The sequence below is a fragment of the Candidatus Binatus sp. genome, from assembly GCF_030646925.1.
Lineage (GTDB): Bacteria > Desulfobacterota > Binatia > Binatales > Binataceae > Binatus.
This window is the reverse complement of record NZ_JAUSKL010000042.1, coordinates 1-57,003: the sequence shown is the minus strand read 5'-3', so window position 1 is coordinate 57,003 and position 57,003 is coordinate 1. Positions and strand designations below refer to the sequence as shown.

Below are 57,003 nucleotides of genomic sequence, written 5' to 3'. Positions count from 1 at the left end.
GATCAGCGGCATGAGTGTCACGGGAACCGCTCGTCCATCCGGAGCGCGATCGAACATAACGCTTGCGCCGCAAGGCATATCGATTCAGCCGAACGTAGCCGGCACTGCAACCTTCACCTTGACTCCACCCCTGCCGATCCTGGCTGGTAAGTTAGGCAGTTTCGATTTCAAGGCGACTATTTCCAGTAGCCCGGGCGCCAGCAAGTCGTCCACGCAGAAGCTCACCAAAGTCGATACGACTTCCGGCGGCGTCGTAGTGCCGGCAGGTCCGCTGCCCGGCACCTTAGGTACTATATCTATCCCTTAAAACGGGTCTAACTCGCGCCTGGGTGGATCGATTCTGCGGCCTTGGTCCAACTAATAGGCGTCTATGGCAACCGCGGGCAGGGCGCGGCCCTGATTCCCGCCCTCTTTGCGTCAACGCGCAGCCATTGTTGCGGCGCTATGGTCACCAGACGCGGTGCGGCGTTTGAACCAGGTTCCTTTTCGGCGTCGAATGCGATCAGGTATTCGCCGGGAGCCAGCGGCATCGTAAAGCTTTGATTGGAGGAATCGCACGCGGCGCATGCGACCATCCGGTCACCGCCGGGTGAGTAAGCTTCGACGCACTGCACCACCTCCCCATTAGGTCTGGGACCTGGCACGCCATAGCACCCCACCTGTGGCGACGGCCCGCGTCCCTTGACGCCCGAATTGTACGGGGGTTTCTTCCCACTGATCGATTCTTCGCAGCACGCGGAATCTTCATCACCACGCATGATTTGCAGCCACTGCTGCGATTTAACAGTTACCAGCTTCGATCGTGGGTTGCTCAAATGACTGTCGCCAGCTTCAGCAATCACGACCGCATAGCTGCCCGGTTGCAGCGCCATCCGATAGCTACCATCCGATTCGCAGGCTGCGGTCGCGACCTTCTCCATAAAGCCACTCGGAAAGCGTTCGCGATCGACGCAATGACCGCGGTTAGCCGACCTGCTACTGTCGCTCGAAGCGGCGACGTATATCAGCGGCAGCCTGCTAGCAGGATCGAACGCTTCCGCACATCGATTCTTCATGCGGTCGAGCAGTTCCTCGTTTCTCTTCAACGATTCCGCCATCCCGCGCGGATGAGGCCTTGAAGCATCGTCAAGCTGTCGCTGTGTCAGCGCGATCTGGCTCTCGAGCCGCTTCGACTCCTTCGCATAGTTGGGCGCCTTGCCAAAGATGCCCGAGCTATCACCGCTTTGTGCTATAGCGCGTGTGGCTAGTATCGCTAACAACGCACCAGTCGCGACTGATAGACCGACCTTTGCGCCTAGGCCCACACGCCGCCCGCATTACTGCGATACCCCAGGCACTTATAAGCCGCGTCGATCAGCGATTGCCCGCGATCGTTCATCAGGATGCCGAAGCCCATCCGGTTCATCGTATAGCCGAAGCTCATATTGCATCCCGGATCAGCAAAGCCGATCGAGCCCCCCGCCCCTACGTGTCCAAACGCGGGCGCCGAAATCAGTAGCGAGCAATGCGCTGCGTTATCGAGCCGGCGATTGTCCATCGCCTTCATAAATCCCAGCGAAAACCGCGTCGGAATCCTAAGCGTGGCGTCTTCATGTGTCGCAACCGACGTCAGCGCCATCCGCGCCAGCGTATCCGGACCTACCAGCTTGACGCCCGCCAGCGTGCCGCCATTCGCCAGCGGTGCGTACAGTCCCGCGAGTCCGCGCGCATTCGAAATCCCCGTCGCCGATCCGATCTCCGCCGCATGCGCTTCGCGACTGTTAGGGTCGAACCGTCCCATGTTGAACATGAAGTAATGCGTCGGCGAATCTTTTTCGTTGACCGCGGCCTGCGATATCCGGCTGTTGCGCACTTCGTCGGTGATCGGTGCGGGGATCATCGGCGCGACTCTCGCCTCCTGCTCCGCCGGCAAGCCGATCCAGAAATCGATTCCGAGCGGTCGCGCTACCTCATCCTGGAAAAACCTGCCTAGCCGTTTGCCCGATGCGCGATGCACCATCTCGCCGACCGTCCATGCCGACGTGATGCCGTGATAGCCGTTGCGCGTGCCCGGCTTCCAGAAGGGCTCCTCATTCTCGAGCATCGCGACCATGTAGTCGTAGTCATAGCAGCCGCCATCCTTGATCTTCGTGCGCAGATGCGGCAGCCCAACCGAGTGATCGAGCATCATCGACACCAGCGCACCTTCCTTGCCGGCCTTGCCAAAGTTCGGCCAGTAGCGCGTCACCGGCGCGTCGAGATCGAGTTGCCCCCGATCGGCAACCATGTGCGCGCAGATCGCCGACGCTCCCTTGGTCGCCGAAAACACGATCGAGATCGTATCGCGCGTCCACGCGCCTCCGCCCGCCGCGACGCGTCCGCCCCACAAGTCGAGCACCTTGCGGCCCTCCAGGTTGATACACACGCTGGCGCCCACTTCGTCGCGCCGCTCGAAATTCTCGACGAACGCCGCCAGCACGTCCTCGAACTTCGGATCGCACTCGCCTTCGATCACGCCTGCGCCGCTCTTCAGTGAAATACTCCGATTGCTCATGCTCGATGCCTTCTCTTCCTTTCGATTTGTTACTGCTTACTCACTTAGGCGATCGCCTACTGCACCCCGCCGGCCTAGCGCGCCCTCCGTCATCCTGAAAGTCTGAACATTTCGGTACTAAGCGAACCTCACAACTTTGTCATTCTGAGCCGAAGGCTGCGCAGCCGAAGAATCCCGGATCTCTTCTCCTCAATCTGTGTAATCTGCCTGCAATCTGCGGTTCCAAATCTTCCGCCTGACCCTCTTCATTTCTCGTCTTCAGCGATGACGCTCGATCATCGCCGCCGGTTTGTCAAATTAAACCCGCTAAGGCTAGTCTCGCTCACTCATCCGCGGGAGGTGCACGATGCTGACGCCGCAAGAGCAGGACATCATTCGTCGCTGGAACGATTTCTACTTGAAGCCGCGCCCCGGCTCCATCCAGGAGCAGCGCAAACGCCTCGTCGATTACTTCGAGGAGTTCAACACCAACCAGCCCGCCGTCGGCGCCTATCATGAGGGCGTCCAGTTGAAGGCAGGCCTTACCGCCGATATCGCGGTGCCGCACGGCAGCGGCCCGTTCCCCGTCGTCATCTACATTCACGGCGGCGCATGGACGCTTGGCAGCCCCGCGACGCATCGCAAGCTCATCAAGCAGTTCGCCGAGGCCGGTTATCTCACGATCGCGCCCGACTACCGGCTCGCGCCCGAGAATCCTTTCCCCGCTGGCCTCGACGATTGCGTTTTCACCGCGCATTGGGTCGCCGAAAATGCGCATCGCTACAACGGCGTCGCATCGCGCATGGCGATGGGCGGCGATTCCGCCGGCGGCAATCTCACCGCGGCGACGTTGTCTTCGCTCGCGTCCTCCGAGCGCGCGCCGAAATTCAAAGCAGCGATTCTGATCTACGGCGCGTTCGATTTCGCCGGTCTCGTCGCGGTCGCGAAGGAAGCAGCGGAGCCGCTCGCCAAGGCTTATCTAGCGAGCAACTATCCCGCAGGGTTGAACGATCCGCGCGTCAGTCCGATTCGTGCGATCAAGCCGGGCGCGATGCCGCCGAGCTTCATCATCGCGGGCGCCGCCGACGGCATCGTCGGCGAATCACGCACTATCGCCGAAGCCATGAATCGCGCCGGCATCGAGAACGAGTTGCGCATTCTCGACGAGATGCCGCACGCCTTCATGCAGATGACCGAACTCTCCGCCTGCCGCGAGGGACACCGCCTGATGTTCGATTTCCTTCGCCGCCACGTCTAGACCTCGTGCACTTGGAGATCGCGCATGGCTGCTACGAGCAGAGTTGATTAGATCGCAGATACGGTTCTGCAGAACGGCAGAATCTACACCGTCGATCCGGCGAATCCGTGGGCTGAGGCGCTAGCGGTTCGCGCCGGCAAAATCGTCTTCGTCGGCGCGGATCGCGACGTCAAGTCGCTGATCGGATCCGGCACTCGCGTTATCGACCTGAACCGCAAGATGGTGATGCCCGGCATCAACGACGTGCACACTCATCCGCTGCTCGGCGGCCGCGCCGATCTCTTCGAATGTCATTTCCTGCCGACGCTTTCGCTCGACGAGGTGCTCGCCGTCGTTCGCGCCGATGCTCAAAAAGCCAGGCCCGGCGCATGGATCGTCGGCGGTTCGTGGGGCAGCAATTTCACAATCAAGCTCTCGACTCTCGACGCGCTGCGGGCGCTCGACGATGCGAGCGCGGGCCATCCGGTTTTGCTCCGCGATGACAGCGTGCACAATCGCTGGGTCAATTCGCGCGCGCTCGAACTCGCCGGCATCGATTCGCGCACGCCCGATCCCGTCGGCGGCGTTATCGTCCGTGATGAAACGACCGGCGCGCCGGTCGGGATGCTCTTCGAGTCGGCCGTCGCGATCGTCGAGCAGGCCGCGCAGGCCGCCAATCCTTATTCGCTCGAGGCCAACGTCTCGGCCCTCACGCGCGCGATCGAAATTCTGAATTCATTCGGCGTCACCGGCTTGCAGGATGCCGCCGTTAGCGGCGCCATTTTATCCGCCTACAACAATCTCGATGCGGACGGAAAACTCTCGGCCTGGGTGGTCGGCTCGATGATGGCCGAGCCGGCCGGCTTTCTGAACGACCTCGTCGGCGACGACCTGATCGATCAGCGCGCTAAATTCAAAAGCCCACACGTGATGCCGACCTTCGTCAAAATTTTTCTCGATGGCGTCCCGATGTCGCGAACTTCAGCCTTCATCGAGCCGTACCTTCCCGATAAAGCGCACGGATGCTGTTTTCGCGGCGCCACGACCAAGACTCTTCCCGAACTCGCGCGGCTAATCGCGAAACAGGAGGATCGTGGCCTCGCCGTCAAAATCCACTGCGCCGGCGACGGCGCAGTCAGGACCGCCCTCGACGCGTTCGACGTCGTCCGATCATTCAAAGGCGCTACGGCGCTCATGCATCATATCGCGCATGCCGGCTTCATCGATCCCGCCGACGTTCGCCGCTTCAAGGATTTGAACGTCGTCGCCGACCTCTCGCCGATTCTGTGGTACCCAAACCAGATCATCGATGGCATAGAGCAGGCGGTCGGTGATCGCGTCCGTCAATACTGGCCGAATCGCAACCTGATCGAGGCGGGCGCTCTTATCGCCACCGGCACCGATTGGCCCGTCATCCCCAATCCCGATCCGTGGTCCGGCATCGAAGGTTTGATCACGCGCCGCAATCCAAGCGGACAATTCGACGGCGCGCTGTGGCCCGAGCAAGCGCTCGATCTTCCGGCTGCAATCGCGGCTTACACCGCGAATCCAGCACGCGCGATGGGTCTCGAAAGCGTGACTGGCTCGCTCTCAGTCGGAAAATCGGCTGATATGATCGTGCTTGACAGGAACTTATTCGAGATCGCGCCGACTGATATCGCCGATACCAGGGTGCTTACAACTTTCTTTGAAGGACGCGGCGCTTACCAACGCGATTGATTGCTGACGAGTTCGCGCGGCGTCGATTCTCTTCAAAGAAAAACGGGCCGGCGCTTAGGACGCCGGCCCGCTAGCTTTTGGTTGAATCCCGATCCTAAGCGTGGCCGTGACGCAGCAATTTACCCGGCGTCGCGCCGGTCGGCTTGCCATCGTGGAACGTCTCCTGTCCATTCACGATGATCGAATGATAACCCTGTGCGCGGATAACCCGCCGCCATTCGCCCGCCGGAAAATCGTGGACGACTTCACCTACCCATTCGGGATCGGTGCCTAGCCGATCGAGGTCGTACACCACGACGTCCGCCCAACTGCCTTCGCGCAGCACTCCGCGATCGCGGAAACCCGCCGCGTGCGCCGGCAACGCCGACAGCCGATAGTGCGCCTCCTCGAGACTTACCTTCTTCTCATCGCGCACCAGCCAGCGCAGAAAGTCGGTCGTGTACGCACCGCCGGTGAAAAACTTCGTATGCGCGCCGCCGTCCGACACGCCCGGTATCGTGTACATCGAATTGTTCATCAACTCAGCCGTGTAGTCCGCATTCGACCCGCGATCCGGCCCGAGAAACTCGACATTCAGATCGCCCATGATCGACAAATCGAGCATCGTGTCGATCAGATCCTTGCCCCACTCGCTCGCGACCTGCGCGAGCGTTTTGCCCACGTATTGCTCGAGCTCCGGCTGATCGTTCGCGTGCTGCACGATCAGACGCCTGAGCGGTCCGCCGATTGCCCCCTGGATCAATTCGAGCCGCCGGTTCGCATCCTCCTGCTCGCGCTTGATCGCGGCCCGCAGCTCCGGATTCTTCATCTTCGCGATCTTTTCCGCCTTGGTCCCGGTCGTCACCTCGCGCCACGCCGGACTCGCGTCGTACAGGTTCCAATGCTCGAGCGTGAAGGCGAACCCGGTCCTCAAGGTCGCACCCTGTCCATAAATCGGCAGCCCGTTCGAGTTGGCCTTGTCCAGCCAGCGGAGACTCCGGCGATGAAACTCCGGATCGCGCGGCGTCGCCGCCACGATATTGTATAGAATCGGCCGCTGCGCTTCCGCCGCCAGCCGCTCGACAAACTCGATGTCCTCTTTCGGATTCACCGTCGCTTGCGTGATCTGGATGAACCCCTCGTCGCGCGCGCGCAACACCCGCGCGAGATTCAGGATGTCCTCATCGCACATCGTATCGGTCACCATCGGCGACCCGTCATAGTCCGCCTGCGTCGAGTTCGGCCCCAGCCGCTGAATCGAAAATCCGCACAGCCCCGCGTCCATCCCTTCATTCAGGATGCGCGCCATCTGCTCGCGCTCGTCCACATTCGCGGGCCGCGTCTTCGCCGCTTCGAGTCCCATCGTGTACGTCATTAGCGACGCGGTCGGCATGTACTGGATGCAATTGACGCCTTTCGGCGCGCGCTCCAGCGAATCGAGATATTCGGGAATCGTTTCCCAGTCCCACTTCATGCCCTCCTTCATCGCGTCGTACGGGATCGCCTCGGTGCGCGTCATCATCAGCATCGAGCGCTCGCGGAACGACGGCTTGACCGGCGCAAATCCGAACCCGCAATTGCCCAGCACCACCGACGTGACGCCGTGCCATCCCGAGATCGTGCACCACGGATCCCACCTTATCTGGGCGTCGTAATGCGTATGCAGATCGACGAATCCCGGCGCGACGATCAGTCCATCGGCATCGATTACCTGCTTGGCTGATCCCGCTGCGCGGCCGCCGATTTGCACTACTTTGCCGTCGCGGATCCATACATCGCCGCGAAACGCTGGCACCCGCGTCCCATCGACGATCGTTCCACCTTTGATATGAATGTCGAATTCCGCCATCGCATTACCTCGGTTCAGGCGAGCCGCCTCGCGCTTCAAATTAGCGTCGCTACTTCTCCACTTAAGCCATCTTTCTCAAATCCCGGGCCTCGATGTCAATCCTCTTGAACGATCGTTCAATTCCCAGTCTTTCCCCGCACTGCGTCGCATCATTGACGATACTGGCATATAGCTGCCGTCTCTTGACTTACTCCTTTACTAACAGCGCGTAGCGCGCATCTTATCTTATCGCGATTCGGCCCTGCGGCCCGAAGTCCGCTTCGCGTCGCCCCAGGAAGCGGCCCCTTCGAGGTTCAGGGTAAACTCCACCCGTTAGGTAGCCCTACACTAGAGAAGTCAGCGATACCTCCGAATCCACGATCTCTACTCCTCTACTAACAGCGCGTAGCGCGCATCCTCATCGCCACGGGAAGCCCGAAACCTCGTGAGGGCAATAATATAGTTTGGCCTGCACCCCGAAAACTCAGCCGAAATGAGGTAGAGTCCGTCGCCTGAAAAAGGAGACGGACGATGAAAGGGAGACGCTTCAGCGAGGAGCAGATCATCGGCGTGCTGCGCGAGCACGAGGCCGGGGCGAAGACTGAGGAAGTATGCCGCCGGCATGGGATCTCGAGCGCAACGTTCTACAAGTGGAAAGCGAAGTACGGCGGGCTCGAGGTGTCGGAGGCGCGCCGCCTGAAGTCGCTGGAGGACGAGAACCGGCGCCTGAAGAAGCTGCTGGCGGAGTCGATGCTGGACAACGCGGCGCTCAAGGACCTGCTCGGAAAAAACGTCTGAGGCCTGCGCTGCAGAGACAGGTGGTGGGCAGGGTGATGGAGCGCCACGGGCTGAGTCAGCGGCACGCCTGCAGGCTGGTAGGGCTGGATCGTTCGACGCTGCGCTACCAGCGCAAGCGGCCGGACGATGCGACGGTCCGACAACGACTGCGCGAGCTGGCCGCGGAGCGGCGGCGCTTCGGCTATCGACGGTTGGGCTGGATGCTGGCGCGTGAAGGGCACGCGATGAATCACAAGAAGCTGTATCGGCTCTACCACGAAGAGCAACTCATGGTACGCCGGCGCCGAGGGGCAAGCGCGCGCTGGGGACGCGGGCGCCGATGAGGTTGCCCAACGCGATCAACCAGCGCTGGTCCCTCGACTTCGTGTCAGACGCACTCAGCGACGGCCGCCGCTTCCGCATCCTGTGCATCGTCGATGACTTCAGCCGCGAATGCCTGGCCACCGTGGTCGATACTTCGCTGGGCGGAGTACGCGTGGTCCGCGAACTCGAGCACCTGGGGTTCGAACGCGGTACTCCCAAGGTGATCGTCAGCGACAACGGCACGGAACTAACCAGCGGTGCGGTGCTGCGCTGGGCCACCGGACGACTCGACTGGCACTATATCGAGCCGGGCAAGCCGGTGCAGAACGCCTTCATCGAGAGCTTCAACAGCAAACTGCGCGACGAATGCCTCAACGAGCAGGTCTTCCTCACGCTCGCCGAGGCGCGCGAAACGATCGAGGCATGGCGTCACGACTATAATCACTTGCGACCGCACGGCAGTCTCGGCGCCTTGACACCGGCCGAGTTCGCGGCGCTTAAAGGACAGGAACGGCAACCGCCCCAGGAGGGCGAAATAACCGGCGGTCTCTACTTATGATTGGCGGGAATTCGGGGAGCGGGCCAACTTGACTGACCGAACCTGATAAGGTAGCCATGACGTGACAGGTCGGTGAATTTCTTAACTTCGGGGCTAGATCAGACAGGCTTGTTCAAATTCAGTTAGTACTGCGACATGATCGTCTGTGCTCAGCGGAGCTTCGGTCCAATACACTTCTTTTTCGAATGGATTCTCCGCACGGCGCTCAAGTTTAAATGGCACTGGAGAATGTGCCGGATACTTGAACTTGTCGAAGTAAAACGTGAAGCCAGTCATCTCGAACCGGGGCGGCTTCTCCCAAAATTTGCTGAGACGCTTGGATATTGCTGAACCTATGGTTGAAACCTGAGGAAAGCATTGAGGAAGGGGCAGTTCCAAGCCAATTTCCAACTGACTGAAATACATAGGGGCAGGGAATATCTCTTCGTATTTGATTCCGAACCTTTCACTAGCCCAGCCCAACGCATTGTCGAGGACCAGAATCGAATCTGTTGTGTTGCTACGAGTAGTTACGAGAAGACCGCCTTGGTAAATCTCCATTTTCTCGACTACGATTACGCGATCGTCGATTACGACCTTCCCTTGCGAAAATGTGAGCGGTTTTGGACTGATGACATCCATTATCAAGTCTGCGCCCTGCGGATACTTAACAAAGTTGTATCTATCGACAACCGCTTTAACAGTGTCGGGCACATAGCCATAGTTACCAATAGAACGAACGATCCGAGCCACTTGTGCTTGATAGACGTTTAGAAGTCTCATTGTCCTACATACGGAACAGCATACTGTCGCGTTCCGTTTTTTCCGCTAATAGGAACGCTGGAAAGTGGCTGTCCCTTGGTTTGTTCTTGCAATGCGCCTTGTCGAGCCTGCGCAAAGGTGTCCTCGATTACTCCTTGCACTTTTGCTGAGAGCAAGTCGCGAAGTTCCTCTGGCAGGAATGCGTCGATTCCTTTTCGACTACTTTCATCAAACGAATCCGGCCCTGCGGATTCAGCCGTGAGACTTTCGCTCCATCTAAGAAATTCAGGGAAACTAACGAAGTCGATTACGATCGCGACATTGAAAGCCGCCGCGATCTTTTTCAAAGTACTGAAAGTAAAATTCTCGTAGTCCCCTTGTTCCAAGACGGAGATGCGTGCTTGCTTCATGTGCGCACGTTCTGCGAGTTCGGGTTGCGTCCAACCTGCTTGCTTCCGAAGATTGTAGATTCGAACCGCCAGCCGCGCCGCAATAGTCGATGACACGAAAGCGTTTCGAGCATCTTCGTCTCGCAACATAGCCCACAACTTTTTGAACTTATTGATCATTGTCGAGTTCCTCGAATTTGCTCCGACCTTCTATGATTTCCGTTCTAATCGCTTGCGCGCGATCCGGCGCATCTTTAGGGACAAACTCATCCCCAACTTCATCGGCCATGAACACAAAGATAATGCTGGCCCGCGGCGGACCAAAAATGAAAAGCGGGCGATATTGGTGCTGCGAAACTTTGAGTCGCATTTCTAATATGCCTGAATAGCCAACCACAGGAGTTGCCCATGTGGGCGGCCACTGCGCCTGATGCACCTTTCGCATGTCTCGCCAGCGAGTTTGAAATGTTGTCCAGACTTTTTTTGCAACTCCGTCTTTCCAAACCGAGACGACGCCCTTTGTTTCTCCAGGTGGCACAAGTTCGAAAAGAGTCCACGGCAACATCAGAGTATCATAAAAACCGTATGTCAAGTAGCGGAGCAGGTCCGCGCGTTGCTGTTATTATCATAATTTTATAATATGGACGCTAGGTTTGCTATAAACGGCGCCGCGAATCGGTGTTATCGAAATCGCGGCGCGGTAGCATCTTCCGCCCGCGGAAGGGGAAAGGACGGTGACGCCAAGTGCGGAAAGCCCGCGCGTTATTACGAACGCGCCCCCGCAAGGGGGCGCTTCCTGCGCGGCTGTTTAGCCGTTTTCTGATCAATCTCCCCTTTCTTCACGGCGAGAACGCTCCGCGCCAGCTTGCGCAGGCGATCAAACGCGGCCCCTGGTTCGAATTTTAAATCTTCAACCTTCGGAGATTTCACGGGTGAGAGCGTAACACGTTGCCGCTTACCCCGCGATTGCTTACGCCGGTAATGGTTCAGCCGTCGATTCGGTCTTGCCGGTCAGGTCCGCATACGTCAGCCGTCGGCCCGCAACGGAACTGGCAACGCCGATGAACCGCTCGCCATCGTTCCGCTTGCGCTCATTGAATCGATACGCCTGCTCATCGAGATAGCGAAACAGGTGGAACGGCTCGACGCTGACGTATGTTCCTTTCAGACCGCGCTTTAGCAGACTCCAAAAATTTTCGATGCCGTTCGTGTGCACGTTGCCTTAAACGTAGCTTTCCGCGTGGTCGATCACTTGATGAACGTAATCTTGACTAAGTCCGTTGTACGAACGCCACGCATCGCTGAACACGTATGAACCGCCTTGAACGTATTCGCGCACGACACCCTGAAGCGTTGGGCCGCTCGTATCGCGAACGTGCCGCAACCGAACCTTCTTCGTGTTGCGATCCAGCAACCCCATCACGACGGCTTTGCCGCCGCCAGTCCCGCCCGTGCCGGTGATCTTGCCTCTTTTGTTTTTATGCATGAATCGAGCGGAGCCGCCGATAAAAGACTCGTCTACTTCAATCTCTGAACCGGAGAACATATCGAGCGAACGATTCTGCATCGCGAGCCGAATGCGGTGATCCATGAACCACGCGGTTTTCTGTGTGACGCCAAGTCCACGCGCCATTTCGTAGCTACTGATTCCATTCTTGCAGTTGGCGATCAGCCACATCGCGGGCAGCCATTTGTCGAGACCGATTGGCGAGTCCTCGAAAATGATTCCGACCTTGAGCGAGAATTTAGCACGCGGATGTTTCGCGTAGCATTTCCACAGATGCGCGTTTTCGAGATACGTAACCTTCGCTGATTTGCAGGTCGGGCATCGGACTTTGCCGTCCGGCCAGCGCATCTCGATCATGAAACGCTTGCAGTTCTCGAAGTCTTGGAAATACTGAATCGCATGCTGGAGTGTGCTTGGAGCCTTCATGCTCTAAACATGACAGATCGAGCGTGGTCAGTCAAGTATATTATTGCCCTCGTGAGGTTTCGGAAATTCCTCCGGTGCTGCTCCTTCCTACTCCAGGTGATCGATCACCTTGCCGAAGCCCAGCGTCATCTCACTCAGCATGTAGCTCGCCTGTATTACTCGCTTGACCGGCAGCCGTCCCCACGGATCCAGCTTTGATCCCTCGGCAAACACCACCGAGCCTACGCCCGTCCATCCTTCGATCACCTTCACTTCCGTCGTCGTCTCGATAATTTCCGCAACAGAAGGACGTCCTTTCTCCTCTGCCGAAGGAATCAGTCTCAGGCTCACCGGCGGCCGCGGCGCCGAGTGCCCACTGTCGGTTGGCCGTTCCGGCCGAACTATCGCGCTCGCCAGCCGGATTCCCGCCGGACGCTCGAGGGTGCCATAGATCATGTCGCGTTCACTCTTGAATTCGATCTGCGCAAGCTTCTTGGGAAAGCCCCAGATCTCGCGCCCGGCCAGCATCGGCGGCTCAGTCGTCACAGCTATATGCATGATATAGGTCATCGGCCGTCCCTTATGCTCGACCAGTACCGATAAAATCGCCTCGTTGTAAGGTCCAAAGGTAGTCCACGGGTATTCATAGAAGGAAAGCACCGCGGTAGCCGGATCGCTCAGCGTCAGTGGCTCTGGCAATGCCTCCAGCGCAGCGTCGGCGTCAGTCTCAAAGGCAACCGCAATCGAGCGCGTGCCTCGATAGTAGAACGGCGGCCGCTGATACGCCGCCGCGTCCGCCGGCATCGAGTAACCCGCATTCTTCAAACTGAGATGTCCATGCTTTGCCATAGCTTGATCCTCCTGCTGCGATACTGTTTTTCTGTTACTCGACTATTCCGGTGCTAACGCGTCATCACCTCGCGGTAATGCCGCCAGATTCCGCGTTGCGTAGTCTCATCCGTCTCATGACCCGCTATCCCGCCATTGCCGCCGCGATCGTCCTTGACTTCGCGATGCAACCCTCTTCTTAGCACCAGCCACTCATTAACCCGCGCGCGAAACCCGACCTGGTTGCGCTCATAGGCCTCAATATCGTCCGGCGCGACGCGTCCCGCCGGCCCGTGAATCAGGTAAGTCTCAGTGAGCCGCCGCCGATTAATTTCTTCCGGCGCACCCTTAAGCAGTGCCGGGTAGTAGCAGACTACCGTCTCTTCTACACCTATAGGTTGAATCACCCGGAACTGATTCAGGATGAAAATCAGGTTGGGGAAAATGCAAAAATGCGGCGGCCCCCCCGCCAGGATCTTCTCCGCGCGCTCCGCTCCATACCGCCTTTCCATCGCGGCCCGATACTCGACGTCAGTCTCTTTGCTCCATGCCGGCGCCACTACCCGGCCGCCATGCTTGCTATGCACCGGATTAAGGTCCAATTGCGCCGCGCCGTTCCCTAAGTCGCGCGCGTAAGCCTCGCTCCCTTCGCCAAACACCGACTCCATGTCGTTCTTGCCCTTCATCATCATCGCCATCGCCGCATGATGAAGGATGTTTGGATGGTAGCCGTCCACCGAATTCTCCAGCGCCATCTTCCAGTTGCCCTTATAGGAATGCTTGAGCACTCCTGACCTCACCTCGACTTCGCCTTCAGGTGATAGGTCAACAAACTGATCGATTAGGCGCTTGGCGGGACCAAGATGCTCATCAAGTGTAGGTCCGCTCGCACTCAGGCTCGCAAAGATCAACCCGCGATGCGCCGAGACGCGCGGCGCCTTCGCCAGACCGAACTCCTGCTTGCGGAACGACGCATCATAGCCCGCCGCGTAGGGCACGCCTACCAGCGCACCGCGATTGTCGTAGGTCCAGCCATGATAAGCGCATCGAAAGGCGTGCGAATTGCCGCGATCGCTCTGGCACACCGTGTTGCCCCGATGCATGCACCGGTTCAGCATCAGATGCACGTGCCGATCCTCGTCGCGCGACACGATCACCGGCTGCAAGCCTATCTGCCGCGTGACGTAGTCCCCTGGCTCCGGCACTTCGCTCTCATGCGCTACATAGACCCACTCGCGATGCCAGATCTTCTCCAGCTCTTCCGCGAAGATCGCTGCATCGTAGTAAAGCCTTCCGCTGATGCGATCGCTCTGGATAAGTTCCCGGTAATTCACCTGCGAGGTCGGCATCGATGCCATAGCTCGTCTCCTGGGCGTCGCGCGCGGCGCCTTCGGTCAGTCATAGCTGAGTGACTCTTTCGAACACCTGTCTTACCAGGCTGGTTACCGGCAACTCGAGACCTAGTTCATCCGCGCACTCAAGCGCCAGCTCCAGGTCCTTGCGCCACAACTTGATCGCGTTCGCCGCCGGCGCGTGCTTGACCCAATTGTCCGCGATTCGGCTTTGCGCGCCTCCTGCCCGCACTACCTCCTGCACCCGCGAAGGATCAAGACCCGACCTTTTGGCGAGCGCCATGCCTTCGCTGGTCGCTAGTACGTTGATGCAGATGATCACCTGATGCGCCAGCTTGGCTGTCATGCCGGCGCATAACGGTCCGACATGCAGGATGCTCTTGCCCGACGTCTCGAACACCGGACGGCATTGCTCGACTAGTTCCGCGTCTCCCCCGACCATGTAGCTCATCGCCCGCTGCTCGGCACCGAAGGCGCCGCCGCTTACCGGCGCGTCGATCACGCCGATGCCGCGACGTCCGCATTCGCTTGCCACCTTGCGAATCGTCGCCGGCCGCACCGTACTGTGTATCGCTACGACGCTCCCCGGCCGCGCGCCCGCCACGATTCCATCGTCGCCGAGCACGACCCTTTCGACTTGTGCGTCATCCACCACCACGACTTCGATCACATCGCTCAGCGCGCCGACTTCGCGCGGCGACTCCGCGACCCTCGCGCCCATCGCCGCCAGCTCCTCGACCGGCTCCCGCCGCACGTCATGCACCGTCAGCTCGAACCCGGCCTTAGCCAGATTTATTGCCATCGGCTTGCCTTGCTCGCCCAGTCCGATAAAGCCGACCCTGATCACGCGATCACTCCGCGATTCACCGCTGGCGATAACATCTTGTTTCACTCTCTCCGTCATCCTGAGAGGAGCTGCCGTCTTATACCTCGCCCGCTTTTTTGCGGGAGAGGTCGCCGAAGCGCATCAGCGATGAGGCGGGTGAGGGTGCAGGACAATGTCCGACACATCTTTCCCGCTACTTCGCCGGATCGAGAAATGGCAACAGCTCCTCGTGCCGCGCCCACGCGAGCGCCGTCAGCTCGAGCGGATCGAGCAGGATGCATCTGCCGCTGCGCGCATCGCGAATCAAAAGCCGCGGTCCGTTGCCGCACTCGTTAATATCTACTTCGACCGACGCAAATTCACTCGATAATCTCACTAGCTAACACTCTTCATGCCACACTTGACTATATGAGAAATAGCAAGTTCGGCAGTGCTTCATTATTATTAAGTAATACTACTTTTTTATACTTTATCTTGAGACCGCCGTCCTCCGGCGCCAGCTTGTGAGTAGTGCTGCCGGCCCACAGATACTGCTCATGATGATGCAATTCAGCGAGGATGAACGCCGAATTGACTACGACTTCCGCCCCTGTCGCCGACTCGATCTCGATATTCGACACCACCCGCCGGAGCCGCGGCGTCTGCTCCCGCAGCCACGCCGTTTCCTTCAGCCGCTGGATGCGGCTACGCAGTTGCCCGCGCCGATCATAGATGATCGACACGTTGCGCGCCGGATCGATATCGTCGTCGTTGCACGGCACCCAGTAAGTCGCGTCGTCGTGCCAGAGCGCAAGCCACTCGTCATATCGATGCGCATCCATCAGACGCGCCTCCAGGTAGAGCAAGGCTTCGACGGCGCTGCGATCGATCGTCATCGGCCTGCCTCGCGCGTCAATACTAAATGACTAGCTGAACAATATCTCTTTCGCCTTCTGCGTATCGACGTATTCGCGGATTCGGCGAATCTTGTCGCCTTCCAGTTCGAAGATGAAGCAATACTCATTCTCGTATGTCTTCCCATTCGACACCTTGCCGCGATTTGTCAGTTCGATAATCACCGTGTCGCCGTCGCAAAAAGTCTTCCTGATTTCGCTGTTCAGCCCCTCAGGAAAAATCTGTCCGACTCCCGACATGAACTTCAGGATTTCATCCTTGCCGCGCTTCAGCCCCGACACGTTCGGCGTCGTGCCGGGCACCACCCAGCTCACATTGTCCGACATGTTCGCAAAGGCCGTTTTCATATCGCCCTTGCCGAACGCGGTCCAGGTTTCCGTGACGAGAGCTTTTTTCTGTTCGCTGTTCATGGACGATTCTCCTTTTCTGCGATGATACGGTTGCTGGTCTCCGCCGCAATTCGATCGTCTCGATCGACCGCGACCCGCATCCTACGCATCTCACTGAACCCCGCCTCTTGTCCACCGCCCGAACTTGCCGGTACTTCGGCGTTCAGCCCGCATTTCCACTGCGTATCGATGCCCCCGAAAGCCAGCCCAGACCATTCCCCTTGTCTCTTTTCTCCGTTCCCCGTTCTATCTCCATTTACTAACAGGGCGGAGCCCGCATCCTTTCACAACGGGAAGCCCGAAACCTGCGGGAGGTTTCGGAAGTCATTTCCTTTCCAATCTCTTTTACACCGCTGGTCTGCGCATCACATAGAAGACGTAGCCGTAGCTGTCTGAGTGGAGGCGGAACAGATCGTACTCGCGCTGAATCTCGTCCAATTCGGCGAGGATACCCCTGTCATTTGCGTACTTCGATCGCAGCTCGGCGACGCGCGCCTCGGCCGGACCATAGTAGTTGCTCCACCAGTCCTCTGCCGGCAGGACGACGGTCTCGACGTCGTCGTAACCCGCTTCAGCAACAATCTTCCGGTTCCGCTCGACCGATCTCATCGCCGGATAGTTGCGCGCCCAGTATTCGACCGCCGGGGCAGGGCGCTCTTCGGCCAGCCAGGTCAATTCCGAGACCACGATCCATCCGCCGTTCTTGAGAAACCGCCGCCAGGTACTGAGTCCAGCGGCGAAACCCGCGATATAGATCGCGCCTTCCGACCAGATCAGATCGAACGAACCCTCGGCGAAGTCCATCTCGAACATCGAGCCCTTGATCGCTGTGATTTGCGCCGCGACTCCCGCCGAACTTGCGCGATCCATCAACTTATCGAGGAACCGCTGATCCAAATCGACCGCGACGATCTCCCCGCCGGTGCTCTCCGCGAGCACGATCGTCTGCGCTCCCGACCCGCACCCGACGTCCAGAATCCTCGGCTTCGGTGGCAGTCCCCGCACCAGCCCGAGCGCGCGCCGGGTCGCCGCATCCGAGCCGGGCCCCTGCCGGAGCAATCTTTCATGCAGTTCTCGAAACAGGCTCACGATACGGGATTGTGCCCGATACCGATCAAGTCATCCAACGCCATCAGGCCTTCGGCTTGTCGGCCGCGAAGCGAAGCCGTATGTAATCGGCGAACCACTTGCCCTCTGAGTCGCACAGCTTGGGCCGCAGCGCTTCCCGCACTTCCGCAATGAAATCCCCACGTTGCGGCCCTTTGAGCGGCGTCATGAAACTCTGTGCGAAGGTCTCGAGCCAGCCGTTGATCTCGGTCGGCAGCGGGGTTGGCCGCGGGATTAGCGCGATATACCGCACCGCAAAGCCGCGACGCTCCAAGCGCGCTCGATAGTCCTCGGCGGTCGGAAAATACCACGGATTCAGCGCTTCCCCGTCGATTCCGCGCCGCCCGAGCGCCTCGACCAGCGCCCGCTTGATCGTATCGACGCAGCCCGCTCCGCCGAATTCGCCGACGAACCGCCCGCCCGGCCGCAGCGCCCTCCAGACCCCCGTAATTACGTCGTCCGCGCGCTTCATCCAGTGAATCGCAGCGTTGCTGAACACCGCGTCGAATTCCGGCCCAAACTCGAGCCGTTCACCGTCCACCACGCGCGCATCGAGGCCGAGCTTGCGCGCCCCCGCGATCTGTGGCGCGCTCGAATCCACGCCGATCACGTTGCATCCCATCGCCGCCAGCTTGATCGTCAGAGCGCCGTCGCCGCATCCGAGGTCGAGGATTTTTTCGCCCGCTTTGGGCGCCAGCAATTCCACCACCGGCGCGCCGAGATCGGACACGAAGCGCGCGTTCTCCGCATATTTTTCGGGACTCCAGCTCTGCGTATTTGACATTCGGGCCTCCCTGAACCTCTCTCTCCGTGAGACGATTGCGATTATACTTAACTATAGTTAATAATATGAATGATGCAACAGTTATCTCGGATGAAGGACATCCACCTTGCCATCGAGCAACTCGGCATCCTGAGCGAGTTGTTCGAGGAGCGCCGCGCCTCGCTCGCCCGCGACGCCGGCGTCACGGTCGAGCAATGGCGTGTGCTCGAGCAAATCGAGACCGAGCACTTCGTGCCCTCGATGTTCGCGCGGAGCCGCGAAAGCTCGCAGGCCGCCGTCTCCAGGATTCTCGGCCAACTGCTGAACGACGGCTTGATCGAGGTCGCAATCGCCGCTCGCGACCGGCGCCACCGCAATTACGCGCTCACCAAAAAGGGCCGCCGGATTCTGCGCAGCATGCGCGAGGCGCGCCAGGCAGCGATCGATGCGATCTGGACCGATTTCCCCGCTGCCGAACTCGCGAACTTCCGCCATTTCGCGCGCCGGCTGACCGAACGAATCGAAGCGTACGCGCGCCGCGAGAGCGGCAAAACCGCGCCCGACGTCGCGCCCCGCCTCGCCTTCTAGATTGGGAGTTCTCGTCGACGATACGCTTGCAATCGAGCGTCAGGCGCGGGAGATTCAGACCGCTATGAAACTTGCCAAGCAATTCATCGATGTCGGGCTGTTTACCAACAACGTGGACGCGATGCGCGCCTTCTACGCCGAGCGGGTCCGCCTGCCGTTCGAGGAGATTCTTCCGGTCGGCCCCGGCCTGAAGCAGCATCGGTTCGGGATGCTCGGTTCGGTGCTGAAGCTCAATGCCTCCCGCGACGCGGTGCCGCCGCGCCAACCAGGCGGCTATCGGCGGCTCGTTATCGCCGATCCGAACACATCGACGCCTACCAAATTGCAGGATCCCGACGGCAACGATATCGAACTGGTGCCGGTGGGCGAACGCGGTATCAGGCAGATCGAGATTCAGCTTGACGTCACCGACGAGGCGGATTTCGAGCGCTTTTACGGCGCCGCGCTGCAAGGGCGCAAGCTCGGCGCCGGTCGCTTTCAGATTGGCGACACGATCGTCAGTTTTGCCAAGGACGCCGCCGCGACTCGCGCGCCCCAAGCCGCATCCGCGAGCCCGATGGACGTGATCGGTGCGATGCGCGCGGTCGGAATCCGCTACATCACGATTCAGGTTCGCAATTGCGACGAGGAGCACAATCGCTTCATCGCGATGGGCGTGCAGGAAGGCGCGGCCCCGGTGACGCTCGGTGAATTAGCGCGCATCTCATTCATCCGCGATCCCGACGGCAACTTTATTGAGATTTCGCAGCGCGCGTCTCTGACGGGACCGTTGCCGCACTGATCGGACTCGGCGCGGCTTGCGCCGACGGCCCGCTCTTCAGCAGCGACAACACGATCGGCGCCACGTCGAGTTGCGACGGCTGCGGCCGTTCGTGCTCGATCCGGGCGGAGCCGTCTAGGTCCGGCTCCGCGTTCAATCAATATTGGATTGGAACTGTCGGGAAGGTCAGGCCCAACGCGACCGCGGGCGATTGCGCGTCGAGCGATTGCGCGCGCCTGACGATCGAAACACCGTGACCGGCTTCGGCGCCAGGATTTCCAGCTTTTCGAACCCCTCGACGTGCTCGCGATCGAGCGAATTGCCCAGCGTGCGCTCGAGTCGCGCGAGGCTCACGCGCTCTTCCGGCGTGACCAGGCTGATCGCCTCACCCGCCAGGCCCATCCGCGCGGTGCGGCCGATGCGATGAATATAGCCTTCGGTCTCGTCGGGCAAATCGAAGTTGATTACGTGCGAGACGCCCGCGATATCGAGCCCGCGTGCAGCGACGTCGGTCGCCACCATCACGCGGAACTTCCGCGTGCGAAATCCCGCCAGCGCCGCGTTGCGCTGGCTCTGGGAGCGGTCGCCGTGAATCTGCACCGCCTTGATATTCGATCGCTGCAGCATCTTCGCGACGCGATCGGCGCGGCTCTTGGTGCGCGTGAACACGATCGCGCTTTCGACTTCGGGGCGTTTCAGAATCTCGAGCAGCACCGGTCCTTTGTTCTCGAGCGTGACCGGGTAAATAGATTGCCGAATCGAGGCCGGCGGCGCGCTCTTGCCGCCGATCGTCACGCGCTCCGGCGTCGAGAGAAACTCGCGCGCGATTATCTCCGGCCCGCTCGCCATCGTCGCCGAGAACATCATGGTCTGCCGGTTCTTCGGCACCATCCGCATGATCTTTCTAAGCTGCGGCAGGAAGCCCATGTCGAGCAGGCGGTCCGCTTCGTCGATCACGACGACTTCGATCTTGTCGAGCTTCACGATGCCGCGATCGATGTAATCGATCAGCCGCCCCGGGCATGCGACCAGCACCTGCGCGCCCTTGCGGATCTCCTCGATTTGACGCCGCTCCGACTCGCCGCCCACGATCGTCGCCGCTCGGATATGCGTATGCCGCGCGACCAAATCGAATTCGCGCGTGACCTGCGCCGCTAGTTCGCGCGTCGGCGCGATCACCAGCGCGGCGAGATGCCGCACCTGCTTGCGATGCAACCGATCGATAGTCGGAATCAGAAAGGCCGCGGTCTTGCCGCTGCCGGTTTCGGCCGTCGCCACGATGTCGCGCCCTTCGAGCGCAACCGCGATCGTGCCTGCCTGGACCGGGGTCGGTGTGTGATGGCCGCGGTCTTTGATTGAACGATGGATCTCGGGTGATAGGGAAAATTGAGAAAACGACAAAAAGAATCCTTTGGTTCAGTACCCCGGATTCCGATTGGCTGTGACGCCGAACGTATGGGTCTGATGAGTTGGGAGGTGTGGCGTCACGGAATCCGACGCGCGCATAAGCCACGATTGGCTTGGTCGTAACTCTACAGGACGCATCAATACGAAACAATGGGGCGTGCGAGGATTATTTCGCCCGTCTCAAAATTTGCCGTGACGGCCGACGCCCGCCGCGAATCGCTCCGCGCCGGCGCGCGTCTCGCCCGAATTGATCGTCGCGATTCCGTGCCGATACTCATTCTGCATCGCGTCGTCGATCGTAAAGCCCCAGCCCTCGTAGGCCGACATTCGATCGGATCGCACGCATCGCTGCGGAAATGCCGCGATCGATTTTGCGAGTTCGCGCGCCGCCATCAGCGCGCCGCCACGCTCGACGACTCGATTCGCGAGCCCCATCGCAAATGCTTCCTCGCCCGACACGCCGCGTCCGGTGAGAATCATGTCCATCGCGCGGCTCATCCCGATAAGCCGCGGCAATCGAACCGTACCGCCATCGACCAGCGGCACGCCGAAGCGCCGGCAGTAAACGCCGAAGGTCGCATCCCGCGCCGCGACCCGCAGATCGCACCAGAGCGCGAGTTCGAGTCCGCCCGCGACGGCAAATCCCTCGACCGCCGCGATCACCGGCTTGCCTAGCAGCATCCGCGTGCATCCGAGCGGACCGTCGCCATCGGCGCCGACGCGATTGCCGCGCTCGCTCGCGACCGCCTTCAAGTCCGCGCCCGCGCAGAACGTCCCGTTGGCGCCCGTCAGGATCGCCACCGACAGCGCCGCGTCCGCATCGAAGCGCCGAAACGCTTCCGCGAGCAGTATCGCCGTCGGCCGATCGACCGCGTTCCTCGCCTCCGGCCGGTCGATCGTTACGATGGCAACCTCACCTTCGGTGAAATACTCGACTGCGCACATCGCTCACCTCGTTCGGCGTACCGGTGAAGAGTCACTCGCCGGAAGATTCGCCCGGCTCGTCGGTTGAAAAGTACAAATGTACTACGCCCGATTCAAACGAGCGGCGAACCTTGAGCCCGCTATGCGCAAACACCTCGAGCATCCGAGTGTTGTCGCCGAGCACATTCGCCTCGAACTCGGTGATTCCGTTGGCGTGCGCGATATGGTTCAGATGCTCGAGCAGCAGCGTACCGATTCCGCGTCCCTGATGCTTGTCGAGTATCGCGAACGCCAGCTCCGCCCGCTCCGGGTGGGCGCCGCGGATGTACCGCCCGACTCCGACCAGCCGCTCGACCCCGCCCTCGGTGATCGTCGCCACCAGCCCGACGTGATTGATGAAGTCCAGTTCGGTCAGGTCCTTGAGATCGCGTTCCGAAAGCTCGCGCCGAATTCCCATGAAACGAAAATAGACCGACTGCGGACTGAGCCCCGCGAAATGCTCGAGCAGCCGCGCTTTGTCGTCGGGCCGAATCGCGCGAATGCAAATCGCTCCGCCGTCGCGGAGCGTCGCCTCGACCCGGTACGTGCGCGCATCGATGGGACTCATCGATCACCGGCCCCTTTTCAGGTGCTACGCGAGCAAGCTGTCCGTGCTACTCGAATCGCTCCCGCGATGCGGTCGCGTCGGCCTGACTCCCGCTTCAGGATTTCTTCGCTCCGTCGGCGTTTGCGAAATTGAGTGCCGCCGAATTCATGCAGTAGCGCTGACCGGTCGGCGCGGGGCCGTCGTCGAATACGTGTCCCAGATGCGCGTCGCACTTAGCGCACACCACTTCGGTGCGCCGCACGAAAAAGGACCGGTCACTCTCGTTGCGGACGTTCTCGGGCGCGATCGGCTCATAGAAACTCGGCCATCCGGTGCCCGACTCGAACTTGGTGTCGGAGCTGAACAGCGCGTTGCCGCAGCAGATGCATCGATAGATGCCCTTGTCGTGATTGTTGGCGTAGAGATTCGTGAACGGCCGCTCGGTGCCTTTCTTGCGCGCGACCTTGTACTGCTCGGGCGTCAATTGCTTGCGCCATTCTTCATCGGTTTTTACGACTTTCTCAGCCATGACGATTCCCTTCCTCTCGCCGGAATCCGTGAATTCGACCAGCTTGACCGTGACGACCTTCGCCGCGCCCGGCGCGTTTTCATCAGATGCCGCCGCGGCCGCGCCGGTTACATTATAGTCGAAGCCGAGCGCGATTGCCGCCGGAATCAATCCCAGCGCGGCGAGGAACGCGCGCCGCCCGATCAGCGCAGTGCCGTTGTCGTTCACGTCGTCATCCTAGCATCAGTCCCAGCACGCGTGCTCTCGCCGCCGCGCGTCTTTCTTGCCGTCATCCTGAGCGCAGGCTGCCGGAGTCGAAGGATCTCGTTCTTCTCCCTCGCCCGCTTGGTTGCGGGAGAGGGAAGCCGAAGCGCGTCAGCGATGAGGCGGGTGAGGGTGCAGCACGACGCAGTTCCGAGATCCGGGATTCTTCGGCTGCGCAGCCTTCGCCTCAGAATGACATCGCTGGCGAAATCGATCATCCGACTAAATCTCCAGAAACTCTGAGAAAAGCTGTCGGCGGCCGCTTCATTGTGGCACAGGCTTTAGCCTGTGGGGTTTCTGCTCTAATCCTGCGATGTATAGACGAACCCCCATACCGATTTGTTCGTTCCCGATGGCGACTGACCATCCCGGATTCACGCCACTGACTATTAGGATGCTGAAAAGATCAGATTTGGTACATGGACAGCTTCTGTTCTTTCGGCCGCAGATAAACATTGGCGCCGGTCGCCAGCTTAAGTTCCTGGTAGCGCTCGTGATCGATCTCGACCTGCACCAAATCTCCCCACGCTGCGATCAATTCGACCTTCACCTGCGGACCCGCGGGATTGATCGATTTGACGGTCGCCGGAAAGGCCTGCTTGCCGTTGGACTTGGTCACGATTTCCAATCGATGCGGCCTGACGTACAGCACCGCCTTGCCGCCCTCGGGATGAACGTGCGCGTGCGTGTCATCGACTTCGACCGAGGTATCGCCGATGAACACTTTGCCGTTCTCGATTCGCCCGTGGAACAGGTTCACGTTGCCAAGAAAATTGTACACGAACGCGTTGGCCGGCTGATGATAGACTTCCTCCGCGCTGCCGATTTGCTCGATATGTCCCTGGTTCATCACCACGATTCGATTCGCCAGCTCGAGCGCTTCTTCCTGATCGTGCGTGACGAACACGCTGGTGATCTTGATCTCGTCGTGCAAGCGGCGGAGCCAGCGGCGCAACTCCTGGCGCACCTTCGCGTCGAGCGCGCCGAACGGTTCGTCGAGCAGCAGCACCTTCGGCTCGACCGCGAGCGTGCGCGCCAGTGCGACGCGCTGGCGCTGTCCGCCCGATAGCTGCGACGGATATCGATCGTGCAGAAAATCGAGCTGAACCAGTTTGAGGAGTTCGTGAACCCGGCGTCCGATTTCGGCTTCGCTCGGCCGCGTGCCGCGCGGACGGACCCGCAGCCCAAATGCGATATTCTCAAACACCGTCATGTGCCGAAACAGCGCGTAATGCTGAAAAACGAAGCCGACCTTGCGATCGCGAACGCTGACCGACGACGTGTCTTCGCCGTGAAACAGCACCTCGCCGCGGTCGGGCGTCTCGAGGCCCGCGATTATTCTCAGCAGCGTGGTTTTGCCGGAGCCTGAAAGTCCCAGCAGCGCGACCAATTCGCCGGTCTCGATCTCGAGACTGATATTGTCGAGCGCGACGAAATCGCCGAATTTCTTGCTGATATTGCGCAGCTCGATACTCATGCCGCCACCTTGGTCTCGATTTCGCGCACCTCTTTTTGCATCTCAGGAATCACGCGGCGCTCGAGGAAATGCTTCGCGATCAGCGTCGCAATCGCCAGCAGCGTGAGCAGCGACGACACCGCGAACGCGGCCACGTAGTGATAGTCGTTGTACATAATCTCGATATAGAGCGGCATCGTGTTGGTATGCCCCCGGATATGGCCCGAGACCACCGACACCGCGCCGAACTCGCCCATCGCGCGCGCGTTGCAGAGCACCATCCCGTACAGCAAGCCCCACTTGACGTTGGGCAGCGTCACGCGCAGAAACGTCTTCCAGCCGCCGGCGCCGAGCACGATCGCCGCCTCTTCTTCCTCGCTGCCGACCGCCTGCATGATCGGAATCAACTCGCGCGCCGCGAGTGGGAAGGTTACGAAAATTGTCGCGAGCACGATTCCGGGCTCGGCGAAAATTATCTTGATCCCGTGATCGTAGAGCCATCCGCCGAGCGGCGCGCGCACCCCAAGCAGCAGCACGAACATCATCCCGGCGATCACCGGCGAGACCGAGAACGGGATGTCGATCAGCGTGATCAGGAACTGCTTGCCGGGAAAATCAAAGCGCGCAATCGCCCACGACGCCGCCACGCCGAACAGCACGTTGAGCGGCACCGCGATCGCCGCCGTCATCAGCGTGAGCCGAATTGCGGAGCGCGCCTCGGGATCGATGATCGCCTTCAGATATGCGCCGAGGCCCTGCTGCAACGCCTGCGCGAATACCGCCGCCACCGGGATAAAAAGAAACAGCCCGAGGAACAGCATCGCGATTGCGATCAGCGCGAACCGCACCAGCGGCGGATCGGCCGTCGCGGATTTGCCCGGCTGCGTCTCAGGTTGAATCAGCCAACCGAAATTCTCGAGCATCGCTACTCCCAATCCTCACGCGGTCAGCCGCTGACTGCTCCAGCGCTGCAAAACATTCACGCCGAGCAACAGCAGAAACGACACCACCAGCATCACCACTGCGATCGCCGTCGCGCCCGCGTAGTCGAATTGCTCCAGCTTCGCCATGATCAACAGCGGCACCACCTCGGTGCGCATCGGCATGTTGCCCGAGATGAACACCACCGAGCCGTACTCGCCGAGCGCGCGCGCAAACGCCAGCGCAAAGCCGGTGAGCAGCGCCGGAATCAGCGCCGGCGCGATCACCTTGATAAACGTCTGCATGCGGCCCGCGCCGAGCGTCGCCGCTGCTTCCTCGTATTCCGCGTCGAGGTCCTCCAGCACCGGCTGAATCGTGCGCACCACGAACGGCAGCCCGACGAAGGTCAGCGCGACCACCACGCCGAGCGGCGCGAACGCCACCTTGACCCCCATCGGCTCGAGCACACGCCCGAGCCATCCGTTCTGCGCATAGATTGCGGTGAGCGTGATTCCCGCCACCGAAGTCGGCAGCGCGAACGGCAGATCGACCATCACGTCGATCAGCTTGCGCGCCGGAAATTCATAGCGGACCAGCGTCCACGCCACGATAAAGCCGAACACCGAGTTGATCAGCGCGCCCGCGAGCGACGCGCCGAAGCTCAGCCGATAGGCCGCAATCGTGCGCGGCGACATCACCGCATGACAGAACTCGGCCCACGTCAGCGTGAATGTCTTGAAAAAGATCGTCGAAAGCGGAATCAAGACCACGATTCCGAGATAAGCGAGCGTGAAGCCGAGCGTCAGGTTGAAGCCCGGCAACACGTTATTTTTCTTCGATGCCATCGATCTCAGGCGCTAATCGATCTCAGGCGCTAATCGATCTCAGCCGCATTTCCTCCTTGCTCAAGTTTCACCGCATTGCTTTCGTGCCCGCGATTCGCGTCAACTGCCGGGCAGATAAATCTTGTCGAACACGCCGCCGTCGCCGAAAAATTGCTGGTGCGCGGTTTTCCATCCGCCGAAATCGCCGTCGATCGTGAGAAACGTCACGGCCGGGAACTGGTTCGCGTATTTCGCCGCCACCGCCGGATCGCGCGGACGATAGAAATTCTGCGCGCCGATTTCCTGTCCCTCCGGCGTGTACATAAATTCGAGATACGCCTTCGCGATGTTCGCCGTCCCGTGCCGGCTATCGACCTTATCGACCCACGCCACCGGCGGTTCCGCCTGGACGCTGATCGATGGATAGACGATCTCGAATTTGTCCTTGCCGAATTGCTTGCGCGCCATCAGCGCCTCGTTTTCCCATCCGATCAGCACGTCGCCGATTCCGCGCTCGACGAACGTAGTGGTCGCGCCGCGCGCGCCCGAATCGAGTACCGGCACGTTCTTGTACAGCGCCGCGACGTAGTCCTTGGCCTTGTCCGCGTCGCCGCCGTTTTTCTTGAGCGCGTATCCCCACGCCGCGAGGAAGTTCCAGCGCGCACCGCCCGAGGTCTTCGGATTCGGCGTCACCACGGCGATGCCCGGCTTCACCAGATCGTCCCAGTCGTGGATTTTCTTGGGATTGCCGGTGCGCACCAGCAGCACGATTGTCGAGAAGTACGGCACGCTGTTGTCGGGCAGCCGCTTTTGCCAGTTCGGCGGCAGCAGATTGGCCTTCTCGGAAATCGCATCGATATCGCCGGCCAGCGCGAGTGTGACGACGTCCGCCTCGAGCCCGTCGATCACGGCGCGCGCCTGCTTGCCCGAGCCGCCGTGCGATTGATTGATCGCAACGTCGTCGCCGGTCTTTGCTTTCCAGTTCTTCGCGAACTGCGCGTTCACCGCTTCGTAAAGCTCGCGCGTCGGGTCGTAGGAGACATTGAGCAGCGTGATCTCCTTGCCGTACGCTGCACCAAGATTGAGCATGAGGCTCGCCGCGATCGTCGCAGCGGCGAGCCTCAAATTGAACTTGGGCATCTTTCGCTCCGTTCGGATTGGTTCGAGTCTCGATCGCATCGCCGATTGCTCCACCCTTCAGAATGCGATCTGCAGTTGCGTCTCGAACACGCTTTCGTCCGGACGGTCGCCGAATACCGCGCCTTTGTCGAAAAAGGTGCGCGCATAGTCGAATTGCCACTTGATGAAATTATTCAGATACCAGTTCATACCAACCGCCCATTCCGTCGCGGTGCGCGCCGAAACCGTGGGATTGGCGAAATTGAGTTTGAACTGGCTCGAGTCGGTCGAAACATTGCTGATTCGAGCGGCGAGTTCCCACGCCCCGATAGTGCCGACGCGTGGGTCAAATACGTGGTACGGCTTGACCCCGTAGTACGACGCATCCTCGCCGGTCAGAACGTAGGTTGCCTGCGCGCTGTAGCCGTCGTCGGTAAAGGTCTCGGTATCGTTTACCAAACCTTTCGTGAGTTTGACGAAGCGGTTCAGCGTGTGCCGATCGGAAACGTACTGCGCCATCATGCTGAACGGCCCGTTGTAGTAATAAGCCTGCGGCGACAGGCGATAGCGCTCGCCCGACGCGGTCACGCCCTTGTTGTACGAAAACCACGTGGACGATCCGTAGGTCTTGTACGTCGAGACGGTACTGCCGCGTTCGTCGCCGTAGGTGCCCGCGAATCCCACGCCGATTGCGCGCAACCACTGGTTGTCGGATTTCTTGAATGGCAGCGCGAACACGCGGCCGAGGAAATCCTTGCCGTCGTTGTTGTCGAAATCGACGCTGGCGGTGTTGTTCGGCACACCATTCATCAGCGCGAGTTGATAGGTCAGGCGCCCGTCGAACAAATCGCTATGCACTTCCGCGCCGATATCGCGGTTCGGCACCAGGTTTTCCGTCTCGGCGCGTTGAGAGAAGGCGAGGTCACGATCGGATTGCAGCCGCTCGAGGCCGAACGGCGATCTGAACTTTCCGCTGAGTAGCTGCGCCTGCTGGTACCAACTCGAGTTGAGGTACGCATCCTGCAGCGTAACCTTGCCCTGGCCGAAGTCCGGCGTGAGGTTGAACTCGTAGTACTTGAAGACCGTGGCGGTGAAGATCGGCCGCGCACGATTGAGATAGAAGGTACTGCCGGTCGTTGGTTTATCGTTGCCGCTGGTGAAAAAGTGCCCGTCGCCCTGCAGCAGCGCGCCTAACTTGAATTGAAATTCATTATTAGGCGACGACAGGGAAAAGCCTTGCGCCCCGGCCTTGACGACCGGCAGTTCCTTCGCCTTGGCGATTTCCGTCTCTTGCTGCACTTCCAGCTTGCGGTCGATCATTTTCACTTTCTGGTCGAGGCTCTCGAGCGTCTCCACCCGCGCCTCGAGTTTCTTGATCTCTTCCTTGAGCTCAGAGATGACCTGGTTCTTCTGCTCGTCGGTCAGCCGGTTTTGAGCTTGCGCCGATCCAGTGGGAAAAATCCCGCTCAGCGCCAGCACTAAAACCGCCGGCAGAAACGGTTTCGCTGAATTGTTCATCGCGGACGTCCCTCACCCTCTGGGGAACCTCCGGATGCCCGGTCAGCTCGAAGTTGATACTCATTACGTTTATCGCGGCGCGCCCGATCCTTCCTTGGTCCGGCGGCGCCTCAATTAAAAAAATCAGGGATGCAGCCGCCTCGCTAGCGCCCGCCACCTCTGTCGAAGCGGAACTTTTCCTTGCGTTCGATTTGGACGACTTTCGAGTCCTGGATTACGACTTCCACCGATCCGAACCGTACGCCACTGATTGCGTGAGCAATCCGTTCGAGGATCTGCTCGTGGCTTTCGGGTACCGATGAATTCGAAGCAATGCTGGTCGGCGACGATTCGATTTTCATTGTTATCCTATTAGTTGACTAGACTAATCCCCAAAAAATTATATCGCGAAACTCAGCGATTCCTTGCCCGTCACCACCGATTCCACGCGCTTAAGCATGTCTGCGAGCGAGGTCGAATCCATGATTTTCGCGGTCGCGTCCCGCACCTCTTTCATCACCAGCCGGATACCGCAGCTTTTCTCGTCGCGGCACTCGCGGCATCGCATATAGGCGGTTTTACTGACGCATGGCAACGGCGCAATAGGCCCATCTAAGACGCGTATAACATGGCCGACGCTAATCAGATGAGGCTCACGGCCAAGGAAATACCCGCCCCCCTTGCCCTTCTTGCTCTGCAGGATTCCCTGGTTCTTGAGTTCGAGCAGAATGAGCTCCAGAAACTTGGGCGGAATCCCCTCCCGGCGTGCGATATCCGAGATCAGCACCGGTCCTTGTCCATGTTCCTTGGCAAGGACCATCAGAGCCTTGAGCGCGTATTTCGATTTTTTAGACAGCATTCCCGATAAGGCGGCTAGACTAATCAGGCTCGCGAAATTGTGTCAAGCGGTCTCGACAAATAAATCTTGCCTGCTTTTGAGGTCCAAAAGGCTTTTCGCAGACCCCCCGACGAACCAAGCTGCCGCCCTCAACTGAAAAAAAGGGATCCCCCCGAGGGGGGATCCCTCCGCAAATCCGTGACGACCTGCGATTCCTAGTGAGCTTTTGCTTTCAGTTCCGCATACTTGTCGAGCATCGGCAGAATCGTTTCGCGCGACGCCGCCGGCAGCGCAAAAATCAGTCGGTCAAGACCCATATCGAGGAATTTCTTGATCTGACCCTCATCGGGATCCACGCCGAACATCGAGATCGGCAGCTTGTCGCGGCCCGCCTTCTTGCCGGCTTCGCTCAGTGCCTTCACGCTGGCCGCCAGATCGTACCGGGGGAAATTTATCGGCATCCAGCCGTCGCAGTATTCGGCGACGCGATCGAAAGTTTTCGGCGATTGCGAGCCCAGCAGCACCGGCGGACCGCCCGCCTGCACCGGCTTTGGAAAGGACCAGATCGGATCGAAGTTCACGAATTCACCGTGATACTCAGCCGCTTCCTTGGTCCAGATTTGGCGCATCGCGAGGATCTTCTCCTTCACGATTTTCCAGCGCTTCTTGAAGATGGCCCCGTGATTCGACATCTCCTCGACGTTCCAGCCCGCGCCGATTCCGAAAATCACGCGGCCGTTCGAGATCATGTCGAGCGACGCGACTTCCTTCGCAAGCGTGATCGGATCGCGCTCGATCACCAGGCATACGCCGGTGCCGAGCTTCAGCTTCTTGGTGACGGCGGCCGCCGCGCCGAGCGCCACGAATGGATCGTGCGTATGCCAGTATTCCTTCGGCAACTCGGTGCCGCCCGGAAACGGCGTCTTGCGCGAGGTAGGGATATGCGTGTGCTCGGGAAAGAACATCGACTCGAAGCCGCGCTGCTCGGCGGCAAGAGCAAGCTCGACGGGCTGGATTGCGTAGTCGGTCGGGAACATCGAAATTCCAAATTCTGCCATTTGCGATTCCTCCTGGATTGGTGCGGACGATAACGCGCCCAAGCCAGTTTCATAGCACAACTCACGCACCGACGATGCGTATTCCGCATCCAGCTTTGGACGGCAATGCGCTCGGATCAAAGCGCCGACGAGCGCAGCACCCGCCCCGGCAGGTAGCCGGTGTGATGCCCCTGCTGAAACAGCACGTCGCCATTGACGATCGTGTATTCGATTCCGATCGCCGGCATCACCAGCCGCCGCCCGCCGCCCGGCAGATCGTTTTGCATCCGCGCACGAGTGGCCGAACCAACGCGGGCCTCGTTGAAGATTGCCATATCCGCCGGCAGACCGACCTTCAGCCGCCCGCGATCCTTGATTCCGAAGAAATCCGCCGGCTCCGACGTGATCCGCTTGACGGCCTGCTCCAGCGTCATCGCGCGGCGCTCACGCACCCATGTGCCGAGCAGATAGGTGCAGTATCCGGCGTCGCACAGCGTATTCACGTGCGCGCCGCCGTCGGACAGCCCGATCATGGTGCGCGAATCGCAAATGAGCTGCTTGATGCCTTCCTCGTGATACTGCTGCATCGTGTACTGGGCCTTCAGATCGTCCTCGAGCGCGAGGTCGAAGAACGTATCGAGCGGGTCCTGATGCCATTCGTATGCGATCTCGGTGATCGATTTGCCCTCGCATGATTTGAGCGCCGGGCGCGTGACTTCGAGCACCTCGACGCGGTTCCATTTGCCTTGAAACAGATGCGGCCGCTTCAGTTCCTCGCGAAACGCTGCACGAAACTTCGCGTCGCGATAGATTTTCTTCTGTTCGGCCTCCGGCCGACCGAACAGCGGCTCCCACATTTCTATGTCCGCGAACGTGAACGGATTGCGAAGATTCATCTGCACCACGAGCGGCTTGCACAGCACCTGCGGTATTCCGCCCCGTTCGATCAACCGCTCCAGTCGATGCAGGGTATCCATACTCGCGTCGGGCTGATCGGGCCGGCTCGCGATCCCGAGCCACGTGACGGGTCGCTGGCTTTCGTCGAGCAAAAATTCAAGCAGCGCCTGTTCATCCTCGGAGACGCGGCCGGTATTGCGCGTGAGCGCGATTTCGATCGCGCCGCGGCCGAGATCGCGCAGTACGTTGGCGTAAGCTTTCAGCTCCTCGTGCGAGGCGAGGCGGCACGCCAACGGCTTGTCCCGGTAGCCGATATGATGACGCAGCGTCGTGGTCGAAAATCCGAACGCGCCCGCTGTCATCGCTTCGCGGAGCAATCCCGCGACTTGCTCGATCTCGCGCGGCTCCGCCGCCCGCTCCATCGATTCGTCGCCCAGCACGTAATGCCGAAACGGGGTGAGCGGCGCGAGAAATGCGAGATTGATTCCGACGCCGCGCCGTTCCGCCGCCGCCATGAAGTCGGGAAACGTCTCCCATTCCCACGCGATGCCCTTCGACAGCGCGTCGTATGGAATGGCCTGCATGTTCACCACGTCCCACGACGGCACGTCGCGCTCGCGCGGCTTGCAGGGCGCGATACCCACTCCGCAGTTGCCCATCACCACCGTCGTAACGCCGTGCTATGAGGTGCAGCTAACCAGTGGATCCCAGCAGATTTGCGCATCGTAATGCGTATGCGGATCGACGAAGCCGGGCGCCACGATCAAGTCGGACGCGTCGATTGTTTTGGCGGCGGCGTCGGTGATTTTCCCGATTTCGGCCACCCGGCCATCCTGAACCGCCACGTCGGCGCGCCGGCGAAACGCGCCCGTTCCATCGATCACGATGCCGTTCCTGATAACAAGGTCGTACGACATCTCTGCCCCCCAGAGGTGTTACGGAGTGCCAATCGGCGTCACACTCAGGCATATGAAGTAATCATAAAGTTGACGACTTCAAAGCAGCCAGGGAGCGTTTAGCCTATCGTAGGAGGCAAGAAAAATGCGCGTGCAGGACGGTTCTCGGAAGCACACAAATGATGACTAAAAGTCAAATAGAATTGACTAAAAGATGAATTCGCTCAAACCAGATAACGCGCGTATTCGCCTGGATCACCGATCGTTCAAGCGTCAGGATGCTACCAGGTGGACCGGCAGCGAACGGTACGAGCGCGCGACGAAGCTCGAATGCATCGGCAGCGGCTCTCGATTCTTAAGCTCGAAACTGCGAGTCCCCTCGAGCAGGGCGCGCAGCACGATACATCCCTCGATCGACGCCAGATGCGATCCGATGCACGAATGCGACCCGAAGCCGAACGCGATGTGCGGATTCGGCGTGCGCGCGATATCGAACGTATCGGCACGATCGAACACCGCCTCATCGCGATTCGCCGACCCAATCCACAAAAGGACGAACTGGCCCGCGCCGATGTCGATGCCCTCGAGTTTCGCTGCCTTGGCGCACAGACGGGGCATCGCCTGCACCGGCGACGAGTATCTCAGCACTTCCTGCACCGTGGTCGGTATCAATTCATGGTCGGCGCGCAGCCGCTCGAGCTGCTCCGGATGCGCCAGCAGCTCGACGATCAGATTGCCGAGCATCGCAGTCGTCGTCGCGTTGCCCGCGATCAGCAGGATCGTGAGCATCTGTAGCATCTCCGGCGTCGATAGCCGCGCGCCTTCCTCCTCGACGGCGGCCAGCGCGGACACCAGGTCCGGCCTCGGATCGGTGGATCGCTCAGCCACGAGCACCTTGAAATAATCGTGCATCGCGCGCGTAGAGGCGATCTGCTTCGCGATGAACTCCGGATCCGGCGGCTTCAGGATGCCCTGGACCTGGCTCTCCGTCAGCTCGCGCGACCATTTGAGGAACTTTGGCGCGTCCGCCTCGGGCACGCCGATCAATTTTCCGATCACGCGCACCGGAAACGGCGCCGTGAACGCCGGGATCAAGTCCACGACGTCCTCGCCGGCCGCCTTGTCGATCAGTTCGCGCGCAGTCTCGAGCATCGAGGCTTCCAGCGCGCGCACCATCTTCGGCGTGAACGCCTTGTTGACCAGGATGCGCTGGCGGCGATGACGCTCGCCGTCGGTGGTCGCAAAGAACGGCGGGAACTCCTCGGCCAGCTCCGGCTGCGTCAGCAGGTACGGCTGGATGAACATCGCGAAATCGCTCGACCACGTTTCGGCATCGCCGAAGATTTTCACGATGTCCGCGTGGCGAAACACCGAGACGACCGGCAGATTGCGATGCGCGTAAATCGGATGCTCGCGGCGCGCGCGCGCATACAGCGGGTACGGATCCCGCCGCGTCGCCTCGTCCATCGGATCGAAAGTAAAATCGTCCATGTTTCCTCGCGCGCGATACCGCCCATCTCCGCGCGAACTTTATCGCAGATACAGCAGCTTACCAAAGACCGGCATTCGGGCGCGAAATCGCGGCGCTGGTCCGATGCCGGAACGTCTTGTAAGATTCAGGGCGCGGCGCGCGCCAGTTCGCTGGACAAAGCTCATGCTGCGATCGCATCGTCAGCCGCCGGCAAGGAGAAATCCAATGAAAGTGATCGTCGATCAGCAACTCTGCGAAGGAAATATGCGATGCCAGGAGGCGGCGCCCGAAGTGTTCGAGGTCCGCGACGACGACAAGAGCTACCTCTTGATCGAGAATCCGCCGGAATCGATGCGCGAGAAGATCAAGCTGGCGGTGCGCCTCTGTCCGCGCCAGGCGATCACGGTGATCGACGACTAAAAGACCTCGTGACTGATTTATCGCAACGCGTCACAATCAGGCATCGTTAGAATTCGTCAGCCGCGGAGAGGTTCTCGATGTCAACGCCTCAGGAACTGTCGCCGGAGCTTTCCCCCGAAAGCCTGAACATCATCGGCCCAGAGCATTACGCGAAAAACGGCTACCCGCATCGCGAGTGGGCGTGGCTGCGCAAACACAAGCCGGTGTCGTGGTGCGAGTATCCCAACACCGATCCGTTCTGGGCGATCACCAAGCACGCCGACCTGGTGCAGATTTCCAAGCAGCCGCGCCTTTTTCTGAACGGCCCGCGCCTGCTGGTGTTCGTGAATGAATCGGGGATGGAGCAAAGCCCGACACCGCCGTTCCGCCATCTGCTCGACATGGATCCGCCGGTGCACGGCGAGTATCGCGCAATCGTTAGCCGGCATTTCACCCGGCGCGGCGTGCGTCCGCTGCAGCCGGAGATCGAGCGCATCACGCGCAAGGTGCTCGACGACGTAACCGGCCGCGGCGAATGCGATTTCGTCACCGACGTGTCGTCCAGGATTCCGCTCGCGGTGATCGCCGAATTGCTCGGCGTGCCGCACCAGGATTGGGATCAGCTCTTCAAGTGGACCAACGAAACGATCGGCAGCGGCGACCCCGAATTCCAGCAGGGCGCGTCGGCGCAGGAAACGATGGATCGCTCGCGGCTCGGACTGTTCCAGTATTTCACCGAGATGGTCGCCGAGCGGATGAAGCATCCGACCAGAGACATCACGAGCATCGTGGCCAACGCGAAAATCAGCGGCGAGCCGATGCCGCAATTTGAGATGCTCTCGTACTATTTCCTGCTCGTTGTCGCCGGCAACGAGACCACCCGCAACGCCACCACCGGCGGGCTACTCGCGTTTATTGAAAGTCCGGGCGAATGGCAAAAGCTCAAGAAAAATCCTGCGCTGATCGATTCGGCGGTCGAGGAAATCGTGCGCTGGACCAGTCCGGTCATCCAGTTCGCGCGCACCGCGACCGAGGACACCGAGATTCGCGGGCAGAAAATCAAGGCCGGCGAATCGGTCTGCCTGTTCTACCCGTCCGCGAACCGCGACGAAGAGGTTTTCGAAGAGCCATTCAAATTCGACATCGCGCGCGATCCGAATCCGCACGTCGCCTTCGGCATCGGCGAGCATTTCTGCCTCGGCGCCAACCTCGCGCGGCTCGAGCTAAAGGTGATTTTCCAGCAGCTTGCCGAGCGGCTCGAATACGCCGAACTGGCGGGCGCCGTCGAGCGCCTGCGCTCGAGCTTCGTTGGCGGAATCAAGCACATGCCGATCCGCATGACGATAAAGGCGGCCGCGGCCGCCGCCGCGTAAAGAAAGAAGTTAACCACCGATTTCGCTGATTATACAGATTACAAAAGGGCTCCACTGTGCCGTCCTGTTTAGTTTCAGGCTTATGAATCGGCGAAATCCGCGTAATCTGCGGTTGCATTCGGATCGGGATTTTCCGCTTCGCTCCGAATGACAGAGGTACGCCGCGGACGGTCCCGATTTGTGTTCATGTCGGATTTGACATAGGCTATGCCGATAAAGGCTCCCGATAAGCCGCTGGTTTGGCTGCACGGCGAGATCAAGACGCCGCCATTCACAACAGAAGCTCGGACAGAAGCGGGAGTCCTGTTGAGACGTTTGCAACGGGGTGAACTCATTGCTCTGCCGCATTCTCGACCGATGCCTTCAATTGGAACGAGATGCCACGAATTGAGGGTCCTGGACGGTGACAAAGCTTGGCGACTAGTCTATCGAATCGACAGCGATGCAATCGTCCTCGTGGACGTGTTCATCAAGAAGACCAGGCAGACACCATCTCAAGTCATCGAGCGGTGCAAAGCGCGATTGCGGCAGTACGACGAAATCGCAGGATAGGTGACTATCGATGAAAAACACGAAGAGAAAACGACTCGAATCCGCGGGATGGCGAGTCGGCAGTACGGCAGAATTTCTTGGTCTGAACGACGAAGAGGCTGCGATTGTTGAACTAAAGCTGGGGCTGGCGGATGCGGTTAAAGAGAAGAGGGTGAGCCGAAGATTGACTCAGGAGCAACTGGGAAAGTTACTCGGGTCGAGCCAATCCCGAGTAGCGAAAATCGAGGCAGCAGATCGCTCCGTAAGCATAGATCTCATGGTTCGCTCTCTCATACGGATGGGTGCCAACCGCAAGGAAGTTGCCTCTTATATCGGAGCGTCGGGCCGGAGTCGGGCCGCCTAGCCGGCTACGAGCAGAAGGCGATCGAGACGAGCAAGGCGCGCGGCGCGCTACTGCCAATCGCGACACGGCACGGCAAAGACGGCGCGGTGAAAATCCATCAGGATGCGACCCTGTCGGTGGCGAGCCTCGCGGCAGGCGCGGCGCTCGACATCGCGCTCGACGCGAATCGGCACGGATGGCTGCAGGTGGCGCGCGGCAGCGTCGCGCTGAGCGGGATATTGCTCGCGCAGGGCGACGGCGCCGCAATCAGCGGCGAAGCCCGGCTTAAAATCGCCGGCGGGAGCGACGCCGAAATCCTGTGGTTCGATCTGGCCTGAGGAAGGGGTTACTTGAGCCGCGGATCTGCCCGCGAGGAGGTTAACCCGCGGCACTTTTCCTACGATCATTCGCTTGCGCCGCCGCGAGTAGGTCGGAAGTGGTGATCGCGCCAACGAGTTTCCGGTCCTCGACTACCGGGCGCGCACGCAAACCGTCTATTCGGTCACTTCGATTTTTTCTTCGCCTTGCTAGGCGCGGCCTTCACCGTGGCGAGCAGGGCGCCGTCGTCAGCCGACCACGAGAAATGCGAGCGCCCGCCGAAGGCCTTCTCGACCTCCCGCGCGATTCGATGGGCCAGCTTTTGCGAGGTTGTCAGCACTTCGAGCGTCTCGCCATTCCAGTTGGTTGAGACGATCCGGCGCTCGGGCTGCGTAACCTGTGCGCGCCGTTCCACATTTGCGATCCGGGCCGAAATTGCATCGCGACTTGCCTTGTCGCCGATGGTGATCAGCACCTGGCCGTGATACTCGCCTGCCTCCGACTGCGCACATCCTGGGCACGTGACCCAGGGCGCCTTGTCCATGACCTCGGCGGTTAGCCGTCGGCCGCGCCGCCAGGCTTTCGCCGAGTACACAGCGCCGCAGCGGTCGCATATCGAGGGATCTTTGAAGCTTTGCTTGCGACCCACAGCCGGAGTCTTGTCCGACTGCGTCCCACGCCGATTCCCGGCTCGTATCAATGCTTTAGTCATCGTGTTCTCCGCGCAGCCGCTGCTTTGCTGGTTCCGGAAGAGGAACGCGGCTGGTAGTGCGCAATTTTATTGTAGATGGCGATCACGATCCCGTAGAGCCTTTGGCCTGTGGCGCTCGGATACTGCCGCCGGGCGCGTGCTTTCGCGCGCTCCCACGCGATCTCGTCCTCGGGCGTTCTAACCACATTCACCGGCATCTCGTCGAGTCCTGCGAAGCTTTAAGCTACTGCTATGCCAACGCGGTATTGAATTGGCGCGCCGAGTCTCAAGACGTAAACTCTTCTGCCGCAAGAGTTTAGATCCATGAACCCGATCGACTCCCAGATTGACATCGCGCCCGTCCCCTTTCGCAGAATTGGCTGAGCCCTTTGGTGCCAGCGGATACGCTCCCGTGACGCGATCGGCTACATCGCCTCGCGACGCATCGTCTCCAATCGCCTGATCTGGGATGGCGCACTGCTTGCTGTGGCAGACATCAGTCTCAATTTGACACAAAAAGACGGAGGACCGAAACATTGGAGCACAAACAGCGCGGCGGGTGAGCGATGCGGAGATCGCGCAAGGTTTAAACGGTTCGAGACGCAAGCGAGGCCTGGCGTCGATCAAATAAGCAAAGCGCTCAGAGAATTGTTCTCCTGACTTTGCTCGGTCACTCAACATGCCGATTTCAACCGAGGAGCTAGGACAATGGCATTACCGGAGAAATGGAATCCGTCGCGAGAGCTGGAGAGACTCCGGCATGAGTTCGACGATCTGCTGGAACGGCTCGGCTTCGAGCACGGCGGACTGTTCAAGGATTGGCAAACGACTGCGTTGCGACCGGCAATCGAGTCGTTCGTGGACGGTGACAAGTACACGGTTCGCGTGGAGTTGCCCGGCATCGCCCCGAAAGACGTTGACATCAAGGTGGTCAGCGGCGTGCTCACCGTCAAAGGCTCGCGCGAGGAAAAGCACGAGACCAAGAAGCGCGACTTTTTGCGCCGTGAGTTTCGTTACGGCTCTTTCGAGCGGGCGATCACGCTGCCCGAAGGAATGAAGGCCGAAGACCTGAAAGCCACCTTCCATGACGGCGTCCTCGAGCTCGTGGCGACGATGCCGAAAGAGGCGCTGCCGAAGGAGGTCAAGGTTCAGATTCAGATCGGCGAAGCAAAAAAACCGGACAACGATCAGAAAGCTCCGTGACATCGAGCGGTCGCGCGTCGCGCCGCTGGAGGTGTTAGTCCGGCGGCCCCGGCCATCGGAACGAGCGACCTCCCCGGATTCCGACTTCTATCTCTCCTGGCGGGTGCGCGAATGCAGATAGGCCACGCACCCGTTCAAGCTGGCCATTTGCGGATAGTCGGCTTCCGGAATATCGACTCCGGTCGCTTCGTGAATAGCGATCGCGAGGTTCAGGATGTCCATCGAGTCGAGGTCGATTTGCTCGCGCAGATCGACCGCCGGATCGATTTCACTCAGCTCGACCTCAGGCGCGATCCGGTGTAGCTCGCGCAGAAAGAGCGCCTTTATCTCCTCGTCGGTCACAGCTTCTCCGGCTCCTGCAGCAGACGCTCGAGGGTTGCGACAAACAACCCGCCTCGATGGCCGTCGCTCGCGCGATGGTCGCCCGACAGGCTCGCCATCACCACCGGCCGCGCGCCGACCATCCCGCCGCTAGCCCACGGGCGCTCGACGATCTTGCCGAAACCGACCAGCGCAACCTGCGGCGGATAGATGACTCCGAAGACGGTTTCGACACCCTGCTCACCGAGGCTGGTGACTGTGATTGTCGCGTCGGCAATCTCGGAACTGCGAAGCACTCCCGCGCGCACGCGCTTAACCAGATCGCGCAGGCTCACCATGATCTCGCCGAGGCCCTTCTTATCGACATCGTGAATCGCCGGTGCGATGAGACCGCCCTGGCGCAGCGATATCGCGACGCCGACGTGAACCGCCTCGCTCGGCTTGAACGCGCCGTCGATCCAGAAGCCGTTCATCTCGGGTATCTGACGGGCCGCGAGCGCAACGGCCTTCAGGAGCAGGACGGAATAGAGCAGCCGGTCGGTCACCGGACGCTTAAGATTTTCCACCTGGAGCCAGCCCGTTGCGTTGCTCATGTCGATGTGAGTGCCGAGGTAGTAATGAGGTATCTCGCGTTTCGAGCGGGCCATTGCCGCTGCGATCACTTTGCGCATCGCGGCGCGATGGTCGATTGGCGCGGCCTTCGGCGGCGCCGTTGGCGCCGGCCCCGCAATCGGCGCCGCAACCGCGGGTTCAGGAGCCGGCGGCGGCGGAGCCTTCGCGGCGCGCTCGACATCGGCTTTGGTAATCGCACCCTCGGGACCGGTGCCCTGGACAGTCGCGAGATCGACCTTCAGATCCATCGCGACGCGCATCGCGAGCGGAGAAATACGTGGGCGATGGGGCGGCGCAGGTATCGGTGTCGGCCTTGCCACAAGCGGAGGAGTCGGTGGAGCGAGCGGGCTAACTACCGGCGCGGGCGCCGCGGGTTTCGGCTTCGCCTCGGGAACGGCAGTGACTGCCTCGCCATCAGTCGTGAGCAGGGCCAGCAGTGTACCGACGGGAACCTTTTCTCCTTCCGGCACGACGATCTTTTGGATGACGCCGGCCAGGAAAATTTCCACCTCGATCGTGGCCTTCTCGGTATCCACGACCGCAACAATATCGCCGCGCTTCACCACGTCGCCCGGCTTCACCAGCCATTGCAGCACCGTGCCGACTTCCATATCGGCGCCGAGCGAGGGCATCAGAAAATCAGCCATGACCGCCCATCATCCGCGTCACCGTCGCAACGATCGTAGCCGCCTGGGGCAGCGCGGCGTCTTCGAGCTGTTTAGCGTAAGGGATCGGAACTTCCGCGCTGCAGATCCGTTCGACCGGCAGATCGAGTTCGTAAAATGCTCCTTCCATGATGCGGGCGCTGATCTCGGCCGAGATGCTGCCGCTGCGCCATCCTTCGTCGATGATCACCGCGCGATGCGTGCGCATAACCGAATCGAGAATCGTCGTGGTATCGAGCGGCCGCAACGTCCGGAGATCCACGACCTCCGCTTCCACCCCCGATGCTGCAAGATGCTCGGCGGCTAGCATTGTCTTGCCCAGCGTGCCGCCGTAAGTGATCAGGCTCACGTCCGTGCCTGCGCGCCGGACCGCGGCCTTGGAGATTTCGACGGGAACCGCATCGGCGGCGATCTCGCCCTGCATGTTGTACAGCGTGCCATGCTCGAAAATCAGCACCGGGTCGGGATCCTCGAGCGCCGTCCAGAGCATCCCGCGTGCGTCCTCGAGCGTCGCCGGCGCCAGCACCTTGATGCCCGGGATGTGCGCGTACCATCCTTCGAGGCTATGCGAATGCTGCGCCGCGAGCTGCCGCCCGGCGCCGGTGGTCATCCTGATCACTAGCGGAATGTTGAACTGACCGCCCGACATGTGAAGGATCGTCGCCGCGTTGTTCACGATTTGATCTAGCGCCAGCAAGCTGAAATTGACCGTCATGATTTCGACGATCGGCCGCATACCGTTCATCGCCGCGCCGATTCCGGCGCCGACGAATGCGGATTCGGAAAGCGGCGTGTCACGGATGCGATCGGGGCCGAATTCCTCGAGCAACCCTTTGCTCACCGCGAAGCATCCGCCGTAAGCGCCGACATCTTCACCCATCAGGAAGACCCGCTGATCGCGGATAAGCGCATCGCGGATCGCCTGACGGATCGCCTCGCGATAAGTGATCTTTATTTTCTGCGCGTCCGGGCTCACTCAGGCTTCTCTGCCGAGTACGCGAAACGCGTAAGCTCTTCGATCGGCTCGAAAGTCCCCGCCTCGGCGAAAGCGACCGCTTTTTCAATCTCCGACGCGACCTCATCTTCGATGCGCTTCATCTTCGCGTCATCCAAAACGCCCTGTGTTGTCAGACGATTCTCAAAGGTCGCGATCGGATCGAGTTTCTTCCATTCCTCGACTTCGCGCTTGTCGCGATAGAGCTGCGGATCGTACATCGAGTGCGCGCGGAATCGATAAGTCCGGAATTCAAGGAAGCACGGCCCTTCACCGGAGCGCACCGCGAGGGTGGCTCGCTGCGCGGCTTCCTGGCACGCGACTACGTCCATCCCATCGACCGGCCAGGCCGGCATTCCGTATGCGGCAGCTTTCAGGCTCAGATCGGTTTGCGACTGCGCCCGCTTGAGCGCGGTGCCCATCGCGTAGAGATTGTTCTCGCAGCACAGCAGCACGGGGAGCTTCCACAACGCTGCGAGGTTCATGCATTCGTGAAACTCGCCCTCGGCCACCGCGCCGTCGCCGAAGAAGCACGCGGTCACGCGCTGGCGATGTTGCAGCTTGTCGGCTAGCGCGATGCCGATCGCGAGCGGCAGCCCGCCCCCAACGATCGCATTGCCACCGTAAAATCGCGCCGCCGCGTCGAACAGATGCATCGAGCCGCCACGGCCGCGGCTGCATCCTTCCTGCTTGCCGTACATCTCGGCCATGATCGAGTTGGCCGAAACTCCGCGCAGCAGCGCGTGTCCGTGCTCGCGATAGGTCGCGACGACATTGTCTTCCGGCGTCAGCGCGTGCATCGCGCCGACCGCGACGGCTTCCTCGCCAATATAGAGATGGAGAAATCCGCGGATTTTGCTCGCGCTGTACAGCTCGGCGCATTTCTCCTCGAAGCGGCGGATGCGGACCATGTCGCGCAGCAAAGCCAGTGCGTGCCCTGCTTCAACGTTCGCTGTCGGTGTGATTGGTTGTAGCGCCACGTTCTACTGACTCTCCAGGGTCGAGGTGTCGCCCTCGGGAAGGCCGAGTTCGCGTGCCTTGAGCAGTCGGCGCATGATCTTTCCGCTGCGGGTCTTCGGCACGTTGGCGATGAAGTCGATTTCCTTAGGCGCAACCACCGCACCCAACCGCTTGCGCGCGAAGCCGAGCAGCTCGCTGCGAAGCTCGTCGCTCGCGACGAACGCCGGCTTGAGTGAGACGAAAGCCTTCACGATTTCACCGGCCATCGGGTCCGGTTTGCCGATGACGCCCGCCTCCGCAACCGCCGGATGCTCCAACAGGGTGCTTTCGACTTCGAAAGGCCCGATCAGATGACCCGACGATTTGATCACATCGTCGGCGCGGCCAACGAACCAGAAGTAACCGTCGCCGTCGCGCCGCGCGAGGTCGCCCGTGAGATACCATCCTCCCGCGAAGCATTTGCGATAGCGCTCTTCTTCGTTCAGGTAGCCGCGAAACATCGACGGCCAACCCGGCCGCAGCGCGAGTTCGCCTTCGACTCCGGCTTCGCGAATTTCTTCGATAGTGCCGTCCTCGCGGCGACGCACGATGCCTGCCTCGATGCCGGGGAGCGGGCGTCCCATCGAGCCCGGCCGAATATCCATCGCGGCGAAGTTTGAGATCATGATGCCGCCGGTCTCCGTTTGCCACCAATTGTCGTGAATCGGCAAGCCGAATGCCTCCTGTCCCCACACCACGGCTTCCGGATTGAGCGGCTCACCGACGCTGGCGATAAAGCGCAAGTGGCGAAGATCGTACTTGCGGATCACCTCGGTCCCAATCTTCATCATCATGCGCACCGCGGTCGGCGCGGTGTACCAGACAGTTACCTTCTGCTTCTGCAGCAACGCGTACCATCGTTCAGCATCGAATTCCGCTTCATCGATGATGCTGGTGATGCCGTTGGTGAGCGGCGCGATTATTCCGTATGAGGTGCCCGTTATCCATCCGGGATCCGCCGTGCACCAAAAAATATCGCCGGGATGAAAGTCGAGCGCCAGGCGGCCAGTCACATGATGCGCTACCACGGCTTGATGCACATGCATCGCGCCCTTGGGCTTGCCGGTGGTGCCGCTGGTGAAGTGAAGCAGCGCGAGATCCTCGGGATCGGTCTGCGGGATCTCGAAATCGTCGCTCGCTTCGTTCATCAACTGACCGAAATCTTCGGTGTTGGGGATCGCGCGAATCTCTTCGGGACTCCCGACCAGCAGCACGTGCCGCAGCCCAGGTAGCGAGGCGCGGATGCCGGCGATTTTGCGTTTGTAAAGTGCAACGGTAGTCAGCAGCACCCGGCCATCGCCGATGCCGATCCGTTGACGGATCGGTTCCGGGCCGAACGCAGAAAAGAGCGGGCAAAAGACGTTGCCATTCTTCAGCGTCCCAAGCGCGCTGATATAAAGTTCCGGAATACGACCAGCCAGCGCGAACACCCGCTCGGCCTTGCTAAGACCCAGGCGGCGGAGCAGGTTCGCGAAACGGTTAGTGAGCAAGCGCAGGTCAGCGTAGGAAAAATCGCGAATCTCGCCGCTTTTGGCGATCCATCGCAGCGCCAAGTGATTGCGCAGCGCGCCAGCCGCGTGACGATCGATCGCCTCGTGCGCGATGTTGAGTCCGCGGCCGCCCGGCAGGCCATCGAGTTCGCGCTGGGCCGCATCCCACGAATATCCGGCGCAGACCTTTTCGTAGTCGATGAGATTCGGGGCGACCGCCCATCCGCCTTTCGGCTTTTCGATGGCCTTCGAAATCATTTGCAGACCGGTACAGCGAAGACTGTGCCAGAGTCTATGCCCAACGTGAAGGGAGTTTGAAGCTCGGGGGTGTATCCGAACGCAACACCAATCGCGGTGCGGACTTGGAACCGCAGAGTCAGGCTAGTGATGCTCGTGCACGTAGATGCCGGGTGCGGGCGTCGTCGGCTTGTAGCGATCGCTGCCGAGCGATTTCGGCGCCGGACGTTCCTCGCCGGAGCGCGCGCCGACCCACTTAATCCAGTGATCCCACCAGGTGCCCTTGTTCTCTGACGCGCCCTTCAGCCATTCGTCGGCATTCTCAGGCAGCTTCCCGCCGACATAGTAGCGCGCTTTGAAATTGCCCGGAGGATTCACCAGGCTCTGGATGTGTCCGCTCGAGCCGAGCACAAATTCGATCCGTCCGCCGAAGAGCCGCGTCGAGCGATAGCACGAGCGCCACGCGCAGATGTGATCGGTCATGCCGGCGACGAGGTACATGTCGTTCTTGACCGCCTTCAGATCGATCGGCGTGCCGAGAATTTCCACCTCTCCGCTTTTGGTGAGCGGATTCTTCAGAAACAGTTCGAGAAATCCGGCGTGCAACTTTGCAGGCAGATTGGTCGAGTCGCTGTTCCAGTAGAGGATATCGAACGGCGCGGGATCGTTGCCGAGCAAGTAATTATTGACCCAATAGTTCCACACCAGATCGTTGGGACGCAGCCACGCGAACACGCGCGCCATGTCCGCGCCGTCGAGGATGCCCTTTTGCGCCGAGCGATCGCGCGCCGCCTTGATTGCGTCTTCAGTGGCGAACATCCCGGTCATCGAGGGCATGCTGGTGTCGAGCATCGTGACGAGCAACGTCGCGGAGTTCACGCGGCGATCGCCGCTGGCGGCGAGATGACCGAGCATCATCGAGGTCGTGATACCGCCGGCGCATACGCCGAGCACGTTGCAATCCGGACTGCCGGTGATTTCGCAGGCCGCCGCGATCGCGTCTTTGCAGGCGGTGACGTAATCGTCGAGGCCCCAGTTGCGATTCTCGGGCGTTGGGTTGCGCCAACTGATCGTGAACATCGGAAGGCCGTGCTTGACCGCATACTCGACGAAGCTGCGGCCGGGCGCGAGATCCATGATGTAGAACTTGTTGATTTGTGGCGGGATGAAAACCAGCGGGCGCTGGTAAATGTTGTCGGTCGCGGGCGCGTACTGAATCACTTCGCAGACGGGGCTGCGAAAAACGACGGCGCCGGCAGACACGGCGAGATTTTTGCCGACCTGAAACGGGCGCTTATCGACCTGCTCGGGCATCCCGCCGTTGTTCCACAGATCGGAAAGAAAACTGCCGATGCCGCGCACGACACTCTGGCCGGCGGTATCGAACGCGCGTTTCAGCGCACTTGGATTGGTGAAGAAAAAGTTGGTCGGCGAGAGCGCCTCGGTGATCAGCGTGAGGGCGAACTTTTGCTGTTCGACTTCCTGCCAGTCGACATCTTCGTCGTTGACGAGATCATGCATCGCAGTGCGCCACGCGAGATAGGACTGCATCATGCGGCGATAGGCGGGATGCTCCGACCATGCGGGATCGGCAAAGCGCTTGTCGCCGGGCTCGGGTGCGACGGACGAAGCGCCGGCGACGATCTGGCCGAGTTCGAGCCATAGCTGGAATGCGCGCGAACCCACGGCGGTGGGCTGCCCGGCCAGATTCCGCATCAGCATCGTGAGTGTGCCGACCACCTGCGTCGCGTCGAGGCCGACGAATGGATTAGCGCCGAGGATCGCATTGAGCGCGGGATGATTGTCTTCGGGCGTCTGGATCTCAGCGTAGCGTTTGGCGGTCGAGTCCATGTGCGATTTCCTCAGCCGAGCATTTCAAGGCCGTGCTCGAACATCCGTGGCGCGGACAGCGCGGTTTCCTCCCACTGTGGGTCTTCGCGCTTGCCGCGCCGATGCAGCATCAGATTGAAGCACGTGATCACGCCGAAACGGTAGCCGGCAAAAGAGCGGAACCAATTGACCTCGTCGCGACTCACCGGAAAGCCGGTCGCCGCGGCGTACGTATCGACGATTTCATCGGCGGAGAGCGGCGAGGTTGCGACCAGATCGCGGTTGACCCAGCTTGCGGGATCGGAGAAGAAACAAATCCAGCCGAGATCGAGCAGGGTTGCGCCGCAGAGCGCGATTTCCCAATCGATCACGCAGACCGGGCGCTCTTCATTGAAGAGCACGTTGGACCACTGGAAATCGCCGTGGACGCATCCGATACGCGCGTTGTCGGGCAGGCTCGAGCGCAGACGCTCGCGCAGTTCGGGGGCGCGCGCGACGACGGCGGGATCGAGCGTCGGGCGGTCGAGCAGGTAGTCGAGCCGCTTCATCTCTTCGCTCAGCGGAAACGGCTCGCCGAACGCATACACGCGCGGCTGCCACGGCAGATTATGCAGCGCGGCCATCGTCTCGACGCCCTTGCGCGCGAGGCGCTGCAGATGCGGGCGGGGCAGCATCGATTCGCCGAGCTTGAAGCCGTCGAGGAAGCCGACGACGAAGTACGGACGATCGAAAAACTCAGGCTCGTCGCCATGCCATAGCACCGGCGGGACCGGGACGCGCGTGCCGGCGAGCGACGCCATGATGCGCGCCTGCCGCTGGATATCCGCGGGGCCTGAGATCTTCACCGCAGGCGCGGCCATCCGCACGACGAATTTGCCGGCGGGCGTCGCGGTCGGCGTGCTGCGCTCGAGGATAAAGCTGTAGCTGAAGCCGGCGTGGCCGGGCAGCGTCTCGAGCGAGTGCGCGCTCGCGCCGGGGTCGCCAGTTTTCGCGCGCACCAATCTGGTGAGCTGGGCGGTTACTTGCTCGATATTCGCAGCCATATTCGATCTGACGCCGGCATCTTCAGCGATCAATCGCGCGAGACACACAGGCTAAAGCCTGTGCCACTAGGATCAAGTTGCTCAGCCCTTCATTCCGTTTTGCGCGGACGCGGGATGGAGACTCGATTTAGCGCTGGGCCGCGAATCGACGCGCTTGAACCACGCATTGACGTTCTTCAGCGACGGATCGATTTTCTGGCCGACGCCGCCGCCGAAATCGAGCGCGGCGAACAGAATGATGTCGGCGATCGTGAACCGGTCGCCGGCGATATACTGCTTGCCCTCGAGCAGGCCGTCGAGCCACTTCAATTTGTCCTGCACGACTAGCTTCAGGCCGGGCGCGGCTTCGGGCAGGATGCGCATCCGGTTCTTGAACAGCTCGGCGCCCTCGGCGAAGCGAAAGCCATTGTACATATGCTCGGTGATCTGCAGCTCGACGCGGCGCTGCCACATGCGAGCCTCGGCGCGTTCTTCCGCGTTGGCGCCGATCAGCGCAGGCGTCGGATGCTTTTCTTCGAGGTATTCCCAAATCGCGACGGTCTCGCCGATACACTTGCCGTTGTCGAGTTCGAGGGCGGGCAGTTGTCCGCCGGGATTGCGATCGGTGTATGGAGGCTTGCGATTTTCCGCGCCCATCAGATCGACGTTTATAGTGGGAATCGTGATTCCCTTCTCGGCCAGGAACATGCGCATCGCGCGCGGATTGGGTCCGAATGAATCGTAGAGTTGCATTCTGGTCACCTCGCGAAGAGTTGGAGTACGCGCGCACTATACCGCATGGCGCGTGGAATCGGGTAGCCGTACATTGGGGCGAGTTGCGCTGGCTGAACGCGCTCATGTAGGAATTTGCTCATGCGATTCTGTCCGCAATGCGGCGCGCCGCTGATGGCCCAGGCGAAGTTTTGCGTGGAATGCGGACGTTCGATAGCGGGCGCCGCCGCCGGAGCAGGCGAGGGCGCGGTCGGCGTGCGTACGACGCCGATAACGACCGCATTCGTCGCGGTGTTCGCCGGGATTACGATCGTCGGGCTGGGCGCCGCGGCGTGGATCATGCTGCGCACGCCGGAGGTGGTGCGCGAGCAGGTCGCGAGCGCGCCGGTCGTCGCGTCGGCGGGCGTATCGACGCCGGCGTCGGGCAATCCGCCGAGCGGCGCTACCACGGCGAATCCCGCGCCGGGCGGTAAGAGCGCGGGCGAACTGCCGCCGGGGCATCCGAAGATCGAACTGCCGACCGAAGCGCGAACATTTATCGACAAGATCGAAAAAGAGGCGCGCGCCAAGCCGAGCGACGTCGCCGCGTGGAACAAGCTGGGCGCGGTCTCGATGCGTGCGGCGATGTTCGATTCGAGCTACTACGCCAAGGCCGAGGAAGCGTACGCGCATGTGCTGAAATTGCAGCCGGAGAACCTCGACGCGCTGCGCGGAATCGGCGACATCGACTACGACAAGCAGCATTACGACGAAGCCGTGGCGGCATACGAGCACTATCTGAAAATCAAGAGCAACGATCCGGAAGTGCGGACCGATCTCGGCACGATGTACCTTTATACGGGCAACGCGGACCAGGCGATCGTGCAATATAAGAAGGCGATCGCGAGCAAGCCGGAATTTTTTCAGGCCTACTACAACATGGGAATCGCGTACGCGCAGCAGAATAAAACTGCTGACGCGCGGGCGTCGCTCGAGAAGGCGCTCAAACTGGCAGCGGACGACACGGCGCGGAATCAAGTGAAGGAACTGATCGCGAAACTGAACAGCACGGCAGGATCGGGAGCGTCGGGGCAGCCGGCATTGACGACGTCGAGTACCGCGGCGGAAGAGCGTCCAGCGGAGGCGACCCCACCGATCGCGACGGCATCAGCAAAAGATTTTCACGGCGCGATCGAGCAGATGGTGCGCGGACTGCCGATCGCGGGAGCGAAGGTCGGCGCCGTCCAATGGCCTGACAAGCTCAAGGCCAAAGTCATGATGGACAACTTCCCGATGGACCAGATGCCGCCGTTCGCGAAGAGCAAGTTCCTCGGCGATCTGAAGGCCGGCATAGAGACCGCGAAGAAGCAGAGCCAGGTGTCGTCGAGTGTCGAGGTGGATATCGTGGACGGCGCGAGCGGGAAGGTGATGGAGACGATCACGCAGTAGAGCATCCCGCGCACCGATCCGGCAGGAGGCACAGACGATGGCGTCGAAAGCTTTCGAGCGACTCGCGCGCGTCGAGAATCGACAAACGCTGTGCCTCACGCACTATGGCCGCAAGACCGGGCGGCCTTACGACGTCACGATCTGGTACCTGGTCGATGACGGCAAGTTGTACGTGGTCACAGCGAATGCGAATCGCAACTGGGTGCGCAACGTGAAGGCGCGGCCGGCAATCTCGCTGCGCATTGGCCACGAGATCTTCAACGGCGAGGTGCGCGCGATCGTCGATCGCAACGAACGCGAGCACGTGACCGCGCTGGTCGAACGCAAATACTGGTTCGTGATGCCGATGCTGCGGCTCGGGCGGATGCTGAGTGCGATCGGAATCGTGCGCGACAGCAGCGCCGCATTCGAGGTGATCCTGTCGGAGAACTAGATCAGGCGGGGCCGCTTCGCAGAATTCCTTTCTGCTGCAATTCCTTCACGCGCGCGCTGCTGTAGCCGAGATAGTTGGTCAGCACTTCCTCGTTATGCTCGCCGAGGAACGGCGCCTGCAATTCGAGCTGTTCGGGAAATTCCGAAAATCGAAGCGCGAAGCCCGGCACGTCGAAATCGCCAAGAATGCGATCATGCACCGTGCGAACCGTCCCTCGCTCGCGCAGATGCGGATGCTTGACCGCCTCCTCCACCGACAGCACCGGCGCGTGCGGCACGCGCAATTCCTTCATCGCGGCCATCGACGCGTCGTCGCTCGGCGCCGATTGCAGCCACGCTTCGATCGTCGCCACCAGTTCTTTCAGATTCTTCAGACGGTCGGCGTTGGTCTTGAAGCGCGGATCAGTCGCGAGTTCCGGTTGGCCCATCGCGCGGCACAAATTAGAAAACTGATGCTCCAGCGGCGCGATAATGATCATGTAACGATCCTTCGCCTTGAAAATTCCCGCCGGCACCGCGTACCAGGAATGCAAGCCCGAACGCGTCGGATTGATTGCGCCCTTGCTCAAACTGAGCGATTGAATTCCCGACTCGTGGTAGTGAAAGTAGGTGTCGAGCAGCGACAAATCGAGGTACTGGCCAAGTCCGGTGCGCTCGCGATAGAGCAGGGCCGCGCAGACCGCACCCATCGCATGCGCGCCGGTGCTGACATCGCCTAGCGCGGTCATGATCACGTAGGGTGCGCCGTCGCGTTCGCCGCCCATCGAGACGATTCCGGCGTAGGCCGCGCCCAGGTAATCGAAGCCCGGCTCGTTTGCGAGCGGCCCGGTTTGTCCGAAGGCGGAAATCGAGCACATCACGACTTTCGGATTGATCGATTTGACCGTTTCGTAGTCGAGGCCGAGCCGTCCGATCACGCCCGGCGCAAAATTCTCCACCAGCACATCGACCTTCTCGATCAGGCCCTTGATAATTGCGAGGCCGTCGGGCGTTTTGACATCGACGCAGATTCCTTTCTTGCCGCGATTGTGCTGGACGAAGTATCCGCTGCGGCCGTTGATCATCACTTCGGCGGCGCGCGTCGGATCGCCGGCCGGCGCCAGCTCCACCTTGATCACTTCGGCGCCCATCTCAGCGAGCATCAAGGTGCAGGTCGGGCCCGCGACGATTTGCGTGAAGTCGAGAACCTTGTAGCCGTCGAGAACGTGCCGCGGTCGATTGCCGGCCATATCTGTTCCTCCTGCGAGCGAGCGAACTAAGCGGTTCTGACTTCTCTATAGCACCATCGCTACGAAAAAAAACTCAACCGGATTTAGCCGCGCGCATCGCTCAAGGGAAACTGCGTGACGCATACGATTTGCCGTGCTTGAGCACCACCAGATGCCGGCTGCCGTGATCGGAGGTCAGCACTGGTTCGAGATCGAGCGCCTCGGGCTCGCGCTTTTTCCACACGCTCGCGGGCACGATTATGTACCCCGGCGGCGCGTCGCCAAGCCGGCCCGTCAGCATCGGCGCGTCGCGACCCAGATAGAAGAGCAATGGCGCGAGTTCCTCCTTGAATCCGTACAGGTAGAGCGGTTCGTCGGCGCCGACCACGCGCGCGATTTCCTCAGCGGCGGGGCGGTAGCTGTCGTTGCGGCACGAGGCGACTTCGAGCGCCGGGATATAGACGAAATTGAAAATCGCGAGCGCGGCGCAGAGTGTGGCGAAACTCAAGGTTGCGATACGGCGCCATGGTGGCGACGGCATGCTGCGAATCCACCACGCCAGCATCACCGCCGACGCGGGCCATACCGGCAGCAGATACGCGCGGCGCTTGTACGCAGCGAGCGAGAAAAACACGATCGTGACGAAGTAGAAGATCGCGAACAGTCGCACCGCGGTGAGCGCGCGAGGCGTTGATACGGCCGAGGCTTCAGCGGAATCGCTCGCCGCGTCGAGTTCGCCGAAAAGTGCGCGGCGCAATCGAGGTGATAGCGCGGTCGCGGCGGCGACGGGAATAAAGAGACTGAACGGCGCCGAGTTCAGCAGGATCGGCTTCAAGTAATAGACCGGCGACATCGCGCCGAGCGAGCCGAAAAAGCGGCCGACGTTTTCGTCGCCGAGTTGGCGATCGAGGAATCCATAACGTCCGCCGACGTAGCACGCGAGGTACCAACTCGACGCCAATACCACGCCGAGGATGACGGCGCCCGGATCGAGCATCGCAAAGATTTGTCGCCACCGCCGCTCGACGATCATGAAAATCAAAATTGATAGTCCCGGAAGAAGCGCGCCGACCGGGCCCTTGGCGAGCACTCCCAGAGCCATCGCGAGCGCCATCAGGTAGAGTGCGCCGACGTTGCCTTCGACGCGTGCGCGCGACGCCAACGCGGTCGAATCGCGCGGCAGCCATCTCATAAACGCAAACAGCGCGAGCGTTTCGAAGAAGCACAAGGTCATATCGACGCGGCCGAAGCGCCCGAGGATCACGTACTGATACGAGCCCGCGAGTACCAGGCCGGCGAGGATCGCGCCTTCGATTCCAAGTATTCCGTACGCGAAGAGCATCGCGAGAATCGCGCCCGCGGTCGCATACAGCGCCGACGGAAATCGCAGGTTCGCCGCGGTGACCTTGCGGATGCCGGCGGCGTAATCGATCGCGGCGGCGCTCCAATGAAATAGCGGCGGCTTGTACATCGGGATACTGCCGTTCTCGAGCGGGAAGAGCAGTTTACCGTGCTCGACCATCTGCTGGACGAACACGCCCTCGACTGCTTCGTTGGCGTTGCAGACGTCGCTCGCGCCGATGCGATGAAACATCAGGACCGCGACGACGATCGCGACGATCGCGATTGCGGCGGCGGGCGGAATCGCTAGCGGCAATTTCGGCGTAGAAGACATCGCGGCGCCGAAAAACGTCAATCGAGAGTCGAGCGAAAGATCAGCAGGTGCTCGATGCGCGACGGATCGTAGCCGCGCCACTTGGCCGGCGAAACGTCTTCGGCGCCGACGCGATCGAATCCGAGCCGCGCAAAAAATCCCGCGACGCGCTCCTCGCTGGTGCATGCGAACACATACTTGAGGCGTCGCGCGCGCGCTTCCTTCAAGATCTCGCGCACCAAAACGGCGGCCACGCCTTCACCCTGGAAGCGCGTCAGCGTGTACATCGCGGTGATTTCGCCGGCCCGCTCGCGCCGATACGGCTCGGTCAGCAGCGAGCAGATTCCGGCGAGATGCTCGTCGCCGATTCGATAGCCGAAGCACGACGGCAAAATCTGCGCGATCTGATCGGGGCTCCGCGGCAGCAGGAATCCTTCGTTCTGGCCGCGCACGATCAACGCTTCGACTTCCTCGAAGTCGTCGATCGAAACCGGCCGCACGAAGCCGTACTGCAGCTCCGTGAAGAGCGTGCCGGCGCCGATAAAACTGAACAGCTCTTCGTAAACGTCGCGCGGCGCGACCAGGTTGACGCTCCCCACGCCGTCATCGAGCGCGGCGAGCGCGGCGCGCACGATGGCTCTGCGAGCGGGCGAGCGGATATCGCGCAGCATGCGCCCGATGCGTTTTTGTTCGACGAACGAGAGCCGTTCTCCGTTACGGCCGAGCAAGCCGCCGGCCCGATCCAGCATCAGCAGTTTGAAGACGCGAAGCCGGCTCGCGAGTTCGCGGGCGAAGACGGTGAGATCGTCGGCGTCGTCGCGGCTCATCGAAGCGACCACGATCGATCCCGCCCGCAGCCGCTCCCAGATTTCCGCGACTGCGGTGTCTGGCGGATACGGCCGCGAGCGCAATCCCTCGGACGGATTGAACACCGGCGGCGGTTCTTTCGGCGCGAGCCGTCCGAGCCGCCGCATCAGCTTGGGCAGCGCGCTCGGCGCGACGATCACGATACATCGCGTCTGATTGCGCCGGAGTTCGCGCAGCGTCTGCAGCAGCGAATCGAAGTCACCGATCCGCTGGCCGGCCGGCGGAATCAGCGCGAAGAGCAGACTCTTGCCGTAAAATTCCTCGAGATAAAAAGTCTTCTCGGTGAAGACTCGCGCGCCGCGGCGGGCGGGCGGTGCAACACTGACGATACCCGCGAGATCGTCTTCGCTCATATCGGACAGCGGCTGGGCCGAAGACGGCGATCGGTTCAATTCGGTCTGGCTAGGCGGGTTGGGATTTGTCGCGCGAAAGCGCGTCCGCCGCGAGCGAATCTGTGATGCGAAGCGCCGATTCCGACGGTGGCCGCGACGCGGCGATTTCCGCGAGCGTGGTATCCGAAAATACTTCGAGCAGGACGCGCTGGCCTTTTTCCCACACGCGGTACATCCGGCACGACGGCTGCAAGGCGCACGAACTGCTGCCGTCGGTGCATACGTTGAGCGTGATCGGACCCTCGACCGCCTCGATAATGTCGCGGAACGAAATCGAGTTGGCGTCGCGCGCAAGCTGATAGCCGCCGCCGGGACCGCGCCGCGCATGCACCAGTCCGCGCCGCATCAGGTCGCGAATCACCTTCTCGAGATAGTACTTCGGGATGTGCTCGTGCGCGGCGATCTCGGTACCGCGCGCAACGCCCGACGGCCGATCGGCGAGATAGATCATCGCACGCAGCGCGTACTCGATCTTCCTCGGTATCTGCATCAGGCTCATGCGTTATTCATGCTCTGCGACAGGGATTTCGCGCGATTCACGACGCCGTGCCGCGCGCCGTTTCGCGCGCGACCAGGATCCGCTCTACATATTTGACCAGCATGTCGGTCTCGATATTCACGCTGTCGCCCGCCTGCTTGAAGCCGAGCGTGGTGCATCTGAGCGTATGCGGGATCACCTCGACCGAAAAATTGCAGTCCTTGAGCGAGAACACGGTCAGGCTGGCGCCGTCGATCGCGACCGAACCTTTCTCAACCAGGTAGCGCGCCTGCGCGGGCGCGACTTCAAACGTGAAAAGTCTCGAATCGCCCTCCGGCTTGATCGAAACGATACGGCCGGCGCCGTCGACGTGTCCCGAAACCAGATGCCCGCCGAGCAGCTTGCCGAGCGTGAGGCAGCGCTCGAGATTCACGCGACTGCCCGGCTTCAACTCGCCGAGCCCGGTGCATCTGAGCGTCTCCGCCGAGACGTCCATCGCGAATCGTCCCGGACTTTTCGAAACCACGGTCAGGCAAGCGCCATTCACGGTGATCGAATCGCCGATCGAAATCTCGGCAACCGGCAGCGAAGTATGAATCGTGATCACGACGCCCTGATCGGTCGGCTTCAGGCTCTCGACGGTGCCGAGGTCTTCGATGATTCCGGTAAACATCAGTCCTCCGTGATCGACGATCGATTCGAGCGGTGGCGCTAAAAATCCAGAAAAATCATATCTTTTCGCGCCGCAGCCGCGCAACCAGCCTCGCTCATCGACTCGATTGACGGCGATTAATTCGAGGCGCGCTATGCATCGTCGGCGAGGTTCCTTAGACTTGAGGCGCATGACCAAGAGCACTCATCGATCGAAGAAGAAGACCGCCGAGCCGCACAACGCAGGCGACGAGAAAATCAAGGCGCTGCTGTTCGACTTTGGCGGGACGCTGGCATTTCTCGACTATGATTTATTGGCGCAGGAATTTTCGCGCGAAGGACGCAAAATCGATCCGCTCGCGCTCGAGCACGCCGAGTATGTCGGCCGCCAGAAGATCGATCACCTGCTGATGGCTGGCGAAAAAGATGTAATCCATGCCTACGCGCATTTTTTTCGCGCGTGGCTCGAAGCTGCCGGGATTCCCGCCGAGGAAGTCGCGGAACACGGCGAGCGCTTCGGCGCGATTCATCGCGAGGCCACGCTCTGGCGCGTCGTGCGGCCGGGCACGCTCGAAGCGCTCGAGCGGCTTAAATCCGCCGGCTACAAACTCGCGATCGTTTCGAATGCCGAGGGCCAGGTCGAGGCCGACACCAAACGATTTGGATTGGCGCCGTTCTTCGACGTGATTATCGATTCGCACATTGTCGGCGTCGCGAAGCCCGACCCGCGCATTTTTCAGATCGCGCTCGAACGCCTCGGCGTCGCGCCCGACGAGGTGCGCTTCGCCGGCGACATTTTCTCGATCGATATCCTCGGCGCGCGCGCGGCCGGAATCGAGGCGCGCCTGATCGATCAGCACGAGCGCTACCACTGGGTCGATCATCACAAGATAAGGCATATCGAAGAGCTGCATCCGCTGAAGTAGGCCGGGGAATTTCAACCATGGGCGCGATCCGCGATCAGTCCGAAAAAATGTTTACCGGCGAAATTACGACGCGCCAGGTTCATCCGCTGATGCCGACCGGCGAGTATGAGGAAGTCGCCGACGGCGTGATGTTCTACCGATGGTTCGCGAACGTCACGGCGATCAGGACGCGCGAAGGATTGGTGCTGATCGATACCGGCGCCTACTTCAATCAGGATGCGACCCTCGAACTGCTCCGGAAATTCTCGCCCGATCGCGTCAACACCGCGATCTACACTCATGGGCACGTGGATCATGCATGCGGGATGCCGGCGATCGCGGCCGAAGCGCAAAGAAACAAGGTCGCGCGGCCGCGCGTGGTCGGACATCGCGCGATCGCAGCGCGCTTCGATAGGTACAAACGGACAATTGGCTATAACAATGTAGTCAATACTCGCCAGTTCAATCGCCCTTCGGCGTGGCCGACTGAGTATATCTATCCTGATACTTACTTCGATAATCAGTTGAGTGTAGTTGCGGGCGACGACAAGTTCGATTGTCATCACGCGCGCGGCGAGACCGACGATCACTGCTGGGTGTATATTCCGCAGCGCAAAGTCCTCTGCACCGGCGATTTGATCATCTGGGCGGCGCCCAACGCCGGCAATCCGCAGAAGGTCCATCGCTATGCGCGTGAATGGACCGAGGCGTTGCGCACGATGGCGCGGGTTGGCGCCGAAGTTCTTTTGCCCGGTCATGGCTATCCGGTGTTTGGCGCGCTCCGCGTCCGCCAGGTGCTGAACGACACCGCGAATTACCTGCAGAGCTTGTACGATCAGACCATCGCGATGATGAATGCGGGCGCGCCGCTCGACGAGATAATTCACACCGTCAAGCCGCCTCCGAATCTCGCCGGCAAGCCATGGCTGCAACCCGTGTACGACGAGCCCGAATTTATTGTGCGCAACATCTGGCGGCTCGAAGGCGGATGGTACGAAGGCGAGCCTGCGAATCTGAAACCGGCGACGGATGCGGAACGGGCGCGCGAGATCGCGGCGCTGGCGGGCGGTGTCGCGCCGATCGTGGCGCGCGCGATCGA

General features: G+C 60.8%; 56 protein-coding genes and 3 pseudogenes (1 of these 59 only partly in view). 16 read left to right on the top strand and 43 right to left on the bottom strand.

Going from position 1 to position 57,003, the window contains the following annotated elements; translation table 11 throughout:
* Positions 1-307: the 3' portion of a hypothetical protein gene (locus tag Q7S58_RS07150; RefSeq protein WP_304822664.1), read on the top strand. The gene continues 4,832 nt to the left of window position 1, outside the view; only the last 307 of its 5,139 coding nucleotides appear in the window; its start codon lies beyond the left edge, outside the window; its stop codon occupies positions 305-307.
* Between the two features lie 61 nt (positions 308-368).
* Here Q7S58_RS07150 and Q7S58_RS07145 read toward each other — a convergent pair whose 3' ends face one another.
* Together Q7S58_RS07145 and Q7S58_RS07140 are read right to left on the bottom strand one after the other, a co-directional pair.
* Entirely contained in the window at positions 369-920 is a 552-nt protein-coding gene (locus Q7S58_RS07145) for a hypothetical protein (RefSeq protein ID WP_304822662.1), read from the bottom strand.
* Positions 921-1,294: 374 nt separating this feature from the next.
* Positions 1,295-2,533 carry a serine hydrolase domain-containing protein gene (locus Q7S58_RS07140; protein ID WP_304822659.1) on the bottom strand — a complete coding sequence of 413 codons (1,239 nt, stop codon included), beginning with the start codon at positions 2,531-2,533 and terminating at the stop codon, positions 1,295-1,297.
* A gap of 346 nt (positions 2,534-2,879) precedes the next feature.
* Here Q7S58_RS07140 and Q7S58_RS07135 point away from each other — a divergent pair, with 346 nt between their 5' ends.
* Together Q7S58_RS07135 and Q7S58_RS07130 are read left to right on the top strand one after the other, a co-directional pair.
* Positions 2,880-3,770 carry an alpha/beta hydrolase gene (locus Q7S58_RS07135; RefSeq protein ID WP_304822656.1) on the top strand — a complete coding sequence of 297 codons (891 nt, stop codon included), beginning with the start codon at positions 2,880-2,882 and terminating at the stop codon, positions 3,768-3,770.
* Positions 3,771-3,821: 51 nt separating this feature from the next.
* Positions 3,822-5,468, top strand: a complete 1,647-nt coding sequence (locus tag Q7S58_RS07130) for an amidohydrolase (RefSeq protein WP_370655473.1) — start codon at positions 3,822-3,824, stop codon at positions 5,466-5,468.
* A gap of 94 nt (positions 5,469-5,562) precedes the next feature.
* On the opposite strand, the gene Q7S58_RS07125 is transcribed toward Q7S58_RS07130, so the two are convergent.
* Complete coding sequence (locus tag Q7S58_RS07125) at positions 5,563-7,296, bottom strand: amidohydrolase family protein (protein ID WP_304822653.1); 1,734 nt, start codon at positions 7,294-7,296, stop codon at positions 5,563-5,565.
* A gap of 510 nt (positions 7,297-7,806) precedes the next feature.
* Between Q7S58_RS07125 and Q7S58_RS07120 the strand changes: the two are divergent.
* Positions 7,807-8,935: pseudogene (locus Q7S58_RS07120) on the top strand (IS3 family transposase).
* A gap of 93 nt (positions 8,936-9,028) precedes the next feature.
* On the opposite strand, the gene Q7S58_RS07115 reads toward Q7S58_RS07120, so the two are convergent.
* From Q7S58_RS07115 to Q7S58_RS07060, 12 genes and pseudogenes are all read right to left on the bottom strand, one after another.
* Complete coding sequence (locus tag Q7S58_RS07115; RefSeq protein ID WP_304822650.1) at positions 9,029-9,697, bottom strand: hypothetical protein; 669 nt, start codon at positions 9,695-9,697, stop codon at positions 9,029-9,031.
* Positions 9,694-10,245: a helix-turn-helix domain-containing protein gene (locus tag Q7S58_RS07110; protein WP_304822647.1), complete on the bottom strand. Its 552-nt coding sequence runs from the start codon at positions 10,243-10,245 to the stop codon at positions 9,694-9,696. The genes Q7S58_RS07115 and Q7S58_RS07110 overlap by 4 nt, the downstream gene beginning before the upstream one ends.
* Positions 10,235-10,630, bottom strand: coding sequence for a hypothetical protein (locus tag Q7S58_RS07105; RefSeq protein WP_304822644.1), 396 nt, complete (start codon positions 10,628-10,630; stop codon positions 10,235-10,237). The genes Q7S58_RS07110 and Q7S58_RS07105 overlap by 11 nt, the downstream gene beginning before the upstream one ends.
* Positions 10,631-11,035: 405 nt before the next feature.
* Positions 11,036-11,998, bottom strand: a pseudogene (locus Q7S58_RS07100) (IS1595 family transposase).
* Between the two features lie 87 nt (positions 11,999-12,085).
* Positions 12,086-12,826: an acetoacetate decarboxylase family protein gene (locus tag Q7S58_RS07095; protein ID WP_304822641.1), complete on the bottom strand. Its 741-nt coding sequence runs from the start codon at positions 12,824-12,826 to the stop codon at positions 12,086-12,088.
* A gap of 53 nt (positions 12,827-12,879) precedes the next feature.
* On the bottom strand, positions 12,880-14,163 hold the full coding sequence (locus tag Q7S58_RS07090) for an aromatic ring-hydroxylating dioxygenase subunit alpha (RefSeq protein WP_304822638.1): 1,284 nt from the start codon (positions 14,161-14,163) through the stop codon (positions 12,880-12,882).
* Positions 14,164-14,203: 40 nt separating this feature from the next.
* Positions 14,204-15,049, bottom strand: coding sequence for an NAD(P)-dependent oxidoreductase (locus Q7S58_RS07085; RefSeq protein ID WP_304822635.1), 846 nt, complete (start codon positions 15,047-15,049; stop codon positions 14,204-14,206).
* 127 nt (positions 15,050-15,176) lie between these two features.
* Positions 15,177-15,359, bottom strand: coding sequence for a hypothetical protein (locus Q7S58_RS07080; protein ID WP_304822632.1), 183 nt, complete (start codon positions 15,357-15,359; stop codon positions 15,177-15,179).
* Positions 15,360-15,387: 28 nt separating this feature from the next.
* Positions 15,388-15,858, bottom strand: a complete 471-nt coding sequence (locus Q7S58_RS07075; protein ID WP_304822629.1) for an aromatic-ring-hydroxylating dioxygenase subunit beta — start codon at positions 15,856-15,858, stop codon at positions 15,388-15,390.
* Between the two features lie 30 nt (positions 15,859-15,888).
* Positions 15,889-16,287, bottom strand: coding sequence for a nuclear transport factor 2 family protein (locus tag Q7S58_RS07070; RefSeq protein WP_304822626.1), 399 nt, complete (start codon positions 16,285-16,287; stop codon positions 15,889-15,891).
* 324 nt (positions 16,288-16,611) lie between these two features.
* Entirely contained in the window at positions 16,612-17,355 is a 744-nt protein-coding gene (locus Q7S58_RS07065) for a class I SAM-dependent methyltransferase (protein ID WP_304822623.1), read from the bottom strand.
* Between the two features lie 43 nt (positions 17,356-17,398).
* The gene (locus tag Q7S58_RS07060; RefSeq protein WP_304822620.1) at positions 17,399-18,157 is read right to left on the bottom strand and encodes a trans-aconitate 2-methyltransferase; all 759 of its coding nucleotides are present in this window, start codon (positions 18,155-18,157) and stop codon (positions 17,399-17,401) included.
* A gap of 69 nt (positions 18,158-18,226) precedes the next feature.
* Here Q7S58_RS07060 and Q7S58_RS07055 point away from each other — a divergent pair, with 69 nt between their 5' ends.
* Together Q7S58_RS07055 and Q7S58_RS07050 are read left to right on the top strand one after the other, a co-directional pair.
* Complete coding sequence (locus Q7S58_RS07055; RefSeq protein WP_304822617.1) at positions 18,227-18,724, top strand: MarR family winged helix-turn-helix transcriptional regulator; 498 nt, start codon at positions 18,227-18,229, stop codon at positions 18,722-18,724.
* Between the two features lie 64 nt (positions 18,725-18,788).
* Complete coding sequence (locus Q7S58_RS07050; protein ID WP_304822614.1) at positions 18,789-19,505, top strand: VOC family protein; 717 nt, start codon at positions 18,789-18,791, stop codon at positions 19,503-19,505.
* A gap of 165 nt (positions 19,506-19,670) precedes the next feature.
* Here Q7S58_RS07050 and Q7S58_RS07045 read toward each other — a convergent pair whose 3' ends face one another.
* The 14 genes and pseudogenes from Q7S58_RS07045 to Q7S58_RS06985 form a co-directional block, all read right to left on the bottom strand.
* On the bottom strand, positions 19,671-20,885 hold the full coding sequence (locus Q7S58_RS07045) for a DEAD/DEAH box helicase (RefSeq protein ID WP_304822611.1): 1,215 nt from the start codon (positions 20,883-20,885) through the stop codon (positions 19,671-19,673).
* A 186-nt stretch (positions 20,886-21,071) separates the two neighbouring features.
* A complete protein-coding gene (locus tag Q7S58_RS07040; protein WP_304822608.1) occupies positions 21,072-21,836 on the bottom strand; it encodes a crotonase/enoyl-CoA hydratase family protein in 765 nt (254 codons plus the stop codon).
* Positions 21,837-21,867: 31 nt separating this feature from the next.
* Positions 21,868-22,422 (bottom strand): GNAT family N-acetyltransferase, encoded by a 555-nt coding sequence (locus Q7S58_RS07035; RefSeq protein WP_304822605.1) that lies wholly within the window; start codon positions 22,420-22,422, stop codon positions 21,868-21,870.
* A 94-nt stretch (positions 22,423-22,516) separates the two neighbouring features.
* Positions 22,517-23,137, bottom strand: coding sequence for a peptide-methionine (R)-S-oxide reductase MsrB (msrB, locus tag Q7S58_RS07030; protein ID WP_304822602.1), 621 nt, complete (start codon positions 23,135-23,137; stop codon positions 22,517-22,519).
* A gap of 442 nt (positions 23,138-23,579) precedes the next feature.
* Positions 23,580-24,650: a sulfate/molybdate ABC transporter ATP-binding protein gene (locus tag Q7S58_RS07025; protein ID WP_304822599.1), complete on the bottom strand. Its 1,071-nt coding sequence runs from the start codon at positions 24,648-24,650 to the stop codon at positions 23,580-23,582.
* Positions 24,647-25,552 carry a sulfate ABC transporter permease subunit CysW gene (gene cysW, locus Q7S58_RS07020; RefSeq protein WP_304822596.1) on the bottom strand — a complete coding sequence of 302 codons (906 nt, stop codon included), beginning with the start codon at positions 25,550-25,552 and terminating at the stop codon, positions 24,647-24,649. Before cysW ends, Q7S58_RS07025 begins: the two co-directional genes overlap by 4 nt.
* 15 nt (positions 25,553-25,567) lie before the next feature.
* Positions 25,568-26,395, bottom strand: coding sequence for a sulfate ABC transporter permease subunit CysT (gene cysT, locus Q7S58_RS07015; protein ID WP_304822593.1), 828 nt, complete (start codon positions 26,393-26,395; stop codon positions 25,568-25,570).
* 99 nt (positions 26,396-26,494) lie between these two features.
* The gene (locus Q7S58_RS07010; protein ID WP_304822590.1) at positions 26,495-27,514 is read right to left on the bottom strand and encodes a sulfate ABC transporter substrate-binding protein; all 1,020 of its coding nucleotides are present in this window, start codon (positions 27,512-27,514) and stop codon (positions 26,495-26,497) included.
* 57 nt (positions 27,515-27,571) lie between these two features.
* Positions 27,572-29,011, bottom strand: a complete 1,440-nt coding sequence (locus Q7S58_RS07005; protein ID WP_304822588.1) for an OprO/OprP family phosphate-selective porin — start codon at positions 29,009-29,011, stop codon at positions 27,572-27,574.
* 143 nt (positions 29,012-29,154) lie between these two features.
* A complete protein-coding gene (locus Q7S58_RS22100; RefSeq protein WP_370655468.1) occupies positions 29,155-29,352 on the bottom strand; it encodes a YezD family protein in 198 nt (65 codons plus the stop codon).
* Between the two features lie 38 nt (positions 29,353-29,390).
* Complete coding sequence (locus tag Q7S58_RS07000; protein ID WP_304822585.1) at positions 29,391-29,849, bottom strand: Rrf2 family transcriptional regulator; 459 nt, start codon at positions 29,847-29,849, stop codon at positions 29,391-29,393.
* 194 nt (positions 29,850-30,043) lie between these two features.
* Positions 30,044-30,886 carry an LLM class F420-dependent oxidoreductase gene (locus Q7S58_RS06995; protein ID WP_304822582.1) on the bottom strand — a complete coding sequence of 281 codons (843 nt, stop codon included), beginning with the start codon at positions 30,884-30,886 and terminating at the stop codon, positions 30,044-30,046.
* A 116-nt stretch (positions 30,887-31,002) separates the two neighbouring features.
* Positions 31,003-32,679: pseudogene (locus Q7S58_RS06990) on the bottom strand (amidohydrolase family protein).
* A gap of 252 nt (positions 32,680-32,931) precedes the next feature.
* The gene (locus Q7S58_RS06985) at positions 32,932-34,149 is read right to left on the bottom strand and encodes a cytochrome P450 (protein WP_304822579.1); all 1,218 of its coding nucleotides are present in this window, start codon (positions 34,147-34,149) and stop codon (positions 32,932-32,934) included.
* A gap of 205 nt (positions 34,150-34,354) precedes the next feature.
* Between Q7S58_RS06985 and Q7S58_RS06980 the strand changes: the two genes are divergently transcribed.
* The 5 genes from Q7S58_RS06980 (at position 34,355) to Q7S58_RS06965 (ending at position 37,113) form a co-directional block, all read left to right on the top strand.
* Positions 34,355-34,549 (top strand): ferredoxin, encoded by a 195-nt coding sequence (locus tag Q7S58_RS06980; protein WP_304822576.1) that lies wholly within the window; start codon positions 34,355-34,357, stop codon positions 34,547-34,549.
* Positions 34,550-34,626: 77 nt separating this feature from the next.
* A complete protein-coding gene (locus Q7S58_RS06975; protein ID WP_304822573.1) occupies positions 34,627-35,901 on the top strand; it encodes a cytochrome P450 in 1,275 nt (424 codons plus the stop codon).
* 207 nt (positions 35,902-36,108) lie between these two features.
* Positions 36,109-36,453, top strand: coding sequence for a type II toxin-antitoxin system RelE/ParE family toxin (locus Q7S58_RS22095; protein ID WP_370655467.1), 345 nt, complete (start codon positions 36,109-36,111; stop codon positions 36,451-36,453).
* Positions 36,454-36,463: 10 nt separating this feature from the next.
* Positions 36,464-36,796, top strand: coding sequence for a helix-turn-helix transcriptional regulator (locus tag Q7S58_RS06970; protein ID WP_304822570.1), 333 nt, complete (start codon positions 36,464-36,466; stop codon positions 36,794-36,796).
* 20 nt (positions 36,797-36,816) lie between these two features.
* Complete coding sequence (locus Q7S58_RS06965; protein WP_370655472.1) at positions 36,817-37,113, top strand: hypothetical protein; 297 nt, start codon at positions 36,817-36,819, stop codon at positions 37,111-37,113.
* A gap of 164 nt (positions 37,114-37,277) precedes the next feature.
* Here Q7S58_RS06965 and Q7S58_RS06960 read toward each other — a convergent pair whose 3' ends face one another.
* Positions 37,278-37,637, bottom strand: a complete 360-nt coding sequence (locus tag Q7S58_RS06960) for a hypothetical protein (protein ID WP_304822567.1) — start codon at positions 37,635-37,637, stop codon at positions 37,278-37,280.
* Between the two features lie 855 nt (positions 37,638-38,492).
* On the opposite strand from Q7S58_RS06960, the gene Q7S58_RS06955 reads away from it, so the two are divergent.
* Positions 38,493-38,987 (top strand): Hsp20/alpha crystallin family protein, encoded by a 495-nt coding sequence (locus Q7S58_RS06955; protein ID WP_304822564.1) that lies wholly within the window; start codon positions 38,493-38,495, stop codon positions 38,985-38,987.
* A gap of 87 nt (positions 38,988-39,074) precedes the next feature.
* On the opposite strand, the gene Q7S58_RS06950 is transcribed toward Q7S58_RS06955, so the two are convergent.
* The 8 genes from Q7S58_RS06950 to Q7S58_RS06915 all read right to left on the bottom strand — a co-directional run bounded on the left by Q7S58_RS06950 (position 39,075) and on the right by Q7S58_RS06915 (position 47,910).
* Positions 39,075-39,329, bottom strand: a complete 255-nt coding sequence (locus Q7S58_RS06950; protein ID WP_304822561.1) for an acyl carrier protein — start codon at positions 39,327-39,329, stop codon at positions 39,075-39,077.
* Positions 39,326-40,567 (bottom strand): dihydrolipoamide acetyltransferase family protein, encoded by a 1,242-nt coding sequence (locus tag Q7S58_RS06945; RefSeq protein ID WP_304822558.1) that lies wholly within the window; start codon positions 40,565-40,567, stop codon positions 39,326-39,328. The genes Q7S58_RS06950 and Q7S58_RS06945 overlap by 4 nt, the downstream gene beginning before the upstream one ends.
* The gene (locus Q7S58_RS06940; RefSeq protein WP_370655471.1) at positions 40,560-41,540 is read right to left on the bottom strand and encodes an alpha-ketoacid dehydrogenase subunit beta; all 981 of its coding nucleotides are present in this window, start codon (positions 41,538-41,540) and stop codon (positions 40,560-40,562) included. Before Q7S58_RS06940 ends, Q7S58_RS06945 begins: the two co-directional genes overlap by 8 nt.
* A 17-nt stretch (positions 41,541-41,557) precedes the next feature.
* Positions 41,558-42,490 (bottom strand): pyruvate dehydrogenase (acetyl-transferring) E1 component subunit alpha, encoded by a 933-nt coding sequence (pdhA, locus tag Q7S58_RS06935; RefSeq protein WP_370655470.1) that lies wholly within the window; start codon positions 42,488-42,490, stop codon positions 41,558-41,560.
* Positions 42,491-42,562: 72 nt separating this feature from the next.
* Positions 42,563-44,326 (bottom strand): acetate--CoA ligase, encoded by a 1,764-nt coding sequence (gene acsA, locus Q7S58_RS06930; protein ID WP_304822550.1) that lies wholly within the window; start codon positions 44,324-44,326, stop codon positions 42,563-42,565.
* A gap of 123 nt (positions 44,327-44,449) precedes the next feature.
* Positions 44,450-46,156 (bottom strand): alpha/beta fold hydrolase, encoded by a 1,707-nt coding sequence (locus tag Q7S58_RS06925; protein WP_304822548.1) that lies wholly within the window; start codon positions 46,154-46,156, stop codon positions 44,450-44,452.
* Between the two features lie 11 nt (positions 46,157-46,167).
* On the bottom strand, positions 46,168-47,178 hold the full coding sequence (locus Q7S58_RS06920) for a phosphotransferase family protein (protein WP_304822545.1): 1,011 nt from the start codon (positions 47,176-47,178) through the stop codon (positions 46,168-46,170).
* An 81-nt stretch (positions 47,179-47,259) separates the two neighbouring features.
* A complete protein-coding gene (locus Q7S58_RS06915) occupies positions 47,260-47,910 on the bottom strand; it encodes a glutathione S-transferase family protein (RefSeq protein WP_304822542.1) in 651 nt (216 codons plus the stop codon).
* 120 nt (positions 47,911-48,030) lie between these two features.
* Here Q7S58_RS06915 and Q7S58_RS06910 point away from each other — a divergent pair, with 120 nt between their 5' ends.
* Together Q7S58_RS06910 and Q7S58_RS06905 are read left to right on the top strand one after the other, a co-directional pair.
* Positions 48,031-49,317: a tetratricopeptide repeat protein gene (locus Q7S58_RS06910; protein ID WP_304822539.1), complete on the top strand. Its 1,287-nt coding sequence runs from the start codon at positions 48,031-48,033 to the stop codon at positions 49,315-49,317.
* Positions 49,318-49,354: 37 nt separating this feature from the next.
* Positions 49,355-49,750 carry a nitroreductase family deazaflavin-dependent oxidoreductase gene (locus Q7S58_RS06905; protein ID WP_304822536.1) on the top strand — a complete coding sequence of 132 codons (396 nt, stop codon included), beginning with the start codon at positions 49,355-49,357 and terminating at the stop codon, positions 49,748-49,750.
* A 1-nt stretch (position 49,751) separates the two neighbouring features.
* Here Q7S58_RS06905 and Q7S58_RS06900 read toward each other — a convergent pair whose 3' ends face one another.
* The 5 genes from Q7S58_RS06900 to Q7S58_RS06880 form a co-directional block, all read right to left on the bottom strand.
* A complete protein-coding gene (locus Q7S58_RS06900) occupies positions 49,752-50,978 on the bottom strand; it encodes a CaiB/BaiF CoA-transferase family protein (protein ID WP_304822533.1) in 1,227 nt (408 codons plus the stop codon).
* A gap of 100 nt (positions 50,979-51,078) precedes the next feature.
* A complete protein-coding gene (locus Q7S58_RS06895) occupies positions 51,079-52,614 on the bottom strand; it encodes a glycosyltransferase family 39 protein (protein WP_304822530.1) in 1,536 nt (511 codons plus the stop codon).
* A gap of 35 nt (positions 52,615-52,649) precedes the next feature.
* Positions 52,650-53,831, bottom strand: a complete 1,182-nt coding sequence (locus Q7S58_RS06890; protein WP_304822527.1) for a GNAT family N-acetyltransferase — start codon at positions 53,829-53,831, stop codon at positions 52,650-52,652.
* Between the two features lie 49 nt (positions 53,832-53,880).
* Positions 53,881-54,369 carry an Rrf2 family transcriptional regulator gene (locus Q7S58_RS06885; protein ID WP_304822522.1) on the bottom strand — a complete coding sequence of 163 codons (489 nt, stop codon included), beginning with the start codon at positions 54,367-54,369 and terminating at the stop codon, positions 53,881-53,883.
* A gap of 37 nt (positions 54,370-54,406) precedes the next feature.
* Positions 54,407-55,021: a riboflavin synthase gene (locus Q7S58_RS06880; RefSeq protein ID WP_304822518.1), complete on the bottom strand. Its 615-nt coding sequence runs from the start codon at positions 55,019-55,021 to the stop codon at positions 54,407-54,409.
* Positions 55,022-55,190: 169 nt separating this feature from the next.
* On the opposite strand from Q7S58_RS06880, the gene Q7S58_RS06875 reads away from it, so the two are divergent.
* Positions 55,191-55,925: an HAD family hydrolase gene (locus Q7S58_RS06875; RefSeq protein WP_304822515.1), complete on the top strand. Its 735-nt coding sequence runs from the start codon at positions 55,191-55,193 to the stop codon at positions 55,923-55,925.
* Positions 55,926-55,942: 17 nt separating this feature from the next.
* The coding region (locus tag Q7S58_RS06870) for an alkyl sulfatase dimerization domain-containing protein (RefSeq protein WP_304822511.1) at positions 55,943-57,003 on the top strand (1,061 nt) is incomplete at its 3' end.

Coding starts and splice junctions, on each gene's coding strand:
- Q7S58_RS07145 (WP_304822662.1), bottom strand. CDS start 920: ATGGAGAAGGTCGCGACCGCAGCCTGCGAATCGGATGGTAGCTATCGG.
- Q7S58_RS07140 (WP_304822659.1), bottom strand. CDS start 2,533: ATGAGCAATCGGAGTATTTCACTGAAGAGCGGCGCAGGCGTGATCGAA.
- Q7S58_RS07135 (WP_304822656.1), top strand. CDS start 2,880: ATGCTGACGCCGCAAGAGCAGGACATCATTCGTCGCTGGAACGATTTC.
- Q7S58_RS07125 (WP_304822653.1), bottom strand. CDS start 7,296: ATGGCGGAATTCGACATTCATATCAAAGGTGGAACGATCGTCGATGGG.
- Q7S58_RS07115 (WP_304822650.1), bottom strand. CDS start 9,697: ATGAGACTTCTAAACGTCTATCAAGCACAAGTGGCTCGGATCGTTCGT.
- Q7S58_RS07110 (WP_304822647.1), bottom strand. CDS start 10,245: ATGATCAATAAGTTCAAAAAGTTGTGGGCTATGTTGCGAGACGAAGAT.
- Q7S58_RS07105 (WP_304822644.1), bottom strand. CDS start 10,630: ATGTTGCCGTGGACTCTTTTCGAACTTGTGCCACCTGGAGAAACAAAG.
- Q7S58_RS07095 (WP_304822641.1), bottom strand. CDS start 12,826: ATGGCAAAGCATGGACATCTCAGTTTGAAGAATGCGGGTTACTCGATG.
- Q7S58_RS07090 (WP_304822638.1), bottom strand. CDS start 14,163: ATGGCATCGATGCCGACCTCGCAGGTGAATTACCGGGAACTTATCCAG.
- Q7S58_RS07075 (WP_304822629.1), bottom strand. CDS start 15,858: ATGACGATCGATCGCAGCGCCGTCGAAGCCTTGCTCTACCTGGAGGCG.
- Q7S58_RS07070 (WP_304822626.1), bottom strand. CDS start 16,287: ATGAACAGCGAACAGAAAAAAGCTCTCGTCACGGAAACCTGGACCGCG.
- Q7S58_RS07060 (WP_304822620.1), bottom strand. CDS start 18,157: ATGTCAAATACGCAGAGCTGGAGTCCCGAAAAATATGCGGAGAACGCG.
- Q7S58_RS07055 (WP_304822617.1), top strand. CDS start 18,227: ATGATGCAACAGTTATCTCGGATGAAGGACATCCACCTTGCCATCGAG.
- Q7S58_RS07050 (WP_304822614.1), top strand. CDS start 18,789: ATGAAACTTGCCAAGCAATTCATCGATGTCGGGCTGTTTACCAACAAC.
- Q7S58_RS07040 (WP_304822608.1), bottom strand. CDS start 21,836: ATGTGCGCAGTCGAGTATTTCACCGAAGGTGAGGTTGCCATCGTAACG.
- Q7S58_RS07035 (WP_304822605.1), bottom strand. CDS start 22,422: ATGAGTCCCATCGATGCGCGCACGTACCGGGTCGAGGCGACGCTCCGC.
- Q7S58_RS07025 (WP_304822599.1), bottom strand. CDS start 24,650: ATGAGTATCGAGCTGCGCAATATCAGCAAGAAATTCGGCGATTTCGTC.
- cysW (WP_304822596.1), bottom strand. CDS start 25,552: ATGCTCGAGAATTTCGGTTGGCTGATTCAACCTGAGACGCAGCCGGGC.
- cysT (WP_304822593.1), bottom strand. CDS start 26,395: ATGGCATCGAAGAAAAATAACGTGTTGCCGGGCTTCAACCTGACGCTC.
- Q7S58_RS07010 (WP_304822590.1), bottom strand. CDS start 27,514: ATGCCCAAGTTCAATTTGAGGCTCGCCGCTGCGACGATCGCGGCGAGC.
- Q7S58_RS07005 (WP_304822588.1), bottom strand. CDS start 29,011: ATGAACAATTCAGCGAAACCGTTTCTGCCGGCGGTTTTAGTGCTGGCG.
- Q7S58_RS22100 (WP_370655468.1), bottom strand. CDS start 29,352: ATGAAAATCGAATCGTCGCCGACCAGCATTGCTTCGAATTCATCGGTA.
- Q7S58_RS07000 (WP_304822585.1), bottom strand. CDS start 29,849: ATGCTGTCTAAAAAATCGAAATACGCGCTCAAGGCTCTGATGGTCCTT.
- Q7S58_RS06995 (WP_304822582.1), bottom strand. CDS start 30,886: ATGGCAGAATTTGGAATTTCGATGTTCCCGACCGACTACGCAATCCAG.
- Q7S58_RS06985 (WP_304822579.1), bottom strand. CDS start 34,149: ATGGACGATTTTACTTTCGATCCGATGGACGAGGCGACGCGGCGGGAT.
- Q7S58_RS06980 (WP_304822576.1), top strand. CDS start 34,355: ATGAAAGTGATCGTCGATCAGCAACTCTGCGAAGGAAATATGCGATGC.
- Q7S58_RS06975 (WP_304822573.1), top strand. CDS start 34,627: ATGTCAACGCCTCAGGAACTGTCGCCGGAGCTTTCCCCCGAAAGCCTG.
- Q7S58_RS22095 (WP_370655467.1), top strand. CDS start 36,109: ATGCCGATAAAGGCTCCCGATAAGCCGCTGGTTTGGCTGCACGGCGAG.
- Q7S58_RS06970 (WP_304822570.1), top strand. CDS start 36,464: ATGAAAAACACGAAGAGAAAACGACTCGAATCCGCGGGATGGCGAGTC.
- Q7S58_RS06960 (WP_304822567.1), bottom strand. CDS start 37,637: ATGGACAAGGCGCCCTGGGTCACGTGCCCAGGATGTGCGCAGTCGGAG.
- Q7S58_RS06955 (WP_304822564.1), top strand. CDS start 38,493: ATGGCATTACCGGAGAAATGGAATCCGTCGCGAGAGCTGGAGAGACTC.
- Q7S58_RS06945 (WP_304822558.1), bottom strand. CDS start 40,567: ATGGCTGATTTTCTGATGCCCTCGCTCGGCGCCGATATGGAAGTCGGC.
- pdhA (WP_370655470.1), bottom strand. CDS start 42,490: ATGGTCCGCATCCGCCGCTTCGAGGAGAAATGCGCCGAGCTGTACAGC.
- acsA (WP_304822550.1), bottom strand. CDS start 44,326: ATGATTTCGAAGGCCATCGAAAAGCCGAAAGGCGGATGGGCGGTCGCC.
- Q7S58_RS06925 (WP_304822548.1), bottom strand. CDS start 46,156: ATGGACTCGACCGCCAAACGCTACGCTGAGATCCAGACGCCCGAAGAC.
- Q7S58_RS06920 (WP_304822545.1), bottom strand. CDS start 47,178: ATGGCTGCGAATATCGAGCAAGTAACCGCCCAGCTCACCAGATTGGTG.
- Q7S58_RS06915 (WP_304822542.1), bottom strand. CDS start 47,910: ATGCAACTCTACGATTCATTCGGACCCAATCCGCGCGCGATGCGCATG.
- Q7S58_RS06910 (WP_304822539.1), top strand. CDS start 48,031: ATGCGATTCTGTCCGCAATGCGGCGCGCCGCTGATGGCCCAGGCGAAG.
- Q7S58_RS06905 (WP_304822536.1), top strand. CDS start 49,355: ATGGCGTCGAAAGCTTTCGAGCGACTCGCGCGCGTCGAGAATCGACAA.
- Q7S58_RS06900 (WP_304822533.1), bottom strand. CDS start 50,978: ATGGCCGGCAATCGACCGCGGCACGTTCTCGACGGCTACAAGGTTCTC.
- Q7S58_RS06890 (WP_304822527.1), bottom strand. CDS start 53,831: ATGAGCGAAGACGATCTCGCGGGTATCGTCAGTGTTGCACCGCCCGCC.
- Q7S58_RS06885 (WP_304822522.1), bottom strand. CDS start 54,369: ATGAGCCTGATGCAGATACCGAGGAAGATCGAGTACGCGCTGCGTGCG.
- Q7S58_RS06880 (WP_304822518.1), bottom strand. CDS start 55,021: ATGTTTACCGGAATCATCGAAGACCTCGGCACCGTCGAGAGCCTGAAG.
- Q7S58_RS06875 (WP_304822515.1), top strand. CDS start 55,191: ATGACCAAGAGCACTCATCGATCGAAGAAGAAGACCGCCGAGCCGCAC.